Raw genomic sequence first — 57,671 nt, 5'->3', positions numbered from 1 at the left:
GGCAGGCGGTTCTCCTGGGCGGCCGCGAGCAGCATGTCCAGCGCCTGGTCGAGATCCTGCCGGGTGTGCGATTCCAGCACGCTGATGCGCAGGCGCGCATCTCCCACGGCCACGCCGGGGAAGACCACGGTCTGGCAGTAAAGACCGCGCCGACGCAGGGAGCGACCCATATTCATGGCCAGGGTCTCGTCGCCGATGCGTACCGGGATGATGGCGCTGTTTGACTGCTCCGTGTCGAAGCCCAGTCGGTCCAGGCTGGCCTTGAGGTAGTCGATATTGCTCCACAGCCGCGCCAGCCGCTCTGGCTCCGCTGCCATGATGTCCAGGCTGGCGTTCAAACCCGCGGCCACGGGGGCCGGAATCGTGGCCGCGAAGACATAGCTGTTGGCGTAGTAGCGCAGGTAGTCAATTACCTCAGCGTCACCAACAACAAAGCCACCCTGGCCACCCAGGGCCTTGCTCATGGTGCCGACCTCGAGATCCACCCGGCCCTTGAGCTGGAAATGCTCGGTGGTACCGGAGCCGGTGGTGCCGAGCACTCCGGTGCTGTGGGCCTCGTCGATCAGCACGCGCGCCTGGTAGCGCTGGGCCAGCTTGAGCAGCTCGGGCAGATGCACGATGTCTCCATGCATGCTGAAGACCCCGTCGGCGACGATCAGGCGCCCGCCCGACTGGTCTTCATGGCGCGCCAGCATGTCCTCCAGCGCTTGCATGTCGTTGTGCGGGTAGAGCCGGCGGGTGGCGCCCGAGAGCTTGCAACCGTCCTGAATGCTCATGTGGTTGTAGACATCGCCGATGACTTGATCGCCCGGTCCCACCAAGGCGGCGATGGTGCCCAGATTGGCTGAGTAGCCGGACGGGAAGACCAGGCAATCCTCGCGGCCCTTCAGCTGTGCCAGCTTGCGCTCCAGCACCTGATGCACCTCGGTGGTGCCGGCGATCAGACGGCTGCCGGTGTTGGTGGCACCGTACTCGCGGCTGGCCTGCTGAATCGCGTCCAGCACCCGTTCGTCATTGGCCAGGCCCAGGTAGTTGTTGGAGGCGAACAGCAGGAACTCACGCTCCCGGCCCTCGTGCCGGTCGAAGATGCGCGCACGGTTGCTGCTGCGCCCACGCGAGGCCATGCCGTACCAGAAGTGGCCTTGCTCGGCCCGCTCGCGCTGGAAGCGCTGGAAGCGACGGGTCTTGGTGAAGATGTCCGGGTCGGTGCCGTTGCCGACAAAATCACGCATGGTCGTCTTGCTGCCCGTGCTGCCCGTGCTGCTGCTGGAGTCAGCCGTGGCCAGCGCGGGCGCGCTGAAGGCGGCTGCAGCGGCCACTGCAGCCCGGGCCAGCGCAGCCGGGTCGGCGCTTGGCGGCTGTTGCACCGGAGCCTGTGCCGGTAGCTGGGCCGCAAAGCGCGCGCTCAGGCTCACCAGGGTGTCGGAATCCCCCGGGGACACGCTCACCCGCGTCTGCAGGAGACTGTTGAGCTCGCTGACGATGCCGGCCAGCATGATGGAGTCGATGCCCAGATCCTCTTGCAGCAGGGCATGGTCCTGCAAGGCCTCATCGGCGTACTGCGAGTGCTTCTGAACGACCGCCCTGACGGTGGCCGCAATGTCGTGATGTGCTGCGTTCATGGTGCGTGCTGCGTGGTTGACGGGCTGACTGAGGTGCTGGCCTGGCTGCTGGGCTTCAGGCGGCTTGCGGCTTGTGCGGCAAGATGTGGATGGGCTTGATCTCGCAAGGCGGCGCCTCCTGCTCGTTGGCGGCTCGCTGGGCCGAGGCAGCGCTCACCTGGCTCTGCGCTTGAGCTTGGGCCTCCTGGATCAGCTGATCGCGCAGACGCAGGTAGTAGGCATTGACCTTGTCGACCGAGATCAGCCGGTTGGCCTCCAGGCTGGAGATCTTGGGAGTCTGGCCCCTGAGCGCGGCCATGTCCTTGGATTGCTGGATGAAGCGCTCCATGCGACACATCAGCCAGGGGCGCACGCGGCGCCAGCCCGGGATGGGCAGGGGCTTCACCATCGGGAACAGCAGGTCGCGCTTGGGCTCCTTGTAGCAAATGCAGAGCCAGCAGTTCTCATCGTCGATGGGCGTGGCGATCAGGTAGACGTCGAACACATCGTTGCGGATCTGCACCATGTTCGGCATCTGCACATCCACGCCGATGCGCCAGCCGCGGGTCCAGGGCAGGCGTGCCCTGAGGGTTTCCTCGGCCGTGCGGTCGTCGTCGGGCCGCAGGATGAAATCGCTGCGAATCAGGTGCCCTTCGAGATGGCAGCTGAAGTCATCGACGCGTCCGCCCTTGGGGTCCCAGATGTTCAGGGCCGAACCCTTGTGGACGAAGGGCACATGGTAGACCTCGCAGACGCTCTCCACATAACGTGTGTAATGCGTGGGCGCATGCCAGGCATAGCGCGAGGTGAAGCCGGTGTACTCAGCAAACTCCTTGAACATGGGCACTTCCGGCAGTTGCTCGGGCACCTGCTCGCCGGTCCAGCACCAGATCAGCCCATGTTGCTCGCGCACCGTGAAGCTGGGCACCTGCATGTGCTTGGGCACCACGCCGTTCTTGCCCAGCACCGGCATGTGCACGCAGCGGCCATTGGCGTCGTACTGGAAGCCGTGGTAGGGGCAGGCGATGTAGTCGCCATGCTGCTGACCGTGGCTCAAGGGCACGCCCTTGTGGGCACATCGGTCGGCCAGACAAACCACCTGGCCGGCGGTGTCCCGGTAGACCACCAGGTTCTTGTTGAAGCGGCGAATCCCGACGGGTTTTTTCTTCTTGACGTCTTCGCTGCGAAGGATGGCATACCACTGGTTCGGAATCATGCGATTTTCTCCAAGGGGTTGAGACGCAGCACCAGCGCTTCGAGCTGGGCGACATTGGCGAAATGCTCGGGGTGGATGTCGGCCACCGGAATCTGCACGCCGAACTCCTGGCGGATGTAGTCCACGACATCGAAGAGTGCGGCGGAATCCAGGATGTTGAGCTCCAGCAAGGGGGTGTCCCGCTGCACGCGGCTGCCGTCACCCAGGAAGGCATCGGCGATGAATCGGCACAGGGTCAGTGAGAAATGGCTGTCAGCCATGGCGTGCTCCTTCAGCAGGCAAGAGGGTGCAATTGGGTGCGGCGCCAGATTTCCTGGGCCAGCAGGGCGGGGCTGTTGTGGCGGTAGAGCGCATCAGGCTCCAGCTGGATGCCGTGGCTGCTGTCCAGATCGGCCAGCAGCTCCAGCGCCGCCACCGAATCCAGCGCCATGCTGGCAAAGCTGTCCTCGGGGTGCAGCTGCGCAGGCGTGCAACGCAGCGCCTGGGCGATGCGAAGCAGCAACCAGCTTTCGATGGCGGCCGCGCTGTCCAGGCGCGTGGGCAGCGTGTTTGCCGCGGCCTGGCTTTCGATCGCTTCAGTCCGAGCATCGATGCGCAGGTAGATGGGCAGCCGGCCTTCAATGAACTCTTGCTTCAGCGCCACGCGCTGCAGCTTGCCCGAGGAGGTGGTGCGCACCGTCTTGCGCGGGATGAAGAGCAAGGTATCGAGCGTGATGCCGTACTTCTCGCTCAGGCGGGCGTTGATGCGGCGCTGCATGTCGAGCTCGTCGATCGCGCTGCGCGGAACCTCCAGCGCCAGGGCCACCTGTTCCTCGCCCAGCGGACCATGCTGGAAGGCCACAGCACGGCAGTTGATCAGCTCGGGGCAGGCGCTCAGGGCTTCATGTTCGAGGTCTTGAGGGAAGTAATTGGCACCGCGAACAATCAGCAGCTCCTTGCTGCGCCCGGTGATGAACAGCTCGCCTTGATCCAGGGCGCCGAGGTCGCCGGTGCGCAGCCAGCCGCCTTGCCCATCCAGCCATTGGTTGAAGCTCTGGGCGCTGCGCTCGGGGTCTTGCCAGTAGCCGTGGGTGACGCTGGAGCCGCGCACCCAGACCTCGCCGATTTCACGCTCGCCGCGCGCCAGTCGCGAGCTGGGCTCGACGATGCGAAGCTCCAGGCTGGCGTGAGGCCTGCCACAGCTGACCACGGTCTGGCTGTGCGGCAGCTGCGCATCCTGCGGCAGCCATTGCTGGCGCGCCAGGGCGCGTGCGTCCAGGTGGCGTCGCCCCAGTGCCTGACCCAGGGGCTTGCCGCTGACCATGAGGGTGGTCTCGGCCATGCCGTAGCAGGGGAACAGTGCTTCGGCCTTGAAGCCCGCTGCGGCGAAACGTTGAGCGAAGGCATCCATGCAGCGCGCATGGATGGGCTCGGCGCCGCAGAAGGCCACCCGCCAGCCACTGAGGTCCAGATCCTGCAGCTCGCGATCACGCACCTTGTCGACGCAGAGCTGGAAGGCAAAGTTGGGGCCGCCGCTGCTGACCCCGCCGCTGCAGCCCTGGCTGAACTCGCTCACCGCTTGCAGCCATCGGGCGGGGCTGCGCACCAGCACACTGGTGGGCATCAGCAAGGTGGCGAAGCCTGCATGGACCGGCTGCAAGACGCCGCCGACCAGGCCCATATCGTGATACGGCGGCAACCAGATCACCGATCGGCTGTGCCCCTTGCGGTGGCCGAAACACTCCTGGATCAGTTGCGAGTTCTCGACCAGATTGCGCTGGCTCAGCATCACGCCCTTGGGCCGGCCGGTCGAGCCCGAGGTGTACTGCAGCATGGCCAGGGCCTCCGGGTCGGGATCCAGCCCGGCCAGGCTGGCTGCGGGCGCCTGATCCAGCTCCTCGACGCAGATCCATCGAGTGGCGCCAAGCTCAGGGTCGGTGCGCAGCTCGGCCAGTTCCTCATGGAGGCTGGCCCGGCGGCACAGCACATGGGCCTGGCCCAGCTCACGCAGCACCAGGCGCAGACGATCGGCCTGCAAGGGGCTGCGCGGCGGAAAGGTCGGAACGACCACGATGCCCGCCGCCAGGCAGGCCAGAAAGGCCACCACGAACTGCCGCCCCTGCGGCAGGGCCAGGACCAGCTGAAGACGCCCCTCGTCCGCACCCGGCAGCTGGCGCAAGGCCTGGGCATAACGACCCACCCAAGCGGCCAATTGGCTGTGGCTCAGTTGCTCGTCCTGATCGTCCTCGGTTTGCCAGAATTGGTAGACCAGGGCGTCGCCCTGTTCTGCTGCATTGCGACGCAAGGCCTCGGCAAAGTTGCGCGCTCGGGGCCACTCGGGCAGCTCATGGCTGATGCTGTGCTCCTGCGGCGGGGCCACCGCACGAGGGCGGGTGGAGGGGGCGATCAGGGTGTCGTCGAAGCTCATGGTGCTCTCGCGGTTGGGTGCCGGGCTCAGGCCGCCTGAACGCTGGGGCTGCGGCCGGCCGCTTGCACGCGCAGGGGGCGACGGGATTGGCATTCGATCTGGCAGGCAAACAGGCGGTGGCCGCCAACCACCTGCGCGGGCGCCAGGGCGCGGGTGACAAAGCCGGCCATGTTCAGCAGTCGCTCGATGCCCACAGGGGAGACGGTGACCAGGCTGCGAACGCCCAGGCCCCGGGCGTGGTCCAGGGCCGCCTGCAGCAAGGCGATGGCCTCGGTCGAGGAAAACTGGGGCAGCGTGCTGTGGGCGCGCGGCCGGTCTGCATCGATCAAGGCTTGACTCGGATTGAGAACTGCAAAGCGCGAGAGCTCCCAAACCGCCGCATCGCGCGGCAATAGCCCCGGCGCCAGCATGGGGAAGACCTCCTGCAGCAGGTAGGGCCTCAGCGTCGGCAGCAGGCGGGCGCATCCTCCCAGGGCGCCCGATTCGTCACGCAGCAGGAGGTAATGGGCATGGGCATGATCGAACTGATCGAGCTCGCAGCCTGGAGGGCAGTCGAGCTGCCACCCCAAGGTTTCGACGAACACCTGGTAGCGGTAGGCCGCAATCTCGGCCAGCAGTTGCGCCCCCATCTCGTCTCGCGAAACAGCACTGATATGCACGTCCATCTCCTCCGTTTGGAACGGTGCGGACGATACGCAAAGCGCTGTGGTTTGAAACCTATCAACTCTGGTAGGTCGATTGCCATGAAGCTGCAGCATGCCTGGGGGCGGGCGATGCCGGCCTGCGGCTGCCCGCTCCGGCGGGTCAGAAGTCTCGACGCAGGCCGATGGCCGCACTCAGGTCTCGCGCGTCGTGGAAGTCCCAGGACGATTGGCGATGGCGCCAGGACAGGCGCCCGAAGGCCGTGAACTTGCGCAGCCCGAAGGGTGCGGCGTGAAAGGCCATCAGCGCCGCGCTGTGGATCTGTTCACTGGCTACCCCGCTCGACGCTGGAGCCAGGGGATGCGGGCCGCGCTGCTTTTGCCGATGCCAGGCCAGGCTCAGTGCCAGCCCCTGACGTCCCCATTGCTGCTGGTAGCGCAGCTCGCCACCCCAGCGCCGGTGGGCCATGGCCTGCCCTTCGGCGGTGTCGTGGCGGGCGTCGAGCTGCCAGCTCAAGGTCTGGTGGGCGCCGACATCGTGGCTTCGCCACAGGCTCAGCTCGCTGACGCGGCCCGAACGTCGCAGCAGCAAACGCTCGGCCTCCGCGAGCGACTGCTGGCCACTGAGTTCCGTGGCGATTCGGCGCTGCGCGCTGCTCAAGCGCAGGTTGTAGCTGCTGCCCAGCAACTGCGACGCCTCGATCTGCCAGCCCTGCAGGCTTTCCCGGCTGCGCTGGCGCACGACACCCAGGGCATAGGGGTCTTGCCAGACTTCGCGCTGGGGCAGAGCCGGCATCCAGTACAGGCCCAGAGTGGAGCCATCATCCCAACGCATGCGAGAGCCGAGCAGCATGTGATAGCCATCGGCCACGCCGCCCACGGCACTGCTGACCCGCCACTCGCCCGCCGTGCTCCCCAGGCGCTGACGCAACTCGAACATGGGGCGCAGGCGCAGCTGCCGGTGTGCGTCAACCGTGGACTGCAGCGACTCTTGCTGGGCTTGCCCCTCGCCGTCCAGGCGGGATCGGCGCTGCTCGGCCATCAGCAGCAGGCTGATATGCCCGTGCAGGCCGACTGAGTCGGCTGCTTCTTGCGGTACCGGTGATGCGGCTGACGTGCCTGCCGCGTGGGCAGGGGGCAGGCTCAGGAACGGACCCATGCCGAGCCCACAAATGAGGCGCCAAGCGAGGCGGTGCGCCAGGGCGGGCGCCCTGCCAGCTCGGCGGTGGGCAGGCGACGCGGTTTGAGCGGCGTGCGGGAGAACAGAGGCGGTGAATGCCATGGTGTCGATTCCTGTGTGATGGGGATGTCGACACTCTAGAAATCAGCGCGTCACAGCCAGGTCACAGCGTTCGTTCCGGGGCCGTGGCGGTCAGACCGGCCGTGTCGGGCGGCACGGTTGCAGGGCTCGCAGGGTTCGCAGGGTTCGCAGGGTTTGCATGATTCGGAAAGCAGGGCTCCGCGTCGGCAGCAGGCCCTGCGCCGCCCGGGAACTCGATCTCGACCCGATATCGCTCGGCCTGCACCTCGGTACTGAGGCGCCACGCCAGGCGCTCAGCGATGGCGGCCACGATGTCCAGGCCGTGGCCGTGGCCAGGCTCCGGCGGCGCGCCCGCGTGGCGGATGGCTGCACTGGCGCTCCGCCCATTGCTGAGCTGCAGCCGCCGCCCGCGCATGGTGATGCGGATTCTGCCGTCGCCATGCAGCCAGGCATTGCGCAGCAGATTGCCCAGGGCCATGCGTCCCAGTGCCCGGGGCAGGCACAGCTGTTCGAGCTCTCGCCAATCCTCCGCACCGTCCGCGGGCCATTGCACATGAGGCGCCGTTGTGGTCGCGGCGGGCAGTTCCTGCAGGCAGGCGCGCAGGCCTTGCAACAAGGGTTCGTGGTCAGCCGCCGGGCCTTGCTGCTCGCGGGCGAGCAAGAGGAAGAGCTCAATCAAGGCCTGCATCCGAGCGCCGGCCTCCTGAACCCGTTGCAGCGGTGCCAGCATGCGTTCGCGGTTGGGCGCCAAACGCATCAATTCAGCGGCGCCCTGGATGACGCTCAGCGGTGTGCGCAGCTCATGGCTGGCGAAGCGGGTGAAGTCGCGCTCGCGCCGGGCATAGTCGGCCAGATCTTGGTAAGCCCGGGCAAAGCTGTGGCTGAGCCGGCCCATCTCGTCGGGCCGCTCCAGCACTGGGCTGCGCATTGGCGCCAGGCCCTGCGTCTGGGCCTGGACCTGGGCGGTCAAGGCCTCGATCGGGGCTGCGGTCCAGCGCCCAAGCCGCCAGGCCATGAACAGGCCGAGCAGGGCGGCACCGGCCAGCATCAGCAGCAGGTGGACGCGGATCGCACGGTCGTAGCCGGCCAACTCGCTGTCCAGCTCGGGCCGGTAGAGCAGAAAGACCTGCTCGCGGCGGCCGCCTTCGGGCGCCGGATGTTCAAGCACCAGCACATGCGCATCGATCTCGCTCAGTTCATGCACGCCTTCTTCGTTCAATTGCTGCAGCACGGCGGGCAGCCCCGCCTGTGCGCTGCTGTAGAAATGGTAGGCAGGGCGAGAATCCTGGGCGGCCAGTTGCGCGAGCGGGACGCCTTGGCTCAAGTGCTGGCGCAGATCCTGCGCGCGCCTCTCCAGCGCCTGGTTGATGAAGCTGTCGGCCGCCAGTTCCGTGGCTGCCCAAGCGATCACTGCCATGCCCATGGACAGCACTGCGACCAGACCCAGCACCGCCAGCTGCACGCGGCGACGAAGGCTGGCTGCCCACCAGTCGGCCACTCGGCCACGCGCCAGTTCAAGTGCCAATTCAAGCGCTCGCATCGAGCCGGTAGCCTTGGCCGCGGACGGTGCTGAGGCAGCCGGGCGGCAGCAGCTGGCGCAGCCGGTAGACATGCGTACGCAGTGCGCTGCCCTCGATGGCTTCGTCTTGCCAGATCGCGTACTCCAGATCGGCCTTGCTGACCACGGCGGGGGCCTTTTGCATCAGCAGGCGCAAGATCTTCAGCTGCACCGGATCCAGGGCGATGGGCCGGTCCTGATGTTTCAGGATCAGGCCGACCAGGTCCAGTTCGAGCGCGCCGCATCGCAGGACTCGCTTGTGCGCGCCGATGTGACGGGCATGCAGGGCGCGCACGCGACAGCCCAGTTCTTCGAGCGCAAAGGGCTTGACGAGATAGTCGTCGCCACCGGCGGCAAAGCCGGCCAGCTTGTCCGGCAAGGTATCTCGGGCGGTGAGGAAGAGGACGGGGGTGTCGATCTGCAGATCCTGGCGCAGGCTTCGGCACAGGCTCAGGCCATCCATGCCGGCCATATTGATGTCCAGCAACAGCACGTCGAAGCAGTGGCTGCGCAGGCTGGCCAATGCACTGGCGGCGCTGTGGGCATGACTCACGCTGCAGTCCAGCAGGCCCAGGTAGTCACCCAAGGTGGTGGCCAGGGCGGCCGAGTCTTCAACAATCAGTACACGCATGGTTCGAGCTTGGTTTCAGCACGCCGCCCGGGGGAGCGAAGCAGGAGGCAGCGCGTGCGGCGGCGCAGCTTAACCGAGGAAGCCGACCGGCTCGGTCCGCCGACCTGGAGTCTGAGGGGCTGTCTCACGATTTGACCTGCTTGTGACAGGGCGGGCGCTAGGGTGAAAGGGCGCCGCTGAGCTTGGCCAGCGAGCCTTTCCAACCCGACCGACCCTTCACGTTCACAAGGCTGCCTCATGTCGATTTCAGATCCCTTCCTGTCCCCCACCTCGGTTTTGTCAGCGCAGCGCTCTTGTCGCCGCGCCGGATCGTGGGCCTGTGCATGGCTTGCAGTTGCACTCATGGTGCAGGGCCCGGCCGTCTGCGCGGCGCCGCAAGGCACGCCGCAGAACACACAGCCAGACGGACCGCAGCCCCAGCAGCTGGCGTCGCTGGATCAAGCCTGGACGCTGGCGCAGCGCCGGTCGCCCGAGGGGCGCGCCCACACCTTGCTGGTGCGCGAGGACCAGGGCGCGCGCTTGCTGGCGCAGGACCTGAGCGTGGGCTTGCAACGCTTTCCCGAAGACAGTCTGGAGCTGGTGCGCAGCATGGGCCACGCGGGCCTGCAGGCGCTCTCGGAGCGGCTGCCCTGGGTGGCGGTCGACAAGCGCGACTTGCTGCCTAGCGCCAGGGCTCATTCCCATATTGCCGCGGGCACCAACTACGCTGCGCATGCACGCGAGGCCGACATCGACGAGGTCTTTCTGTTTCCCAAGTTCAGCACGCCCAGCCCGGCGCGCAGCGAGCTGCGCCATGAAGCGGGGCAGTTGCTGGACTATGAGGTGGAACTGTGCCTGAGAGCCGATCGCGATCTGGCCAACTTGGCCGATCTGCAGGCAGCGCAGCTGGGCTTTTTTCTCTGCGGCGATCTGACCGATCGTGCCGAGCTGCTGCGCCGCATCAACACCGAGGACCTGACTTCGGGCCATGGGTTCAGTGATGCGAAAAGCGGGCCAGGGCGCATGCCCACCGGGCCCTATCTGGTGGTGCCGCGCGACTGGCGCCGCTGGCTGCAGGGCGTGCGCTTGCGCAGCCATGTGAACGGGCAACTGCGCCAGGACGCCGCGGCGTCGGACATGCTGAAAACCCCCGACCGCCTGTTACAGCAAGCCTGGCAACGGGGCCTTCTGCCACTCTGGCGCTACCAGGGGCGGCCCGTGCCGCTGCTGGAATCGGGTGTGCTGCGGCAGGGGCAGGTGCTGCTGACGGGCACGCCCGAGGGTGTGGTCTACCGGGCGCCGAGCCTGGGCTTCCGGTGGCGTCATGGGTTGGCCTGGTTCTTCGGCCTGTCCTGGCTGCACCATGGACCGGTGCGCTATGTGCTGGATGCTCAGATTCGCGAGGGCCTGGCGTCGGGCCGCTTTCTGCAAGCAGGCGATGTGCTGGAGCACAGCGCCGAGGGTTTGGGGCAAATCACCGTGAAGATCCGCTGAAGCCGGCCGGACGTCGCTGGCAACCTACAATCGGCGCCCGTCTCGCAGCCAGGTCCGACCATGTCTTTTGCTTCTTTGGGCCTTGCGCCCGTCTGGGTTCGTGCCGTTCGCGAGCAGGGCTACCACGCCCCCACGGCCATCCAGGCCGCCGCCATTCCGCCCATCCTGGCCGGGCGCGATGTGCTGGGCCTGGCGCAGACCGGTTCGGGCAAGACCGCCGCTTTCGGCTTGCCCCTGCTGCAGCGCTTGCGCATGCCGCCCGGCCAAGGCCCGCGCCGCCTGCAGGCCCTGGTGCTGCTGCCCACGCGCGAGTTGGTGGTCCAGGTGGGTGAGGTGCTGCGGGAGTTCGCGCGCAGCCTGAGCGGCTCGCCGCGCCTGAAGATTTCCGAGGCCTTCGGCGGTGTTTCCATCAACCCGCAGCTGATGGGCTTGCGCGGTGGCACCGATGTGATGGTGGCCACACCGGGCCGTTTGCTGGACCTGATCGAGCACAAGGCCCTGGATCTGCGCAGCGTCGAGATGCTGGTGCTGGACGAGGCCGATCGCCTGCTGGACCTGGGCTTTGCCGAGGAGTTGCAGCGCATCCTGGCCTTGCTGCCGGCGCGCCGTCAGAGCCTGTTTTTTTCAGCCACGTTTCCGAAGGCGGTGCAGGGCCTGGCCCAGGGCCTGCTGCAGGAGCCTGTGGAAGTCCGCATTGCGCCGGAGCCGCAGCGCACGGCCGCCATCCAGCAGCGTGCCATTCAGGTGGACGAGAGCCGGCGCACGCCGCTGCTGCGCCATCTGTTGCAGACCGAGCCCAGTTGGAGTCGGGTGCTGGTATTCGTGGCCACGCGCTACGCGACCGAGCATGTGTCCGACAAGCTCTGGTCCCACGGCATCAAGGCTGCCGCCTTGCACGGCGAGTTGAGCCAGGGTGCCCGAACCCAGGTGCTGGCGGCCTTGCGCCATGGCGAGATTCAGGTGCTGGTGGCTACCGATGTGGCCGCCCGCGGTCTGGACATTCCCGAGCTGCCGGTGGTGGTGAATTACGACCTGCCACGTTCGCCGGCCGACTACATCCACCGCATCGGCCGCACCGGGCGTGCGGGCGAAACCGGTCTGGCCGTCAGTCTGGTGCCGGCCAGTGCCGAGGCCCATTTCCGGCTGATCGAGAAGCGCCAGGGCCAGCGCGTGCCGCGTGAACAGATCGCGGGTTTCGCTGCCAGCCCCCTGAGCCCGGAGCAGGCTCAGGCCCTGAACTCGAACGGCGGCATCAAGGGCCGCCGCAAGAGCAAAAAGGACAAGCTGAGGGAAGCCGCTGCCGCAGCGGCGGCGTCAGCGCCCCTGCCTGGCGACGAAGCTCAGCGGTAACGCGACCACAGCAGGTTGGCGCTGTTGGCGGCGGACGGGGTCACTGCTGTCTCGCCCGGCTTGAAGCTGGAAGGCAGGTTGCTCAGGTCGATCTTGGTGCTGGCGCCGATCTTGCTGGCACCCGGTGCGGTACCGATGCGCGCCGCCGAGATGTAGCCGTGCACTGTGGTGCTGCCACCGGTTTCCAGGATGTCTCCGGCCAGCACATCGCCGTAGACATGGTTGGAGGCAGCCAATGTGACTTTGCCGCCGGTGTAGTTGTTGCCCACCTGGCCGCCGGCGCCGAAGGCGATATTGCCCGCGCCGACCGTCAGCAGGGTGCTGCTGCCGGCCTTGCAGAAGTTCTTGGGTGCCAGATTGGGGTAGCTGCTGTTGGTGCACACCGAGGCGTGACCGGCATAGTTGACCGCGTAGGACACATTGGTGCCGCCGGTGTTGATGTTGCCGGTGGCCAGCCAGCTGTTGTAGAAGGTGCCCTGGCCAGCTTCGAAATCACCCTTGAACCAGACAATGCCGGGTGCCATGGTCACGCCGGCCAGCGTCCATTTGCCGCCGCTGTAGCTCAGGCAGCTGTTGTATTCGCTGTAGCCGGTGCAGATCTTGGCCGGGCAACTGGCGGGGCTGTAGCTGTTGCTGCTGCAAACGTAGTCCTGGTTGGCACCACTTCCGACCAGAAAGTAGACGCCGTCGGGGATGTTGCTGACGTTCTTGACCGTGACCTTGGTGTCACTGCCGACCCGCTCGAACGCGTAGTTGGCGGAGCTCTGGTAGGCGTAGGCATCGAAGGTCGGCACGCTGATCGTGCCGGCTGTCAGCGGCGTGATCGCGACATTGAGGCCGGCCACGCGGCTCATATGCACTCCGGTGTTCCAGGGCTGCACGGTCAGGCTGCCGCCGTAGTTGCCGGCGGCCACCGTGCCGGCCACTTGTTCCTCGTAGTTGCCCTGCACCTGTGCCGAGCCCGTGATCAGCGAATTGCTGGCGACCACGCTGCCCTTGGTCTTGAGCGTGGCGATGGTGGCGCTGCTGCCCAGGGTGACATTGCCGATGGCGAGCAGTTCGGTCACGGCATTGCTTTCCAGACTGACCGTGCCGTTGGCCTTGATCGTGCCTGCGCTGACGCCGCCGGTCAGCGACACATTCTTGAGGGACTGCACCTGGCTGTAGCTGCCGCTGCCGCTGAGGGCGATACTGCCCTCGGAAAACAGGGTCTCGATGCTGGTGCTGCCGCCCAGGCTGATGTCGCCCGAGGCGTACAGATTCGAGATGCCGGCCAGGCTGCCGGCACCGGTGACCTTGCCATCGACCACGATCTTGCTGCTGGCATCGCCGATCACGGTCAGGTCGCCGCTGATGTCGAGATTGCCCTTGATGTTGACGGCTGCGGTCTTGCCGCCGCCACCGCCGCCGCCCGGGCTGCCTTTGGCGCAGAAGGTGGCCGCCAGCAGGGCATTCGCGCCGCCGCTGCTGCCCGTGATGTTGAAGCCCACCCGGGTGCCACCGCCGCAGTTGACCGTGTCATTGGCCAGCACCTCGCTGACCGTGGCGGCAATGCCGCTGACACCGGCGAAGCTGACCACCTGATTGGCGCTGAGCTTGGCCGCTTCGACCGCCCCGATCTGGAACAGGTACTGCCGCACCGCTTCAATGCCGCTCCAGGCTTTCAGCTGCGCCTGCGTCAGGGCATGCACCGTGACCGATTGCACCTGCAGGCTGCGCACGTAGTAGATGCCGCCGAACACCATGCCACCCAGGGACAGGCCTGTCAGCAGCATGAAGAGCACCGAGGAGATGCCCCGCTGCAATGAGCGTGCGAGGCGGGTGCTTGAAACAATGCGAATGGCCATGGGAGATCAGGAAATCAGATTGGCCAGGCAGCTGACGTAGGTGTTGCTGCTGCCGCTCACACTCGAGGCATAACCCAGACTCACGCTGACCGAAGCGGCCGGCGCGCTGAGCTTGCTGATGGCCTCTGGCACGGCGCCGTAGGGCCAGCAATTGCTGCCGTTGCGGGCGCTCAAGGTGACTGCCTGGGCCAGCACCTGGTCTTCCACGAGTGCGCGGCTGGTCCAGCTGATGGTTTTCCAGTTGCTGCTCAAAGGGTGACAGCCGCTGCTGGCCTGCAGCAGGTAGAGCGCCTTGTTGCTGCTGTTGGAGAGAAGGGCGCCGCAGCTGTAGCTGGCGGTGTTGGCGCTGAGCCCCGGGTTGTGCACCCAGACCAGGGCATTGCCGCTTTGCGCCGCGCTGCTGAGGGTGACTGGGGTGCCATCGAGCTTGCCCGTGCTGGAGTTCAGCACGGCGTTGCGAATCAGCAGCAAATGGTTGCCGCTGCTCGGACTGCTGATGCCGTAGCCCGCGCCTTGCAATGCGATTTGTGCACTGAGCAGGCCGGTGGCCAGCTGACCGTCCTGGATGGAGCTGCGCACCAGGCCTCCGTCGCCGAAGACGGTCTGCGTGGTGCTGCGGTACAGCGCCAAGGCGCCCAGCACGGCGATCAAGGAAATCACCATGCCCACCATCAAGCTGATCAGGCTCAAGCCCGCTTGGGGGCGTCGGCTTGCGGAGGTGAGCCGGGGCGTGGACATTGGCTCGGGCCTCAATTGCTCACCGTCAGCGTGCCAGGCCCGAACAAGGTCTGGGCATCGGCAGCGTATTGGATCTGCGGCAGGCTGGTGGCCTTGGCCACACCGTTGACGGTGACCGTCACGGCCGTGATGGTGCAGGTCTTTTGCACACCCGAAACCTGCAGGCTTCCGCCGAGGCTGAGGTTGCTGCTGCTGGTGCTTGCGCCGGTGGCCGGGCAGCCATTGGCCACACCTGCGCCTTGCAGATCGGCGCGGATGCTCTGGATGGCCAGGCTTTGTCCCTTTTGGTACTTCTGCGCGACCATGGCGCGGCTGACGGCGTAGACCAGGCCCAGGCCGATCACGCCCAGCAACACCATGGCGATCAAGGACTCGATCAAGGCATCGCCGCGCTCGCCGCGCCGGCGAGCGGATCTGCCCGGTACGCAGGCGTGAGAGACGGTGGGAGAGGTCTCTGTCATGGGTGCCGTCATCTCAGTTGAGCGTGCCATCGAGCGGGGCTTCAGAGCCGCGGCTGACGCGAAAACTCAGGGCGGTGCCGCACACGGTGCCGGCCACCGTGGCCGCGATCGGCATGCCTGCGCTGTCCAGCGCCACGCACTGGCTGTCAGCGCCGTTGACCTGGATGCTGGCTGGCGGGTTGGAGGTCCAGGCCGCGGCCGTGCAGTTCAGTGCGGCAGGCACGCCGCTGGCGACGCAGAGCTTGCCGGGAATGCTGATCATCACCGCCGAGGCGCCGGCGCTGCTGGCGCTCGGATTGCGCAGCGCCAGGGCCTTGAGCTGGCTCATGCCCTGCATCAGCAAGGTCTGGCTCTGGCGCATATAGGCCTGGGCGCCCCAGGAGGCCGAGAACGGCGCGACGGCCAGGGCCAGCAGCATCATGATGGCAATGGTCACCATCATTTCGATCAGCGACACCCCGCATTGCCTCGTGCCCAACGATGCGCGGATCACCATGTCGTGAAGCCACAGGCATTGGTGGCGGTGCGCGTGTTGCTGTTGTTCAGGGTCAGCACACAGCTGGCCAGACTGCCCTTGCCGGTGGCGGTCAGGGTGTAGCTGGTGGCCGTACTGACCAGGGTGTAGTTGAAGTAGGCCGATTGCGTGGGGGCCCAGGCGGGGAACATGGTGGTGGTGGCCACCGTGCCGGCAGCATTGACCGGATAGCTCAGCTGCAGCTGATAGCGGTTCTCCATGTTCAGCGCCAGGGCGGCGAGGTCGGCGCTGCCGCTCTTGGCGCGGCTTTTGTTGACATAGCTGGTGTAGGAGGGGATGGCGATGGCGGCCAGGATGCCCAGCACGACCACGGCAATCATCAACTCGACCAGAGTGAAACCGGTCTGTGCCGCAGTGGGCCGCGCGCGGCGATAGGCCGGGGCCGCGGCCGTCGAGGACTTGGGGGCAACAGCAGGAGCAGTGTTCAAGATCATTCCTCGCAAGCGCTGGACAAACAGGCCAAAAACGGCCGCGAATTCGCTTCGGCCTGTGCACACAACATTAAAACCAACTAGATACCAATTTTACAGACTGGTATCTAGTTAGGTCTGCGATGTTTGTCACGCTCGCGGGCTGCGTGCGAGCCCGAATCCGTCAAGCGCACATGCAGATTTGCTTATATCGGAAGCCTGGGCGCTTGGGTACCCGCGAAGCGGGACTGGTGGACCGCAATTGCCCAGCTTTTCGCGCAGGCGAGGGCTCAAGCCTGTTAAGGCTGACGCGCGGCGCGGCGCAATGCCACCGCATCGGGCAGCTCGCGCGCTGCGCCATGTTGCAGGCGGAATATCTGCACCGCGGCCTGCACCTCGCCGACCTGGGCCTGCAAGACGCTGGCCGCACGTGCCAGCTGCTCCACCAGGGCCGAGTTTTGCTGCGTGATGCCGTCCAGATGGCTGATCGCCTGGTTGATCTGCGAGATGCCGCGCAGTTGCTCATCGGCACCCAGGTGGATCTGGCCGATCAGGCGCGTGAAGTGCTGCACCGACTGCAGGGTCTGTTCGATGCTGTCCTGGGCGCTGCGCGTTTGGCGTTCTCCGGCCTCGACCTTTTCGGCTGAATCGTGAATCAGCTGGCGGATCTCAGCTGCAGCCTGCTGGCTGCGTTGGGCCAGAGCACGCACTTCGCTGGCCACCACGGCGAAACCTCGCCCATGTTCCCCGGCGCGGGCCGATTCGACGGCGGCGTTGAGTGCCAGGATGTTGGTCTGAAAGGCAATGGAGTCGATCACCTGGATGATTTCACCGATGCGCCGAGAGGCGCCGGCAATGCCGCCCATGGTGTCGGTGACATGGTGGACGACGTCGCCGCTCTGGCTGCTGACCCGACTCAGTTCCTCGGCCACCGACGAAGCCTGGTGGGCGCTGTCGGTGCTGCTGCGCACCGTGCCGGTGATTTCCTCCATGGCGGCGGCAGTTTGCTCGAGGCTGGCGGCCTGAGCCCCGGTGCGCTGGGCCAGATCGGCATTGCCCTGGGCGATCTCGCGGCTCAGACGGTTCATGTCCTGCAGCTCATCGAGTGTGTCGGCCACCAAGGCGCGCAAATTGACGCGCAGCTGGTTCAGCGCGGTTTCCAGCGCCTGCAGATCGCTGCCCGAACTCAGACTCGCCTGAGGCTTGAGTGCCTGGCTGAGGTCGCCCGCGGAGAGCTGATGGGCATAGGCCAGCAGGCGCTGAAGGCCCGCGCGATCGCGATTCACGCAGGCGCGGGCGAGACCCAACGCCAGGGCGGCCAAGAGCAGCACCTGGGGCACAAACCAGGGGCTGGCTGGCGCCACGCCCCAGCGCCCCACAGCCATGCTCAGGCCCGCCACCAGCAGCACGATCAGGCCTGTGGGCAACCAGGGGCCGGGCCGCAGTGCGCGCAGCCAGCGGCTGCGCCAGTCCCGGCGCAAGACCTGACCCTCGTGCAGCACATGCAGCAAAGCGCCTTTCGCCGCTTCACCGCGCATGGTGGCGTAGAGCGCCTCTGCCGCCTGCACCTGCTCGCGGCTGGGCTGGGTGCGCACCGACAGGTAGGCCACCGGCCTGCCGTTCTCGCTCAGCGGTGTGACATTGGCCAGCACCCAGTAGTGGTCGCCATTCTTGCGGCGGTTCTTGACCACGCCGGACCAGGGCAGGCCGCGTGCCACGGTGTCCCAGAGGTCGCGAAAGGCCTCCTCGGGCATGTCCGGGTGACGAATCAGGTTGTGGGGCTGGCCCAGCAACTCGTCCGCGCTGTAGCCGCTGACCTGAATGAAGGCCGCATTGCAGTGCAGGATGCGCCCCTTGAGATCGGTGGTGGACACCAGCGTGCGCCCGCTGGGGAAGGGGAATTCCTGCTGGCTGACGGGAAGATTGCTTCGCATGGGCAGCGTCCTCGCGGCGCAGATCGCCCGTGGCCGCCGGTGGTCCCGGCCGCATCCGCGTCTGCTGGGCGCAGTATCACGCGCCCGGGCGCTTCATGACCAGCCCCCGTGCGCGGCGCTGCGGCTGCAGGCCGCGGCGGGCTTTCAGCCCAGTTCCACCCAGACCGGCGCGTGGTCGCTGGGGCGTTCGTTCTTGCGCGGGGCGCGATCGATGACGCAAGACTTGACCCTGGGCTGCAGGGCGGCGCTGGCCAGGATGTGGTCGATGCGCAGGCCTTGGTTTTTGCGGAAAGCCAGGTTGCGGTAATCCCACCAACTCCAGCTCTTGGGTGCTTGCTCGAAGAGGCGGAAGGTGTCGCAGAGCGGCAGCTCGATCAGGGCCTGGAAATGCGCCCGTTCCTGCGGCGTGCAGTGGATCTGGCCGGCCCAGGCCACCGGGTCGTAGACATCACGGTCGTCCGGTGCGATGTTGAAGTCGCCCATCAGGAGCAGGTTCGGGTGGGTTTGAAGCTCTGCCGCGACAAAGCTGCGCAAGGCATCCAGCCAGGCCATCTTGTAAACGAACTTGTCGCTGTCGGGAGCCTGGCCGTTGGGGAAATAGGCGCCGATGCAGCGCACGCCGTCGACGGTGCCGGTGATCACGCGCGCCTGGGGGTCTTCGAAACCGGGGATGTTCTTCACCACATCGGTGGCCGGACTGCGGCTGATCAAGGCCACGCCGTTGTAGGTCTTCTGACCGAAGAACTGCACCTGCCAACCCGCGGCCTCGAAGTCCGCTTGTGGGAACTTGTCGTCGGTCAGTTTTGTTTCCTGCAGCACCAGGCCATCGACCGGGTTGGCCGCCAGCCAGTCCAGCACCTGGGGCAGGCGAACGGCCAGGGAGTTGACATTCCAGGTGGCAAATTTCATGGGGCGGGCTCCGGTGCAGGTCGCGTACATCAAGCAAATGGTCGAATGCGTCCGAAATGACGCAGGGCCGGCAGCTTAACGCCTGGCCGGCCCTGGTGAGGATGCAGCGCTGGGAAGCCTGCGCGAAATCAGGGCGCCGCCTGGCGCACGCGGGTGGGAGGCAGCAACAGGGTGAAGCGGCTGCCCTGGCCCACTTCGCTCTGCACCTGCAACTCGCCACCGTGGCGCTGCATCACATGTTTGACGATGGACAGGCCCAGGCCGGTGCCGCCGGTTTCGCGGTTGCGGCTGCCGTCGACGCGGTAGAAGCGCTCGGTCAGTCGCGGCAGGTGTTCACGTGCGATGCCGGGGCCGGTGTCGGTGACCGAGATTTCGCCGTGGCCGTCGGCGGCCAGGCGCCAGTTCAATTCGATCTCGCCGCCTTCGGGGGTGTAGCGCACGGCATTGCTGAGCAGATTGCTGATGGCGCTGATCAGCTCGGTCTCGACGCCCGCCAGCTCCAGCGCGCCGACTTCGCCGATCTTGAGCTGATGGCGGCCGTTGGACAGGGCCTTGGCATCGGTGCCCAGGCGCAGGAACAGAGGACCCAGGCCGATCCAGCGGTCCGAGCCGGGGCGGGGGCTGCCTTCCAGCTGCGCCAGGGTCAGCAGGTCGCTGACCAGGCTCAGCATGCGCTCGGTCTGCTGGCCCATCAGGGTCAGCACCCGGCGGCGTTCGGGCTCGCTCAGGGGCAGGGAGCTCATGGTTTCGATGAAGCCGCTGAGCACCGTCAGGGGCGTGCGAATCTCGTGCGAGACATTGGCCACGAAATCACGGCGCATGGCTTCGGCGCGTTCACGCTCGGTCACGTCCTGGCTCAGCACCAGGCGCAGGCCATCACCGTAGGGGCGCACGATCACCGACAGCGTGCCCGAACCGCGCGAGCTGGTCAGCAGCAGGGGCTCGTTGAACCGGCCGGCCTGCAAGTAGCTGACGAAGCTGGGATAGCGGACCAGGTTGGTGATGCGCTGCTGCAGATCGCGCTGCGGATCGAGCGCGAAATGGTCGGCCGCGACACGGTTGCACCAGGTGACATGGTCGTGGGCATCGAGCATCAGCACGCCGTTGGGCGAGGCCTCGATGGCCGACAGGAACTGCTGCAGCTGCAGGCGTTCGTGGGCGATGGCCCGGTCGCGCTTGCGCAAGGCGCGCTCGATCAGATAGGCGAGGTCGCCCCAGTAGCCGCTGCTGCGCGGCGCATCGCCGGGCTGCTTTTCGCGCAGCCACTGCATCAGGCGACGGATGCGCAAGGTGTCGATCAGCAGCAGCGCGACGATGGCGCTGACCACGCCCAGCCATTCGCTGAGCTGGGGGTAGCCCGTCAGCGTGCCGATGCCGCGCCCGGCCAGATCACCGGCAAACACGATCAAACCCACCAAAGCCAGGCGGGGGAGAAAACCGATCACCGTCATGAAGGGCGCTTTCCGGGCGAGGGCGGCGTCATCAGGCCGACAGGGGCTGGGCTTGCTGCGACAGGCGGTAGCCGGCGCCGCGCACGGTCTCGATCATGCGCGCACATTGCACGCGCTCCAGCGCTTCGCGCAGGCGCTTGACGTGCACGTCCACGGTGCGCTCTTCGATGAAGACATGGTCGCCCCAGACCCGGTCCAGCAGCTGCGAGCGGCTGTGCACGCGCTCGGGGTGGCTCATGAAGAAGTGCAGCAGACGGAACTCGGTAGGGCCCAGCTTGACCTCGGCACCTTCGCGGCTGACCCGGCGGGTGCCGGGGTCCAGGCTCAGCCCGCCAATCGTCACCACGGAATCCAGCGCCTCGGGCGCCTTGCGGCGCAGCACCGCGCGGATGCGGGCCAGCAGCTCGTTGGTGGAAAACGGTTTGGTCAGGTAGTCATCGGCCCCGGCGTCCAGGCCCGAGACCTTGTCGGTCTCTTCGGCACGGGCCGTCAGCATGATGATGGGCAGGTCCTTGGTGCGTTGCTGGCCGCGCCATTGGCGGGCCAGGGCCAGACCGCTCTGGCCGGGCAGCATCCAGTCCAGCACCACCAGATCGGGCAGCACCCGGTCGACCTCGTACTGTGCTTGGTCTGCGCTGCTGGCCAGGGTCACTTCGAAACCGGAGTGGCGCAGATTGATGGAGATAAGTTCGGCAATCGCCGACTCGTCTTCGACAACAAGAATCCTCGACATGCTGTGCTTCTTCTTTTCGAATGAGGTTGATCAGTCTTTGAGGGCCACGGATTCCACGGTGTCCATGGGGTTGTGGCGGATGTCCGTGCCCTTGACGATGTAGATGATCTGTTCGGCCAGGTTCTTGGCGTGGTCACCCACACGCTCGATCGCCTTGGCCACGAACACCAGATCGATGGAGGCCGAGATGGTGCGCGGGTCTTCCATCATGTAGGTGATGAGCTTGCGCATCAGGCCGTCGAATTCCTGGTCGATCTGGTTGTCCTGCTTGATCACTTCCAGCGCTTGCACGGTGTCCAGGCGGGCGAAGGCGTCCAGCGCCTTGCGCAGCGAGGCCGTGGCCAGCTCGGCCTCGAAGGAGATGTCGCTGACCGGCAGTCGCAGGCGGCTGAACACGCCCGAGTTGATCAGGCGGTGCACGGTGCGGGCGATGCGTGCGGCTTCATCGCCGACGCGCTCGAGGTTGCCGATGGTCTTGGAGATGGCGATCAAGAGTCGCAGATCGCGGGCGGTGGGCTGGCGCAGGGCGATGATGGCGGAGAGGTCGTGGTCGATCTCGACCTCCATCTGGTTGACGCGCTCTTCAGCGACCAGCACGCGCGAGGCAATGTCACCGTCGAAGGAGGTCAGGGCCGAGACAGCCAGTTCCACCTGCGATTCCACCAGGCCGCCCATTTCCAGAACGCGGGTCGAGATACCGCTCAATTCCAGATCGAACTGGCTCGACAGATGTTTGTCACCCATGACTTCTACCCTTTGCGAATTTGAATCAATCGTTGCAGTCTAACGAGCAGCTTGCGCTGAGAGGCGGCCGTGCCGCCCGTGGGCTCAACCGAAGCGGCCGGTGATGTAGTCTTCGGTTTCCTTGCGCTTGGGCTTCATGAAAACCTCGCGCGTGGCACCGTACTCGACCAGCTCACCCAGGTACATATAGGCCACGAAGTCGGAGACACGAGCGGCCTGTTGCATGCTGTGGGTCACGATGACGATGGTGTACTTGGTCTTGAGCTCTTGCAGCAGCTCTTCGATCTTGGCGGTGGCGATCGGGTCCAGGGCCGAGCAGGGCTCGTCCAGCAGCAGCACTTCGGGCTCCAGGGCAATGGCGCGGGCAATCACCAGACGTTGTTGCTGACCGCCGGAGAGGCTCAGGCCGCTGCTGTCCAGGCGGTCCTTGACTTCATTCCACAGCGCGGCCTGGCGCAGCGAGCGCTCCACCGTTTCATCCAGCTGGGCACGGTCCTTGACACCCAGCAGGCGCAGGCCGTAGGCCACGTTTTCGTAGATGGATTTGGGGAAGGGGTTGGGCTTCTGGAACACCATGCCGACCCGACGACGCAGCTGGGCCACGTTGACGCTGCGGTCGAAGATGTTCTTCTGGTCCAGCTGCACCTCGCCTTCGATACGGCAGCCATCCACCAGATCGTTCATGCGGTTGAAGCAGCGCAGCAGGGTGGACTTGCCACAGCCGCTGGGGCCAATGAAGGCAACCACATGGCCGCGCGGAATGTTCAGCGAGACGTTGTGCAAGGCCTGCTTGGCACCGTAGAACAGGTTCAGGTTCTTGACCGCCAGGGCCACGTCCAGTTCTTCCAGCGGCTTGAGCGGCACGGCCGACTCAGGCACGGCGGTGGCGATCTTCAGCTTGGGCAGTTCGGCGGTTTGGGTGAGGGAGCTCATGAAAGTCTCTCCAGATCAATAGTGTGGGGCAGAGTGTGGGGCAGGGCGATGCAATCAGGGCATCAGACCGAGTCCAGCTCTTTGAATTTTTCGCGCAGACGGTTGCGCATGCGAATGGCGGTCAGGTTCAAGCCGATGATGACCACCACCAGCAGCATGGCGGTCGCGTAGACCAGGGGCCGTGCAGCTTCGACATTGGGGCTTTGGAATCCCACGTCATAGATGTGGAAGCCCAGGTGCATGAACTTGCGCTCCAGGTGCAGGAAGGGGAAGAAGCCATCGAGCGGCAGTGCCGGCGCCAGCTTGACCACGCCCACCAGCATCAGCGGCGCCACTTCGCCAGCCGCGCGAGCCACGGCCAGGATCAGGCCGGTCATCATGGCCGGGCTGGCAATGGGCAGCACGGTGCGCCACAGGGTCTCGGCCTTGGTTGCACCCAGGGCCAGGCTGCCTTCGCGCACCGAGCGGGGCACGCGGGCCAGGCCTTCTTCGGTGGCCACGATCACCACCGGCAGGGTCAGCAGGGCCAGGGTCAGGGCCGACCACAGGATGCCGGGGCTGCCGAAAGTCGGGCCGGGCAGGGCTTCGGGGAAGAACAGGCGGTCGATGTTGCCGCCCAGGAAGTAGACGAAGAAGCCCAGGCCAAACACGCCGTAGACGATGGAGGGCACGCCGGCCAGGTTGTTCACCGAGATGCGGATGATGCGGATCAGGGTGCCTTGCTTGGCGTACTCGCGCATATAGATGCCAGCCATGATGCCCAGCGGCGTCACGATCACGGCCATCAGCAGCACCATCATCACCGTGCCGAAAATGGCGGGGAAGATGCCGCCTTCGGTGTTGGCTTCACGCGGGTCGTCCCAGATGAACTCGCCCAGCTTCTTGGCGTAGTGGCTGATCTTGTCGAACAGGCCCATGGTGTTGGCGCGGTAGACATCGGCCACCTGGGCCAGGGGCACTTCCACTTCGCGGCCGTCGGCCACGCGGGCGACAAAACTGTCGCGGGCCAGTTGCTTGCGCAAGGCGTCGGTCTTTTCCTGCAGGGCGCCGAACTCCTTGTTCAGGGCTTCGCGCTTGGCAGCCAGACTGGCCTTGGCGGCATCGTCCAGGTGGTCTTCCAGTTGCAGGCGGCGTTCGCTCAGGCGCAGGCGCTCGAGCTCGTAGTTGACTTTGCCAATCTCTTGCTTCTCGAGCTTGTGGATCTGCTTGAACAGGTCCTGGGCACGGGCGGTGCGTTCTTGCAGCGGCGCCCAGGCGGCTTCGCCGCTGGCAATCAGTTGACCTTCTTGCTTGACGGCCACCAGATGACCGTAGAAATTGCCCCACTCGCGACGCTCGACGGTGATGACGTCGTGCGGCTTGGTCTGTTCGCCCAGCAAGGGCAGAGGGAACCAGCGGAAATCCACACCCGACACATCGCGGTTGCCCATCTTGATGAGCACGCGGTCGGTGAAGGTGTCATCACCCGGGATCACGAAGCCCGCTTCGCGCAGGCGGCGCACAGACACCTCTTCGCGTTCACGGATTTCGCCGATCAGGCCGATGGTGGAGCCGTCACGTTCCTTGTAGGTGGTCTCGATGACCGCCTTGGGCCAGAAGTGGCCGAGGCCACGCAGGGCCGTCAGGGCCATCACGCCGGCCACAGCCAGCACGGACACTGCCACGGCACCGGCGGTGAGCCAGATCCAGGGCGAGCCGCTTTTGAACCAGTCTTTCATGATTGATCGTGCTCCGTCAGATGGTGCTGTACTTCTCGCGCAGGCGCTGACGAATCAGCTCGGCGAGGGTGTTGACGAGGAAGGTGAAGGCGAACAACACCAGGGCGGACAGGAAGAGCAGGCGGTAATGGGTTTCACCAACGCCGGCCTCGGGCATTTCGACGCCGATATTGGCGGACAGGGTGCGGAAGCCCGAGAACATGCTGAAGTCCATCACGGCGGTGTTGCCGGTGGCCATCAGCACGATCATGGTTTCACCGACCGCACGGCCCAGGCCGATCATCACGGCCGAGAAGATGCCAGGGCTGGCGGTCAGCAGCACCACGCCCATCATGGTCTGCCAGGGCGTGGCACCCAGGGCCAGCGAACCCGAGGTCAGCGACTTGGGCACGCTGAAGATCGCGTCTTCGGCGATCGAGAAGATGGTCGGGGTGACGGCGAAGCCCATGGCAATGCCCACCACCAGCGAGTTGCGCTGCTCGAAGCTGATGCCGGCCGTGTTGGACAACCAGTGCGGCAGGTCACCACCGAAGAAGGCGGCCTCGATCGGGTGGCCCAGCTGGAAGAAACCCCAAATGGCCAGGGCGACAATGGGCATCAGCAGGGCGGCTTCCCAGCCCAGGCCGACACGTTCGACCAGGCTGCGGGGCATCAGGTGCCAGACAAAGGATGCAAGCACCATGGCCGCCGGCAGCAGCAGCAAACTCATCAAGACGCCGGCGAGGTTGTTCTCCACCAGCGGAGCCAGCCACAGCCCGGCCAGGAAGCCCAGCACCACAGTGGGCAGCGCGGCCATGACCTCGATCGAGGGCTTGACGATTTCGCGCATGCGCTGGGTCATGAAATAGGCGGTGAAGATGGCGCCCAGAATGGCCAGCGGCATCGCCACCAGCATGGCGTAGGTGGCGGCCTTGATGGTGCCGTAGGTCAGCGGGGCCAGGCTGAACTTGGGTTCGAAGTCAGCGTTCGAGGCCGAGCTTTGCCAGACGTAGTCAGGCTCTTCATAGCTCTCGTACCAGACCTTGCTCCACAGGCTGCTGAAGGAGACTTCCGGGTAGTGGTTGTCGACGGCGGCGGTGTAGACGCGGCCGGCCTCATCCTGCGCCAGATAGCCGTTGCCGCGCGGCGGCACGCCGAGCACGGTCAGCGGCTTGTCGCTGAGTTTCTCGACGAAGAGCAGGCGTTGCGAGGTGGCGAAATAGCTGCCCAGATTGCCGGCGGCATCGCCGACGATGAAGCCCTTGCGGAAGAACTCCGGCGCCAGGGCCGTGACCGCAGCCGGCATGGGCTTGAAGTCACGGATTCGGGTCATGCTGAAGTTGGCGCCTTCGGTGCGCACCAGGAACCACTGGCTCAGCTCACCCTTGTCGGTGCCGACGATCAGCGAGTAGCCACCGCTGAGCATGGTCAGGGCCGTGACCTTCTGGCCCTTGGCCAAGTCCACGGTTTCCAGCAGTTTGGGATTGCTCTTGTCGCTGATGTTGTAGCGCGCCAGCTTGGCGTCGCCGTGCAACACATAGAGCTCGCGTTGCTTGGCTTCCACCACCAACTGGCGAATGCCGGCGGGCGGGTTGGCGATTTCGGAGCTCTGTACCTCGCTCTTGGTCTCGCCCGTCATCGCATTGTTGCTGATGTTCACGGCGGAGAGCAGCAGGCGTCCGTCTTCCGTGACGGCGGCGATGGTCGAGCCATCGTCCGACTGCTGCATGCCGATCAGCTGGATGGCGCGGCCTTGCGGGTCCAGGGCCAGCGGTGCTTCGCCGACCGGGTAGGCCAGGGCGGGCGTGATCACGCGCTTGTTGTTGGGGAAGCTGACCGAGAAACTTTGCTTGACCAGCAGCACGCGGCCATCCGACAGACCGAAGGCCTGTGAGAAGCTGCGGCGCTCGCCGGTCTCGGCGCTGGTGATGCGCACACCCTCCGGCACGGGCACTTGCACCTGGCCGATGGTCTCGCCCGAGGCGAACTTGAAGAAGGTGATGGCGCCACCTGCGCCCACGCGCGAGCCGATCTCGCGCTGTTCCTCACCCGTCAGGGTGAGGGTGGCTTGAGCGTTGCCGCCCGGGGTGGCGAACTGGGCGCGGTGATCTATGCCAGGCGGCATGAACAGCGGCACCACCACGCTGACCAGATAGACGAAGATGGCCGACACGGCGACGATGACGCTGAGGCCGCCGACGGTCATCAACTTCTCGAACAGCTTGTCGGTCAGCAGGCGCCGGCTCATGGCTCGGTCGACGCTGATGGCCGTTTGGGTGGGACTGGCAGTATTCATGGCTTGGAAAAGTTCCGCGCTGATGGTGGTCAAGGGTGGGCAGGACTGGCCTGCTCACCCTTTTTCTCTCAGAGGCTCAAAGTAAGGACAGAGCCAGGTTTTGTATTCAGGACTTTTGCGCCACGCGCAGAGACTTGAAACGCTCCACCCGGTTCATCGGCTTGCCACCCTTGACGCTGTCCTTGTTCATCACATAGACCAGGGTCTCGCCCTTGGGGCCGCTGCCGATCTCGGTGAAGCTGTAAGGCACTTCGCCGAAGGCCAGGAAGTCCTTCATGTCCTTCAGGTCGCCGAACACGTAGAAGCGATTGCCCTTGAGCACTTCGCCGTAGAACTCGGGCGCGCCGCCGAACTGGCCGCTCAAGGCCTTTTCGCCGAGGCTGGGGCGGTTGCCCTTGACATCGTCGCCAGTGATGCCGAACACCAGGGTCGCGCCGCCTGGGCCTTCACCAATCTTGGTGCGGGTCAGGGTCACTTCGCCGTGGTTCAGGAAATCCTGGTAGTTCTTCAGATCACCGAAGGCATGGACACGGCCCGACTCGGGCAGCACCACATACAACTCCTTGATCAGTTCAAGCGCCGGCGCAGCGACCGGGGCAGCCACCGGAGCCGGTGCCGGCGCAGCGGCCACCACCGGAGCGGGTGCCGGCGCGGCAGCCGGAGCGGCCACAGGCTGGGTGTTGGCGCAAGCGCTCAAACCCAGGACGGCCACGAGCAGGGCCGAGTTCAGTGCAGTCGTCTTCATTGCTTGGGTTCCTTTGCAGCTTGAGGTCGGGCTGCCGCTGCGCCAAGAGGGCTGGGCGGCAGCCGCGACATCCGCTGGCTTGCTTCTTACTTGCTGATCTCAGCCAGGAAGCGGGTGGCCATGGCGGCGGGCACCGGCACGAAGCCGTCCTTGATGGTCACTTCCTGACCTTGCTTGGACAGCACCATCTTGAAGAACTCGCGCTCCAGCGGGTTCAGCGGCTGGTTGGGCTTCTTGTTCACGTAGACGTACAACACGCGGGCCAGCGGGTAGGTGCCGTCGATGGCGTGCTTGGCATCGGGTTCGACGAAGGGCTCACCGGCCTTCTTCGACAGCGGCAGGGCGCGCACGCCCGAGGTCTTGTAGCCAATGCCCGAGTAGCCCAGGGCATTGATCTGGGTGGACACGCTCTGCACCACCGAAGCCGAACCCGGCTGCTCGGCCACATTGCGCTTGAAGTCGCCCTTGCACAGGCCCACGTCCTTGAAGAAACCGTAGGTGCCCGAGACCGAGTTGCGGCCGTACATGGCGATGTCGCGGCTGGCCCATTCGCCAGTCAGGCCGACTTGGCCCCACTTGGTGAAGTCAGACGCGCCGCCGCACTTGCGGCTGACCGACAGGATGGCGTCCAGGTCGGTGATGGTCAGGCCCTTGATCGGGTTGTCCTTGTTGACGTACACAGCCAGGGCATCAATGGCCACGCCGACGGCGGTGGGCTTGTAGCCGTGCTTCTTTTCGAAGCCTTCGACTTCACGGGCAGTCATCAGACGGCTCATCGGGCCGAAGTTGGCGGCGCCTTCGGTCAGGGACGGCGGCGCGGTGGACGAACCCGCGCCCTGGATCTGGATGTTGACGTTGGGGTAGAGGCGCTTGAACTCCTCGGCCCACAGCGTCATCAGATTGTTCAGCGTGTCAGAGCCCACGCTGGTGAAGTTGCCGGAGACGCCGGATGCCTTTTGATATGCGGGCAGTGCCGGATCCACCTTGACAGCCTGGGCTGTGGCGGAGGTTGCGACAAACATCAAGCCTGCGATTTGCAGGGCAGCGGCAAGGCGAGAAGGGGTCATTCGTCAACTCCAGTGATTAGAAGGGGTGTGCTTTGTCTTGAAGCAGCCCGGATGCTAAACAGCGGTCGTGACAGAGATATGACGGAATTTGACATCCGGCGTCACAAATGAAAATCGCCGCCTGTCATGTGACAAGGCGGCGACTGTCATATGTCACTGCCTTCTGGCCCAAGCGGCCCAGGCAGTGGACGCCAAAACGCGCGAAAAAGCCAGCGGGAGCCGGTGAAAATCGCGGGCCTTGACTGAAAACTGAAATATTACAGATGCAGCGCGGCCATGCCGCCCAGGCCAAAACCCAGCAGGCCGAGGCCGACCGTGGCCCATTCCATCCAGCGCTTTTTCGTCAGCAAGGCGATGGCGGCCAAGGCAATCGAAACCTGCAAAGCGGTGGTGGCCTGTGCCCAACGGTGGTGCAAATGCATCTGCTCGGCGCTCTTTTCGTCAAAAGCCTGAGACTCCTTGTCCAGCGCTTCGGCCTTTTCTCGGATGCCGCTTTTCTCTTCCTTGTAGCGTTCGACTTCCTTTTGGTAGCCGGCTTTCTTGTCCTCGGGCACCAGGGCCAAGGCCAGTTCGGCCATGTTTTGCTTGTTGCTCTTGGATTGGTAGAGCGCCCATTGGTTGGCCGCTTCGGTCTTCTTGATGGCGGCATCGTTCTTGTACAGACCGGCATTGGCCTGTGTGGCCCCGCCCATATAAGAGAACATCGCGCCCACAGTGGCCAGGACAGCCGTGATCACCGCCAACTGACCGGCCAGGCCCTTGGGGTCGGCATGGGCAGCATGTTCAATCTCGTGGTCGTGCGGGCCGTGCACATGGAATCCGTGTCCAGACATGGTGGCTTCAGTCCTCTCTCGCTATCCAATCGTTCTGTTTCAAGGCTGGGCGCGGCGCTCGTAACGCACAAAGTCGAAGCGCCAGCCATTTTTCTCGCTGTGCAGCGTCTGCCGCCCAGTCTCCGCAAACTCGGCCGCGGGCCAGGCCGGAAACCAGCTGTCGGCATCGGCAAAATCGGCGGCCACCTCGGTCAGTTCCAGCACATCGGCATGGGCCAATGCTTCTGCGTAGATCTGCGCGCCGCCGATCACGCAGACCTGGGGCAGGCCGTCACAGGCCCGCAAGGCACTCGGAACATCAGCAAATACCTCGGCCCCGGCCAACATCAGACCCGGCTGCCGTGACAGAACCATGTTGCGCCGACCCGGCAGGGGCCGAAAACGCTCAGGGAGGGAGTCCCAGGTCTTGCGACCCATCAGCACCGGCTGTCCTTGAGTCAAGGCCTTGAAATGAGCCATGTCTTCAGGCAAGTGCCAGAGCAAGCCGTTGTCGCGGCCGATCTCTCGACCGCGGCCCAGGGCGGCGACCAGCACGACCCGGGGTCGTGTGGAAATGGCGGGTGTGCGCTGCTCGCTCATACGGCCTCCATGGCCTTGGTGGCCGGGTGAGGGGCGTAGCCCAGCAGCTGAAAGTCCTCCAACTCATCGCTGAAGATGGAATCCGGCCGGCGGCGGATCTTCGTCTGCGGGTAGGCGCGCGACTCGCGGCCAAACTGGGTACGCATCTGGTCAATACGGCTGTTGTAGACAGGGCGATCGCCGCCGGTCCAGGCGAAATCGTCGAGGTCGCACTGCGGCGCCTGCATCTGGGTCAGCAAGGCGTTGCTGGTGATTTTGAAGGGCAGGCCCAGGAAAACGTCGAGCTTGCGCTGGTCGCACGGGCAGGACTTGCGGTCACGCCGGCCCAGCGTCTGAGGTGTCGCGAGCAAAGACCGAAAGGTGGCGTGACGATTTGCGACATCCCATTTCCGAGCCCGAACGGTACACATAGGTGTTCTTGACGAGGTTTCCAAAAAAGTACCCACAACCGGGCGCCCATGAAAGTAGTGCAGAGACTGCGGGCCGCAATTATGCGGGGCGTGGGGCTGCCAGGTCGGATCACGGCCCGCTCGCTCTGGCGAGCAAGAGTTTCCATGGCCCACCGACTGCCGATCCCTGCCAGGGCGAAGAACCTCGAGAACGGCTTGCTGACGCAAACCGGCCCGTTAGGTACGTCCGCACGGTCCGCGCCATGAAGCACGCGCCGGGCGATGGCCGCACATGAGTCGCAATGAGGCCAGGGATGATGTCAGTTGTCTTGAGGCCGCCTTCAGTGTCTGTTCCCTCTGCCGCAGCGTCGCATCGGCCCGCGTCAATGCCAAAGTACAGGCGCGTGAGGCTCACGAGGCGATGCTGGCATGCGGTGATCCACGGGGCTTGTTGAGCGAAGACCTGCGCCTGTTGCTGGCGAACTCTGAAGCAAGAAGTTCCCGCAAACCGATTCGATGGGATGCCTTGGGGACTCTGCCGCGCAGGACAGGCTGCCTGCTGCAACGCTGAACGCGGCCCATCGGACCGGTGATGTCCGAGGCCTCCAGTTTGAAGCTCAGACCCAGGCACCCAGGGGCGTGATGGACCCGCTGCGTCAGCTTGCTGGCACCGGCGATGCCGAACCCCAGGACATGGTCAATCGCCTGTCGGCATCGTCGCCTGCCCGATGACTGGCGTTTTGACCTGGTCTGTCGGATTCAGATTGCCCAGGCCCTGCTGCGGGCCCCTGCGGCACCAGAGCGCGCAGGGGCAGTTTCCTGACCAGCTTTCTTTACCAGCTGTAGCGCAGCGCAACACCACCCGCCCGCGTGCGGGTGTCCCGGCCGTACTCAGCCTGCAGGTTGAACTCCACGGCCAGCGATGGGCTCAGGCGCAGCTCGGCCTGGCCGGACAGGATGGCCAGGTCGGGCGTGGGCATCAGGCCGTTGACGCTGAAAGCTCGTCCGTTGAGGGTTTTGAATGCGGCAAACATGCGGTGCTCACTCCAGGTCTCGTGAGCCCAACCCACGCGTCCCTTCAGCTGGAGCGAGGCGCCGCTGGGCAGCATCATGCGGCCCTCCACCGCCGTGCCCAACTCGCTGCGCAGCTGGGTGAATGCGCTGCGCTGGTAGCTCAGGGCCAGGTGAGGCTGGGCCGAGGCCTCCTCGTCGTGCGCGTGGATCGTGAAATGCTGCAGTTGCAAGGCCGCGAAGGGGGCGATGCGCCATCCTGGAGGATTGATGCGCAGGCCGGTCTCGATCCGCGCACCCCAGGCCTGGGTGCGCATCTGAGCCAGGTGGTGTGCGCCTGTCAGTTCAAAGCGTCGCTCGGTATCCAGCGTCTGGCGTGAATGCGTCAACGATCCCGTCAGGTACAGCTGGCCCCAGCGGCTGTCCGCCTGGCGCACCGCATAGGCGCCCAGCTGAACGCCAGGCCCGCGCGCCTGGTAGCCGTGGGACATCTCCAGGCTGGAGCGGTTGCTCGCGAGCGCAGCGCCCACCATCGTGTTGGCGTCGAGCGAAGTTTCAAGCCCGAAGGCCAGACCGCCCAAGTGGGCCTTGACATCCGCGCTGCCTGCGCCGTCGTAGCTGGCGCTGTGGCGTTCACCCAGGGCCTGGACCCAGGCATGCCGTGTCAGCTGACTCGATGAAGGTGCGGCGGGCAGGGCGCCCAGGCGGTCCGTCAGCAGGCGCCCGAACAGGGTGCTCAGCCGAGTGCCTACCGTCGCCACCGTGGTGGCACCGGCGCCGCTGAGGTCCCAGTACACCTGGTGCAGCGCCTCAGGGCTTGACAGGGTCACCAGGCGGGCGGTCAGCTCGCGGTAGTTGTCGCGTGACTCCGACTGGGCGGAGGCCAGCAGGTCGCCCAGGCGCTGCACGTCCTCGTTCATGCCCTCGGGGCTGAAGTCGGCATGCACGCTGAACCCCAGCTTGCCATCCTGGGGGTGCAGGCGGAAGTCCAGAATGGCCGTGTCGGTCACGGACAAGGCGCTGGCGTCCAGGCCCCCGCCCGCGCTGAAGATGGTGCCCAGAGAGTGCGTGCCCGGCGTGATCACGTGAGCGGTCTGCAGGACCGGTTGCAAACGGCCCTTGAGGGTGGCGTTGCCTGTGACGTGCAACTGATCGGCCACCCCGCTGGCATGGTCCATGCGCAGCGCCAGCGTGCCGCCTTCCCCTTGAATCAGATGACCGTTGATGCGCGTGGCAGCACCGGTCTCGCCGCCGTGCATGATCGTGCCCTGGTTGTGCAGCGTGCCACTGCCACCGAGGTTGAGCGTGCCACCGTGCAGCATCTTGCCGCCGCTGTGGTTGTGCACCTCGTTGCGCGCGCCCTCGGTCAGGTGCAGGTCACCCAGCAGCTCACCATGGTTGTGGATGGCAATGTCGCCTCCGGTGGTCTGCACTGCGCGACCGGCGTGCCCGTCGGCGCTGCCCACTTGCCCCCGGTTGTGCAACTCGTTGATGGGGCCTTCGAAGTACATGGCGGCGACGCCGCTGCCACCCACCAAGCTTGCACCCTCGCCGACCTCGACAACCGGGTCGGTCGAGGATGAGCCCCATAAGGCGTGTGCGTCTCGGCCTGAGACCGTCACCTTCACACCGGCGGCGTAGTTCACCTTCACATCGCCGCTCTTGCCGGAACCGCCTTTGTAGGTGGTGGTCTGAGTTCCGCTGGCGACGATGCCGCCGCCGCCGGCGATCGACTGCGCCACGATGGCGTGAGCGCCATTTCCGCTGGTGCTGATGTCCGCAAACACATTGACGGTCACGGCCCCGGCGTCTCCACTGCCCTTGTTGTAGGTCACGTTCAGGGCATTGCCCACGCCGATCACGGCGCCGCCACCGCCTCCCACGCTCTGGGCCAGGATGCCGTAGGCGTTCACACCCGAGGTGCGGATGGGGGCGTAGCTGTTGACCTCCACCGTGCCGCCATGGCCGCCGCTGCCGCCCGCGCCGAGTGTGGCGCTGTTGTAGGCATAGGCCAGGCCACCGCCATTGCCCACGCTCTGCGCGACGATGCCGATCGAGCCGGCCCCTGTGGTGCTGATGGCTGCGCGGTTGTTCACGAGCACGGCCGGCTTGGACCGCTGATCCTCGCCCGGGTAGGCGGGGCTGCCGGGCCGGCCGCCCAGCTTGGCGTCGCTGGCCAGCGCCAGGCTCAAACCGCCACCGCCGCTGACCGTTTGGGCCACCAAGGCCGGCGCCATATCGCCCCGGGTGCTGATGCTGCCGCCGTCCAGTTGGGCCGTCACGAGGCCGCTGAACTTCCAATCGTTCTTGCCAGTGGCCGTCGAGCCCAGGTTCATGGTGCCGCTGAAGCCCTGGCCCAAACGTCCCGCCGCCAGGGCCACGCCGCCGCCATTGGAGACGCTTTGCACCACCAGCCCGGCCGAGTGCAGGCCGCTGGTGCTGATCGACGGGCTGCCGCTGACGCTGGCATCGAAGGCGCGGCTGCCACTGCCGGTCTGTCCCAGTTGGCCGCTCAGGGTGGCGTTGGTGCTGGCCGCACTGCCGGGCGCCGCCACGGTCGGCGCCACCCAGGAAAACACACCGCCGCCGCCCGCCACGCTTTGCGCCAGCACACCCAGGCTGCCTGCGTCGCCGGTGCTGATGGCTCGCGCGCCCAGATTCACCCGGGCGGTGCCGCCGTCACTGCTGCCATCGGTGCCGCCGAGCTGGAAGCTCAGATCCACCCGGCTGGCCTGGGTCAGGTTGGTATGGGCAAAGTAGCCGCCACCACCGCCAATGCTTTGCGCCACGAGTGCGGGCGCGTTCATGCCGCTGGTGCTCCAAGCCTGCGAGCCTTTGCGTGCATCCACGCTGACCGCCGCGCCGGTGGACACATCCGTGCTGCTGGCCATGCTCAGCTTGTGGGTGACCGTGCCTGTGGCCCAGTAGTGGTCACCGACCAGGCCGCCGCCCGCCCCGATGCTCTGTGCCACCAGGCCGGCGGCCCCATGGCCTTGTGTGCTGATGGCCTGGGCGGTCCAGACGGTCACGTCGCTGCCGATGGCACCGCTGCTACGCAAAGTGGTCTGCAGCGGGTTCTCCGGGCTGAGCACCATCCCGCCGCCGCCGCCAATGCTCTGGGCCACCAGGCCGTGGCCGAGTGCGCCATGGGTGCGGATACTGCCCGTCAGTGCGACATCGCCGCTGCACTGACCGGCGCTGTCCAGCCCATTGCACAGGCGCACCACGCCGCCGTTGGCAAAGCCCGGCGCGCCACCCAGGGTGGCTGATCCGAAGGAGGTTGACAGGCCGCCGCCGCCGCCGATGCTCTGGGCCACCAGGCCCGCGGCCCCCGTGCCGCTGGTCTCCACCGCAGCGCTGCTGGACAGCAGCACGCGAGCGCCCGCCTTGGCCTGACTGTTCCCCAGGATCGTGCCGCTGGCCCGGCTGAGGTTGAGACCGCCGCCGCCGCCAATGCTCTGCGCCACCGCCGCATGCGCCAGGTTGCCGTAGGTGCTGACACGCTGACCCAGCGCCAGCTCCACCGTGCCGCCCGCGCCGCCTTTGCCGCCGCTGCCGCCGAGGTTCACGCTGCCGCTGAAGGCGCTGCCCTCGCTGGACGAGGTGGCCGCTGCACCCACGCCACCGCCGCCGCCCACGCTCTGGGCCAGCAGGCCCACGGCCAGGTGTCCTGCGGTGCTCAAGGTCTGGTCGGACAGCAGCCAGATACCGCCGCCATCGCCCCCATCTCCGCCGCTGCCGCCCAGCTGGCTGCTGATCGAGACGCTGCCCAAGCTGCCGGACTGTTGCCAGGCGGCCGCGCCCCCGACACCGCCGCCGCCACCAATGCTCTGTGCCATGACCCCGAAGGCGGCCAAGCCCTGCGTGCTGATGTTGGAGTTGATATCACGCAGAGCCAGCGTCACCGCACCGCCGTTGCCGCCGGCGCCGCCAGCGCCCCCGAGGTTGAGCCCCAGGCTGTAGCTGCTGCCCTTGGCGCTGCTGCTGCTTTGGCTGCTGCCGCCGACACCGCCGCCGCCGCCAATGCTCTGCGCCATCACCGCGGCGGCGAAATGCCCCTGGGTGGCCAGGGTCACCGTGCCGTTGGTGCTGACGTTGACCGTGCCACCCTGGCCGCCGCCACTGCTGCCACTTTGCCCACCCAGCGCGAGGCTGACCGACTTGGTGTTGTCGCCCCCCGTGTTGCTGCTGGCGCTGCCGCCACTGCCGCCACCGCCGCCAATGCTTTGCACCAAGAGGGCGCGGGCCGCTTCGGCCTCGGTCTTCACGCTGCCAGAGAACAGCGTGACCGCGACATCGCCGCCTTTTCCGGATGCACCGCCCTGGCCGCCCAGGGCGAGGGACGCAGCAGCTGTTCCTGTCGATGCGCTGCTCGACGCTGCGCCTCCAGTACCACCGCCACCCCCGACGCTTTGCGCCACCAGGCCATCCGCGCCCCAACCGCTGGTGCTGATGCTGCCACCGCTGTTGACCTTGACGATGCCGCCATCTTGGCCGCTCCCCGCCTTGCCGCCCAAGGCCAGGCTGGTGTTGCTGTTGCCGGCATCGGCGCTGGTAGCGCTGGTGCTGCCCGCCACGCCGCCGCCGCCGCCCACGCTCTGGGCCATCAAGCCCTGAGACATCAGGCCACGGGTTTGCAGCTGGGCGCTGCTGGCCAGGTCCACCGACACATTGCCGCCCCGGCCGCCGCTGCCGCCGCTGGCGCCCAGCGCCAGGCTCACCGCATGGGCGCCGCTGCTGGCGTTGGTGCTGCTGCTGCCGGCCTCACCGCCACCGCCGCCCACACTTTGAGCAAACAAAGCTGTCGAGCGCGCCCCGAGGGTGCTGACTGAAGCCGCAATGGACAGCCGGACATCCCCCCCGTAGCCGCCGCTGCCACCGCTGCCCCCCAGGGCGGCGGCCACCGCCACGCCGCTGGAGGCGGAAGTCGAGCTGCTGCCATTGCCCGTGCTGGCACTGTTGTCACTGCCACTGGCGTCACCCGCGGTGGCTGCCGCGCTGACGGCTCCGCCGCTGCCACCGCCGCCGCCCACGCTCTGGGCGAACACGCCGTGCGACTGCACGCCGCCGGTGCTGATGCTGCTGCCCAGCGCAGTGCCGCAGCTGCCATCGGCCTGGCGCGTGCCACACACCGTCACCGCACCGCCGTGGCCACCACCGCCCGCTGTGCCCCCCAGCCCCATGGCCACCGAAGCCGAACTGCCTTGGCTGGCCGTGGAGGTGGAAGAGCCCCCGTTGCCGCCACCGCCACCCAGGCTTTGCGCGATCAGCCCGGACGACAAGGCGCCCCGCGTGCTGAGATTGCCGGCGCTGGCATGCACGGCCACCGTGCCCCCATCTCCACCGCCAGCCCCCAAGCCACCCAGCGAGATGGCCACGCTGCTCTTGGCCGCATCGGCATTGCTGCTGCTGCTTCCTCCTTGGCCGCCGCCGCCGCCCACACTCTGGGCCAGCAGGGCAGGGGCGTGGGCGATGCTGTGCACGACACCCTCTTGCACCGCGAGGCCTGTGCTCACGCTGCCGCTGTGCTGCACCACCACCGAGCCGCCATGACCCGCCTTGCCACCCGCTCCCCCGAGGGCGAGGCTGGCTGCGTAGCCGGTGCTGGCCCCTGCAGCGCCGCCCTTGGTCGGGGTGCTGCCGGACACGCTGCCGGCGCTGGCCGAGTTGCTCTGGTTGTTGGGCGATGAGCTGGCCGTGCCGGTGCTGGCACTGGTTTTGCCGTCGTCTGCGGCCGGGGTGACGCTGGCGGCCGTGCTGGCGGCGCCCCCGTTGCCACCGCCTCCGCCCACGCTCTGGGCAAACAGCCCGCCGGCATTGCCCTGCCAGGTGCTGACGCTGCCGGTGTTGATCAGATTGACGCTGCCGCCACTGCCGCCGCCGCCGCCACTGCCGCCCAGACCCAAGGAGGCGGCGGCCTTGCCGCCGGCCTGTGAGGTGGCGCTGACCGAGCCGCCATCACCGCCACCGCCGCCCACGCTCTGGGCAAAGACGCCCAGGGACTGGGTTCCGGCCGTGCCGATGCGGCCGCTGTTGCGCACCTGCACCGAGCCCGCGTCGCCGCCGGTGCCGCCGCTGCCTCCGAGGCTGACGGCGACAGCACTGTTGCCGCCCTTGGCATTGCTGGTGCTGCTGCCGCCGTGACCGCCACCGCCGCCCACGCTCTGCGCATACAGACCGGCCGACAGATCGCCCAAGGTGCTCACCAGCGCGCTGCTGTCCACCGCCACGGCGCTGCCTTTGCCGCCCAGGCCACCGGCGCCGCCGATGCTGAGGGAGGCCCCCACGCCGTTGTCATTCTTGGCGCTCGAGCTGCTCGGCGCACCGTTGTCCTGGCTGAACTTCTGCGCCACGGCCACCGTGGCATTGCCCACGGTCGAGCCCACCAGGCCGGTGTACGCGGCCACGCCGGCAGCCTCCACCGCGCCCTGTGAACCGTCTGCGGAGGTCGATGCCGAGCCCCCATGACCACCACCGCCGCCAATGCTCTGCGCCAGCACCCCAGGCGACTGCGCGCCCGTTGTGTTGAGGGCGCCAGTGGGGGTCACCACCACCATGCCGGCATCGCCGCCGCCGGCACCAAAGCCGCCGACGGCCACCGAGGCCGCGTGCTGGTTGCTGACGGCGCTGGCCGACGCGGCACCGCCCTGACCGCCACCGCCGCCGATGCTCTGAGCCACCATGGCCGGGGCCTGCTGACCGAAGGTGCTGACGCTGGGCAAGCTCACCTTGTTGACCGGGGTGCTGCCCGCCGCTGCGCTGGCAGAGCGCCCTTCGGCCTGGCCGGTGGTGATCCAATGCACCGTGGCGGCGCGGGTGTCGTTGCCAAAGCTGGCCCGCAGGTCAGCGTAATTGGCCAGGTACTGGGCCGGGTTGAAGCTGCTGGTCACGCGACCTTCCCCATACCCCCAGTCCCGGTAATGCCGCAGCCCGGCGAGCGGATCGTTGCCCAGGGCGCGGATCAGGTCGGGGTGGGACGCGATGTAGATCAGCGGGTCCACGAAGGCACTCGCGCTGTCGGTCAGCGCCAGTGCGACCGGGGTGCTGCCGGCGGGCGCGCTCGCGCTGCGGCCCTCGCTGACGCCGGTGCTCACGTAGTGATTGGTGGCTGCTGCCAGGTCGCCGTTGAAGGACGCTTGCAGGTCGCTGTAGTTCGCCATGTACTGCGCTGCATTGAAGCTCTGCGTAGGGCGCGCCTCGCCGAAGCCCCAGTCGATGTAGTGCTTGAGGGCAGCCGCCGGGTTGTTGCCATAAGCCTTGAGCAGGTCGGCGTTGCTGGCCAGATAGGTTTGCGCATCGAAGTTCAGCAGCGCATTGCCCGCGTTGCTGCCGCTGCCGCCGCCACCGCCAATCGCCACAGCCGCTGCGGCGGAGCCGGCGATGGCGTGCGAGCTGGCCGCGCCCCCCTGGCCGCCGCTGCCGCCGATGCTCTGCACCAGCACACCCGCTGCGCGGTCACCCTGGCCGGCCGCGCCCGAAGCGCTGTTGCGGCTGGGCACGCCTGTTTGCACGGCATCCAGCAAGCGCACGGCGGCCTCGGCCCCGGCGCCGCCGGCAGCCCCCTTGCCGCCCACCGTCACAGCGGCGGCCATGCTCTTGTTGTTGGGGTCGCCCCCAGAGGCTGAGGCCGCAATCGCGGCGGTGGCCCCGCCCTGGCCGCCGCCGCCGCCGATGCTCTGAGCCACCACGCCCACCGCCCCTTGACCCTGGGTGATGACGGTGCTGCGGCCCACCACGGCGACGTTGCCGGCGTTCTGTCCACTACCCCCCGTGGCACCTGCTGCACCCGCCGCGCCGACGGATACCGCCATGGACGGGTTGCCCGTCGATGCGCTGGCCGACAGGGCCGAGCCGCCATTGCCGCCGTTCCCGCCGATGCTCTGCGCCAGCAGGCCGAATGACTGCTGGCCGCTGGTGAGCACCGGCGCATCGGCCTTGATGTTGACCGTACCCCCTTGTCCGCCCGTGCCACCCGTGCCGCCGATGCTGGTTGCCATCGCCACGATGGTGGTGGCCGAACCGGCGGCCGTGAAGCCGCCGCTGCCACCGTTGCCACCGATGCTTTGAGCCGCCAGGCCTGGGGCCATGTGTCCGCTGGTTTGCACAGGTAGGCGGGCCGTCATGGCCACCAGACCGGCCTTGCCACCGGCGCCACCCGCGCCACCCAGGGAGACGGAGGGCGCTGCCGCCATGCTGACCGAAGCACTGGCGGCCCAGCCGCCGGTGCCGCCCGAACCGCCCAGGCTTTGCCCCAGCACGCCAGGCGATTGGTCGCCCTCGGTGACCAATCGCTGCTCGGGGCCATGGACATGCAGCCAGACATCCCCACCGGTGCCACCCTTGCCACCGCCGCCACCCAGGTTGGCGGCCAGGCTCAGCCCGCCGGCCAAGGCGCCTGCCAGGGTGTGCCCGCCACTGCCGCCATTGCCACCCAGGCTCTGGCCTTGAATGCCCGGAGAAAAGGCGCCGCGGGTGAGCAGGCTCGCGCCATGGTCGATGCTGACCGTGCCGGCACTGCCCGCATTGCCACCGCCACCGCCCACGGCCAGCGCGACACTGCCTTGAAAGGACAGCGCACCTGCGGCGCTGAAGCCGCCTTGTCCACCGCCGCCGCCGATGCTCTGCGCCAGGATGCCCGGGGCATGCCCGACCTGGCTGGACTGGGCGGCGATCGCACCGGTGCTGTTCACCTGCACCGAGGAGGCCGCCGCCCCCGAGCCGCCGCTGCCCCCCGCGCCGATGCTGATGCTGCCCATGCCCGCCACGGTGCCAGCGATGGCATGGCCACCCGAGCCGCCGCCGCCGCCAATGCTTTGGGCCAGCAGCACCGGGGCACCACCGCCCTGGGTGGTCAGCGCCCCCTTGTTGGTGACGTTGACCGTTCCCGCATGGTTGCCCGAGCCGCCGCTGCCGCCGACGCTGACCGCGCCGGCCACGAACTCCGCGCCGGACAGGGCCACCGAGAACCCGCCATGGCCGCCACCGCCGCCAATGCTCTGGGCCACCAGGGCGCTCGCGCCGCTGCCCTGGGTGGTGATTGCGCCACGTCCGTAAGTCGGATTGCTGCTGCTGTCCTCATTGACGAGGGTCACGTTGCCGCCGGTTCCACCCGTGGCACCATCGCCGCCGACCGCCAGGGAGCCGGCATAGCGTCCCGAGGCCGCCAAAGTGATGGCCGAGCCCCCATTGCCGCCGCCGCCGCCAATGCTCTGGGCCACCAGACCTTGTGATCCTTCACCGCTGGTGTTGATCACGCCACCAGGGTTGTGGACCGCCACAGCACCGGCCGCTTGCCCACTGCCTGCTTTGCCGCCCACACCCAAAGAGGCCGAGCTGCCGGTGTACGCCAGGCTCAGGTCCATGGTGCTGCCGCCGGAGCCGCCACCGCCGCCGATGCTCTGGGCCAGCAGCCCAGGGGATTGCGCCCCGGAGGTGTTGATGCTCTGCCCATTGCTGCTGGCAAAGACCTGCCCTCCGGTGCCTGCCGCGCCGCCGCTGCCGCCGAATCCCAGCGACTGCGAGCCGATCAGGCTGCCGGACAGCGACATGGCGTAGCCGCCCGCGCCCCCGCCGCCGCCAATGCTCTGGGCCACGATGCCAGGCGAGGCGAGGCCGGTGGTGGCGATGCGGAAGTCCGTTCGGACCGCGGTCAGCACAGGGGTTCCGGCGCAGGGGCTGAAGCTGGAGGAGAGGGCGCTGTAGCTGTTGCAGTTCACCAGCACATTGCCGCCGTTGCCACCGCCTCCGCCGGCACCCCCATGAGACACGGCGGCACTGTCGCCGGCCAGGGCTGTCGCATAGGCCAGGGCCCCGCCCGCACTGCCGCCGCCACCGCCAATGCTTTGGGCCAGCAAGCCCGGGGAACTGATCTCGGCGGTTCCGAGGTGACCGACATGGGTCACCAGCACCTGCGCACCTGCGCCGCCACTGCCGCCGGTTCCGCCCACGGCCATGGCCGAGGCATTGCCGAAAATGGTCGTCGCCTTGCCTTTGGCTTTGGCAAAGCCGCCCACGCCGCCACCGCCGCCGATGCTCTGGGCCACCAGCGCGATGGCACCCCCTGCGCTCGAGTCATCGGCCGTCCAGCGGTCCTGACCGTTGCAGGCGATGCCGGTGCACAGACTGTTCCAGTTGATGACGGTCACGGCGCCACCGTCACCGCCCGCGCCGCCGGCGCCGCCGACGGCCGTGGTCTTGCTGCCGCTGGAAATGGCCATGCCGCCCGAGCCGCCGCCGCCGCCAATGGCCTGGGCGAACAAGGCGGTGCTCGCGGGGCTGAACACAGAAACCGATCCGGTGTTGTTCACCACCACCGCGCCCGCATGCCCGGCTGCCCCACCATCGGCACCCAGGATATGAAGCCCGGCACTGGCGCCGGCATGGCCCCCGCCGCCGCCGACCGACTGCGCTGCGAGGCCGAATCCGCCCGCGGGATTGCAGTTCGTGGTGACACTGTCGCTGCAGCCCAGGCGGGATCCTGATCCGACCTGCAGCGCCCCCGTGTTGTCCACGGCCAGGGTGCCGCCATTGCCACCCGTGCCGCCACTGCCGCTGTGGCTTTTGGTGTTCACACCGCCATCACCACCAAAGCCGCCAATGCTCTGCGCTGACATCGCGTTGCCGCCATCGGTCAGGATCTTGCCGGTGTTGCGCAGGATCACATCACCCCCGGTGCCACCGCTCTTGCCACTGCCCGCATTGGCTTTGTTGGCGGCATCGCCGCCGGTGCCACCGGCGCCGCCACCGCTTTGGGCCACCAGCCCCGCCGCACCGAGCCCACCACTGACCTGCATGGACAGCGCGTTCTCCAGCCGGACATTGCCGCCAGCACCGCCCGCCCCGCCATCGCCGCCCTTGTAGTCGTCTTTGCCGCGGGTGTTGTCGCCACCATCGCCGCCCGACCCACCATGGCTGATCGCCACCACGCCGGTGCTTGCGACGCTGTAGATGGCTTCTGCCGGGTTGGCGCCGGGCTTCACGAACACGGTCACGGAGCCGCCTGCACCGCCAGGGCGACCGTCAAAGTCGCCCTTGCCGCATTGACCGGAAGGATCACCATTGCCGCCTTTGCCGCCATTGCCGCCGCTGCTGCTCACGCCGATGAGCGTCCCTGGGTAGCTCAGGGACACGAGGCCGAGCTTGATCGTCTCGTCAATCGAAGGGCCGGTACCGCCCGGCGTACCCGGTACGGGGCCACTGACGCAAGAGCCACCGCCGACCGCATCCTTGCCCGCGGTGCCATTGGCGCCACTGCGGGCATCGGACACGTAATAGTTGGGGCCGGCCGTGACCGCCTGTGGCCAGGCTGCAGTTGGTGCGCACAGGCACAGAATGCCCCAGCCTTGCGCCAGCATCAGCCGACGTGAGGGGCGATTGGCAAAAGCCCCGTGAAACGCGTGCGCGCTCGTGTCGACGTCGGTGGCAGAGGAAGTGATACGTGGAGTCATGGCAGAAGACGGCAGGTGAGGGCGGTTGCCTGGCACCGGGTCTGCCCTGATGCCTGCACAGTTGTGGGGCGCGCGGGGCTGCACGGTGCAGGAGGCGGATTCGCCAACCATCTTAAGAATGCTTCTTGAGTGGGCATCGCTCAGTTAGCGTGCCCAAAAACGCATTTTTCAAGCCATCTGACTCGGGCTCACACCAGGTCTTTGGAGGGGCGTGCGCATGCCTCCAGCCAAGCTATCTTGACTGGCTGATCCAGCTTGAAGCAATGTCCGCTGCGCCCAGCGATGCTGAGGCGTGCTGGCGATGGGGCGCGTCCAGAAGCGATGCGGTTCATACTCCTTCGAAGCACGCTGTTCGAAGGAATGAAGGCGGCATTGCCCTGCAAGGACTAAACCGCGACTGCGCCCTTGATGTGGGGGTGCGGTTCGTAGTCGGTGAGCTGGAAATCCTCGAGGACATAACCGTCTATCGAGTCCGGCTTCCGAACAAGGTTCATTTTGGGAAGCGGGCGCGGATCGCGCGTCAATTGCAGCTTCACTTGCTCGAAGTGATTGCTGTAAATGTGAACATCCCCCCCCGTCCAAACGAAGTCGCCGGGTTCCAAATCGCATTGCTGCGCAAGCATCAACTGCAGCAGCGCATAGCTTGCGATATTGAAGGGCACGCCCAGAAACACATCACAAGAGCGCTGATAGAGCTGGAGGTGAAGCTTGTTTCCGATCACAGCCGTCTGGAAAAGACAATGGCAGGGAGCGAGTTTCATCTGTTGGAGCTCGCCCGGGTTCCAGGCAGTAACGAGCTGACGGCGTGAGTTTGGGTCGCGCTTGATTTGCTGAACTAGCTCAGCAATTTGGTCAATAGTGCGCCCGTCCGAAGTCGTCCAGTGGCGCCACTGTTTTCCATAGACCGGCCCAAGGTCGCCATTCTCGTCGGCCCATTCATCCCAAATGGAGACCTTGTGCTCCTTGAGCCATTTGATGTTTGTGTCTCCGCGGAGGAACCACAGGAGCTCAACGATGATGGATCGCAGATGCAGCTTCTTGGTCGTCAGGACTGGAAATCCCTTCGCCAGGTTGAACCGCATCTGATGTCCGAAGACAGCGCGCGTGCCGGTCCCGGTCCGGTCTGGCCGGTCGGTTCCCTCATCCATTACGCGTTGGAGTAGCTCAAGATATTGCTGCATGGGATGTCGCGTCCACGTTAGGCCGGTGACTGCGGTCACCTTGACTTGTATACGTTCATTGCCCGCCGGACAGAAAGCTATCCGCAGGCGGCTTCTATGGCTGGTCAGTGGAGGGTCGGATGTGTACCGGTACCCATCGAAACTTGCACGCTGTAGACCGCGCCCCGGCGGCTGTTCTCGCGCGGCCATTCGTCCCAGACGGTGTCGCCGCGTTCCTGCAGCGATTTCACCTTCGAGGCACCGCTCAGGAGCCGGGGGAGTTCCTGGTTGATCGATTTCAGCTGCACCGCCGTGGTCGTGGCCCGTGTAAAGCCCGGGCTCGGATCGACGCGCATCTGGGGACCGCGCCACGAGCGCGTGCGCTTGCTGGTGCCGGTGCGGTCGCCCTTGTGCGCGCCATACTCCAAGACATGGTGCATGAAATCCTCAAACTCGCGAGGTGCGACGCTGCTGCAGATGTACATGGGGCGGGATTCTAGAGCTGCGGGCTGCATCCAGCGGGGTCTGTCACAGGCAAGCGCCGTTCAAGCTGCGATGATGGCGCGTCTGGTTTGCCACGAAGGCATGCGCTTCCGCCCAATTTCATCCCATCTCATCCCCTCCCATTGAAATTTACGGTCCTATGTTGATCAAACGTCTGCTCATCGCTTTGCTGGTTCTGGTGCTTCTGGCTCTGGCCTATTTTTACGCTGCCTTGAATTGGAGCTACTCCAGCGGCGAGCGGGCGGGTTGGATTCAGAAGCTGTCCAAGAAGGGCTGGATCTGCAAGACCTGGGAGGGCGAGCTGGCTTTGGTGTCCATCCCGGGCAGTTCCACCGTCGAAAAGTTCCAGTTCACGGTCGCCAATGACGAGACCGCCGCCGCCCTGACCGAGGTGATGGGCAAGCGCGTGAGTCTCCACTACGAGGAGAAGGTCGGCCTGCCCACCAGCTGCTTTGGCGAAACCCGCCACTACGTGACCAAGGTGACGGTGGCTTCGGACATTTCGCTCTCGCCGGGCGTGGTGGTGCACACCAGCCCCGCTGCTGCATCGCCCGCACCCGCAGCCTCGGGCGCCAGTGCCCAGCCTTGAGTGCCGGACGGCGGCGAAGCTCAGGTCAGAAACATCTCCCTCAGCTCGCGCCGCGGCGCCGGTGAGGCGGCCTCCAGCCCGTAGCCCACGCGGGCCAGCATTTGCACGGTCTCGGGGCTGTCTTCGCTGCAGGCCAGAAGCTGGCGCAGGGCGCGCAAGTGCGGGCGGACTTCGGCGTACTCCTGCAAGGCCTGAGACAGCGGATGCATGTCCAGGCCGGCCGCGCAGGCGCGCAGATGGCTGCGTACATAGGCTCGACCGCAGCGCAGCTGGGCTGCGCGTGAGTTGTCTTCGCTGACGATCCAGAGATAGCCGCTGGCGGTCTCAAAAGCGGCCCAGCGCTTGCGGATCTGCGCCATGCTGCTGCTGTCAGCCCGGGGCACTTCGAAGCGATTGAACAGGCCCAGCGCGGCGCTGAGCCGCACCATGCCGCCCATCAAGGCGATGCCGTCCCGGTGCTGCTCCACTTCGGCCGGGCCGATGCGCATCAAGCGGGCGGATTCCAGATAGGTGCGCGGGGTCAACATCTCGGTCTCGAAGGCCTCACGCGTGATGCGTCGCAAGGCATCCATGGTCTTGCCGTCCGTCACGGCGCCCACCCTCAGGCCCGCCCCAGCCTCCACCGCTGCATCGCGCAAGGTTTGCCATTGCTCGGCGCTGACGCTGCGGCTGCTGTCGTACAAGCCTTTGTGGGTGTGGCGGCGCCGAATCTGTGCGAACAAGGGGTCGCGCGCAAGCCCGGGTTCTGTCCTCAGGCGCAGGCGCGCAATGACCTGGCCACCCGGCAAGGTAAAGGGTGTGGGCTCACCGTTTGGGAAGGCCTCCACCTGCAGCCGAATACCTCGCTCGGCCGCGGCGATCACGGCCAGTTCAATGAAGGCGCCACAACCGATCAGAATCTGCCGGCCCCAGGGGTCCGTCTCGGGCAGCAGGCGCTCACCATCACAGATCAGCAGGATCTGCCCGGATTCACGCAGATCGGCCAGCCAGGGCTGGCGGTTGTGCGGGTTCGGTGCCAGCAGCGCATGCGCCAGCAGCCAGTGCCTCACATCCCCAGCGATGTTTTGGACAGGTTCTTGCCATGCGCTGAGCGCAGGCGGCGGAACCTCCTGCGTGCAGCCGCTCAGGGGCAAGGCTGCCCCCACCACGCCTCCGCCCAGCAGGCGGATGAAAGCCCGCCGCGCGGGCTGCCGGCCGTCAGCGCGCGGCGACATGGGGTGGCACCGCCTGGGCCAGGAGTTGAACAAAGCGCTGGGCCACGCCATCGGCTTGCAGCCTGGCATGGCCGGTGGCCGTGTAGGCCGAGCCGATGTCCTCCATGCCTGCCCGTCCCGTGATGGCCAACGCCGCCACAGGTTCCTGGCTGACGCTGTCCAGGGCCTGCAGTTCCACGGTCACGCCACCATGCGAGAGCGGGCCGATCAAGAGCAAGGTGGTCAGGAAATTTGCGGCGGTATTGGCCAGCTGCACCTCGGTGATGGATGCCTTGATCGACAAGGTCTCGCGCGCTTCGCCCATGCTGTGCAGCTGCCAGCCGGCCGCAGTGAATCGTTGGCTGAGTGCCGCCATCAAGGCCTCGCGCAACTCGCCTCGTTGCTCCTCACTCAAGTCCACGCTGTCGCCGAATGCGATCGTCGCCGGGTCGATGCGCACCGCGCGATAGCGTTGAGGTTGGGCACTGCGCCAAGACTTGGTGCCATCGGCCTGTGTTTGCAGCTCAATCCGCGGGCTCAGGCTTTGCGTTTGTTCCGGCGCGCCGATGCTGGCGCAGCCCGATAGGACCAGGCCCAGGCTCAGTGTCATGCCCCATGCCAGGGCGCCGTGCCGCAGGGCTGTGCGCGTCTTGATGTACTTCACCATCGTGTTGGATCTCCAGTGTCCATGCCGCTTCGGACTGAAGCGGCTGGGGGCACTGTCGCAAGCCCTCTGCGGCCTGCCTAGATCGGCGCGCGCAAGCCAGCTATGCCAATCTGCATGGCCCGCCTGACGCGTTCGCGATGGGAAATCAAGCGGTCTCGCCAAAGGCCGGCGGCAAGGCTTCGGCCAGAAAGTCGTAGACCCGCCGCACCAGCTTGTTCGAGCGGATCTCGCGATGCACCGCCAGCCAGCAGGGCAGGGTGGGCACGCTCACCTGCGGCAGCACTCGCCGGATCTCGGGTCTCTGGCGCGTGGTGTAGCTGGCCACAAAGCCGATGCCGGCGCCGGCCTCCAGCAACATGCGATAGGCCACCTGGTCATCGGTTCGGATGGCGAAGTCCTCGCGGCTCAGTGGCAGGCCCAGAGCGGCCAGGCCGCGCTCGATCTGCGGGTCGCTGGCATAGCCGATCAGGTTGTGTTGCAGCAAATCGGCGGGCTCGCGTGGGGTGCCCGCGCGCTGCAAATACCGCTCGTGGGCGAAGGCGCCGATCTCGATCACGCCCAGCTTGCGCGCGATCAGGGCGGTTTGTTCGGGCCGCACCATGCGAACGGCAATGTCGGCCTCACGGCGCAGCAAATTGCTGAGCTCGTTGCTGGCAATTAGCTCGATCTGGATGTCGGGCTCCTGGGCTCGCAACTCGGTCAAGACCGAGGGCAGCAGGTAGCTGGCCGCCGTCACGCTGCAGCTGATGCGCACCGTCCCCGCCGTCTGATTGCGTTGCCCGGCCAGCGAGCGAGCCAGGGCTTCAGCGCCCTGTTGCATCTGCCGCGCGGCGGCCGCGATGGCCAAAGCACTGCGGGTGGGGGTGACACCGCGGCCGGTGCGCTCGAACAGCGGTTCGTTCAGCTGCGTTTCCAACTCGGCGATATGTCGGCTGAGCGTGGGCTGCAAGACGCCGGTGCGGCGAGCGGCGCCCAGCAGGCTGCCGGCATCCAGCACCGCCAGAAAGCTCTTGATCAGCGCCCAGTCAAAGGTCTCAAGCTCAGGATGTGTGGCCATGTCGATGAGGCGAGGATTGGGGTCCGCTGAAGCCCTGTCAGAGATCGAACTGCAGCGCCGCCAGGCGCGCATACAGCCCGCCGCGCGCGCTCAGTTCCGCATGCGTGCCTTGCTCGACGATGCGTCCGTGCTCCATGACGATGATGCGGTCGGCGCGCTGCACCGTGGCCAGGCGGTGGGCGATGACCAGGGTGGTGCGGTCCTGCATGGCCACTTCCAGCGCGGCCTGCACCATGCGTTCGCTCTCGGCGTCGAGCGCGCTGGTGGCCTCGTCCAACAGCAGCAGGGGCGGGTTCTTGAGCATGGCGCGGGCAATGCTGATGCGCTGCCGCTGGCCGCCGGACAGGCGCACGCCGCGCTCCCCCAGGAAGGTGGCATAGCCCTCGGGCAGGGCGCGGATGAAATCGTCGGCAAAGGCCGCCTTGGCGGCGGCCATCACCTCGGCATCGCTGGCCTCGGGCCGGCCGTAACGGATGTTTTCCATCGCGCTGGTCGAGAAGATCACGCTGTCCTGCGGCACCAGGCCGATGGCCGAGCGCAGATCGGCCAGGCGCAGGCGATCGGTGGGCACGCCGTTGAGCAGGATGCGGCCGCTTTGCGCCTCATAAAACCGCAGCAGCAGCTGGAACACCGTGCTCTTGCCGGCGCCGCTGGGGCCGACCAGGGCCACGGTTTCGCCCGGGGCAATTTCCAGATCGAAGTCCGCCAGGGCTGCCTGTGCGGGGCGCGAGGGGTAGTGGAACTGCAGGGCTTGCAGGCTCAGGGCCGTGCCGCCCTGGACCGAGGGCAAGGGCAGGGGATCGCGAGCTTCGGCCACGGGTGATTCGCTGGCCAGCAACTCCATCAGCCGCTCGGTCGCGCCTGCCGCGCGCTGCACATCGCCAAAGACCTCGGCCAGCACCGCCACGCTGCTGACCAGCAGGATCACATAGACCACGGTCTGGCCCAGATGGCCGGCCGTGATCTTGCCCGCCAGCACGGCTTGCGTGCCCTGGTACAGGCCCCAGAGCAGGGCGGCAAAGGTGGCGGTGATGATGAAGGCCACCAGGCCCGAGCGCACCTTGGTGCGCTTGCGGGCGGTGTCAAATGCGCTCTCGCTGGCGGCAGCAAAGCGGGCGGCCTCGGCCTTCTCCTGGGTGTAGCTCTGGACCACCGGCACGGCATTGAGCACCTCGGCCGCGATGGCGCTGGTGTCGGCCACCCGGTCTTGTGAAGCGCGACTGAGCTTGCGCACGCGCCGGCCGAAGTACAGGGCCGGCAGCACCACCAGCACCAGAATGCCCAGCACCTGGCCCATGACCAGCGGGTTGGTCGCCACCAGCATGATCAGCGCGCCGATGCCCATGACCGTGTTGCGCAGGCCCATGCTGAGGCTGGAACCCACCACCGTCTGCACCACCGTCGTGTCGGTGGTGATGCGGCTGAGCACCTCGCCGCTCTGCGTGGTTTCAAAGAACTCGGGGCTTTGCTGCAGCACATGGCGGTAGACCGCATTGCGCAGATCGGCTGTCACCCGCTCACCCAGCCAGGTCACCATGTAGAAGCGCCCGGCCGAGAACAGACCCAGCGAAGCGCCCACCATGAAGAGCGCCAGGAAATGCTCGCGCATGGCCATCAGGCGCTCGCCGTGGTTGCTTGCGCCGCCCAGGCCCTGATCCACCAGCTGGCGCAAGGCCATGGGAAAGGCCAGGGTGGCCAGGGCTGCCAGCAGCAAGAACAGCAGGGCCGCACCGATGCGCAGGCGATAGGGCCGCAGAAAAGGCCAGAGGCCGCTCAAGGAACGGGGATGCGCCCCGGGGCGAGCGGCTGCTTTGGGGCCATCGGCCGCAGCCAGAGTGGCTCGGGAGCTGGAAGGCAGGGCGGCAGGCGTGGCGGCAGGCGAGGTGGCAGAGGATGACATGCAGCGCAGTGTAGACAGGACAGAGGAGGGGGCGCGAGGTGCACGAAACGCAAGAGGATGCGTGCTGAGCACGCCGGCGCTTCGGGCTCCGAGCGAGGGGCCTGGGGGTGGGGATCGCAGCAGTTGAGATGGGGTGGCCTGCCCCATCCACAAGCCCTGCCTTCGGTGAGCTTTTCCTTTATTTGACTTGACAATGATTGCCTAGGCAAATAAATTGCCAACCATGCCCAAAAGTAAAACTCCTTCGGCCGCCCCTGAGCCCGGCCAGCACCCGGGCCCAGATGTGGGTGCCAGCGCGGAAGCGGGTCTCGACCCCGCTGGTCATCCGCGCTTTTATCAGTCGGCCAGCTACCGCCGCGAAGATAGCTTGGGCTGGCTCTTGCGCAAGCTCAAGCAGTCCATCGTCCATCAGGCAGGCCGCCAGCTCGGCGATCATGGCCTGACCCATGCGCAGTGGGGCGTATTGATGGTGCTGCGCTTTGGCAGCAACCACTGCACGACCACGGCCCTGTGCCGCGAACTCGATGCCGACGCGGGTGCGCTTTCGCGCTTGCTGGACCGCCTGGAAGCCAAAGGCCTGGTGCTGCGAGAACGCTTGGCCGAAGACCGCCGCGTGGTCCAGGTCTCCTTGACCGACGCCGGCTTTTCAGCCTCCGACCAGCTTCCGGCCTTGCTGTCCGATGTCTTCAATGCCCACCTCAAGGGCTTCAGCCACGCCGAATGGCAGCTGCTGCTCAGCATGTTGCGCCGAATGATTGACAACGGCGAAGCGCTGCGCCGGGCGCAAAGCACCCCGGACATCGACTGATCGCCGCCGCCCAGGCTGCAGCGGCCGCGCCGTTGAAGGGCCACCTTGCCGGGTACGCGGCATCCCCTTTCTCTCGAACTCATGACCATGCTTGCACACCCCCTCAAACGCTTGACCGTGGCGCTGAGCTTGCCGACCCTTTTGGCGGCCTGCGCCTTGCAGCCCACGCTGCCTCCAACTGCCCAGCGCCTCAATGGCTCACAAATCGGTCTCCAGGTCAACGCGGACGCCCCCGCCCATATGGCGCCGAGTAACTGGTGGACCGAGCTGAACGCGCCCGAGCTCAATGCCCTCATGCAGCGTGCCCTGAGCGAAGCGCCCAGCCTGGCCCAGGCGCGTGCCCGAATCCAACGCGCCCAGGCCAGCATCGAGAACGCCGAGAGCAGCGAACGCGCCGCCGTCGGCCTGAGCCTGGACGCCGCCCGCCAGCGCTTCCCCGAGCACAGCATCTACCCGCCGCCGCTGGCCGGCACCCTGCGCAACACCGCCACCCTGCAGGCCTCGGCCAGCTATGAGTGGGATTTCTTTGGCCGCCACCAGGCCGAGCTGAACGCCGCCCTGGGCAGCGCCCAGGCCGCCCGCGCCGATGCGGCCGCCGCCCAGCTGATGCTGAGCAGCCAGCTGGCGCGCAGCTATGTGCAACTGGCCCGCGTGCTGGCCCAGCGCGAGCTGCTGGCGCGCCAGAGCGCCGAGCGCGAGCAAGCCCTGGCCCTGGTGCGCCAGCGCAGCCAGGCCGGCTTGGACACAGCCCAGGATCTGCGCGCCGCCGAGCTGCCCCTGCCTGAGCTGCGCCGCCAGGCCTTGCAGCTCGAGGAGCAGGCCGATTTGCTGCGCCACCAGCTGGCCGCGCTGAGCGCCCAGCCCATGGCCGCGCTGAAGGATTTGAAGCCCGCGCTGCCGGCCGCGCTGCCGCTGGCCGGCGAGGGCGCTTTGGGCCTGGACCTGCTGGGCCGCCGCCCCGATGTGGTGGCCGCGCGCTGGCGTGTGGACGCGGCCACGGCCCAGGTCAGCAGCGCCCGCGCGCAGTTCTATCCCAATATCTCGCTGGGTGCCTTTGTCGGCTTCAACGCCATCGGCTTTAACAACCTACTCAAGTCCGGCAGCCTGCAGTACGGTGTGGCACCTTCCTTGCGCCTGCCCCTGTTCGACAGCGGCCGCCTGCGCGCCCAGCTGCGTGGTTCGGCGGCCGAGGCCGACGCGGCGGTCGCGGCCTACAACGGCGCGCTGCTGGAGGCTGTGCGTGATGCCAGCGACCAGCTGCGCAGCCTGCGTTCCTTGCAGGAGCAGAAAACCGAGCAGGCCGCTGCGCAAGCCCATGTGCAGGCCGCCCTGGAGCTGGCCCGCCAGCGCCACAGCGCCGGCCTGGGCAACCGCTTGGCCGTCCTGAACGCCAGCCAATCCCTGCTGCAACAGCAGCGCCAGGCCCTGGACCTGCAAGCCCAGACCCTCGATGCCCAGCTCCAACTGCTGCGCAGCCTGGGTGGCGGTTGGACCGAGGCCAAGCCCTAATACCCAATTCACGCGGCGCCGCCCGAGCGGCCCGGCGCCCGCCACCACGCACACCGAAGAGACCCAAGATCATGTCCGACATCCAAGCCTCCAAGCCCGAATCCAACCCCAAGCGCAAGAAGGCGCTGACCGTACTGACCCTGGCCGTGCTGGCCGGCGGCATCGGTTACAGCGTTTTTGAGACCATGGTCGGCCGCCGCTACGAGCAAACCGACAACGCCTACGTCAACGCCAATGTGGTGCAGATCACCCCGCTGGTGGCCGGCACTGTGCGCGCCATCCACGCCGACGACACCGATTTCGTGCGCGCCGGCCAGCCCCTGGTCAGCCTGGACGCTGCCGACGCCCGCGTGGCCCTGGAGCAGGCGCAAAGCCAGCTGGCGCAGACCGTGCGCGAGGTGCGCGGCCTGTATGCCAACAACAGCACCCTGCAAGCGCAGATCCGCGCCCGCGACAGCGAGGTGCGCCGCGCCGAGGTGCAACTGGCCACGCTGCAAGCCGATGTGGCGCGCCGCGCGCCGCTGCTGGCCACCGGCGCCATCGGCCGCGAAGAGTACGAGCACGCCACCGCCCAGGTCGCCAGCGCCAAGAGCGCGCTGCAGACCGCGCAGTCGGCCTTGTTGACCGCCCAGGAGCAGCTGAACGCCAACCAGGTGCTGACCGAAGGCGTCAGCGTCGAGCAGCATCCCAATGTCCAGCGCGCCGCCGCCCGCGTGCGTGAGGCCTTCCTGGCCTTGCAGCGCGTGGAAGTGCCGGCGCCGGTGGACGGATGGATCGCCCGCCGCAGCGTGCAGTTAGGCCAACGTGTGGCCGCCGGTGCGCCGCTGATGTCGGTGGTGGGCCTGCAGCAGGTCTGGGTCGATGCCAATTTCAAGGAAGGCCAGCTGGCCCGCCTGCACATTGGCCAGCCCGCCACCCTGGTGGCCGATGTCTACGGCAAGAAGGTCGAGTTCAAGGGGCAGATCGCCGGCCTCGGCGCGGGCACCGGTGCAGCGTTTGCGCTGCTGCCGGCGCAAAACGCCACCGGCAACTGGATCAAGGTGGTGCAGCGCGTGCCGGTGCGCATCGCGCTCGATGCCAAGCAGATGGCCGAGCATCCCCTGCGTGTGGGCTTGTCCATGAATGTCAGTGTCGACGTGCAAGACCAGAGCGGCAAGAGCCTGGCCGAAGCGCAAACCCGCCAGACGCCGCTGGCCCAGACTTCGGTGTTCGAGCGTCAGGACCAGGCGGCCGAAGCCGAGGTGGCCCGCATCATCAAGGCCAACCTCGGCAGCAAGGTGGCCGGCAAGGCTGCCGAAGCCCTGAAGCCAGTCACGCCGGCCGCCAAGGCCTGAGCGGCGAGACCCTCGCATGAGCAGCCTTTCCGCCTCCGCCCCCGCGTCCGACCCCCGGGCCCCGCAGGCTTCGTTGGTGCCGCCGGCGCCACCGCCGCCGCTGCAGGGCTCGGCCCTGGTGCTGGGCACCCTGGCCCTGTCCCTGGCCACCTTCATGAACGTGCTGGACTCGTCCATCGCCAATGTCTCGCTGCCAGCGATCTCGGGCGATCTGGGCGTGAGCCCGGTGCAAGGCACCTGGGTCATCACCAGCTTTGGTGTGGCCAATGCGATCTCTGTGCCCCTGACCGGCTGGCTGACCCAGCGCTTCGGCGCGGTGCGCCTGTTCACCGCCAGCGTGCTGCTCTTCGTGCTGGCCTCCTGGCTGTGCGGCTTCGCGCACTCGCTGGAGATGCTGATCGCCTGCCGCGTGCTGCAAGGCCTGGTCGCCGGGCCCATGATCCCGCTCTCGCAGACCCTGCTGCTGAGCAGCTTTCCGGCCGCCAAGGCGGGCACCGCTCTGGCGCTCTGGGGCATGACCACCCTGGTGGCGCCCGTGGTCGGGCCGCTGCTGGGCGGCTGGATCACCGACAACGTCTCCTGGCCCTGGATCTTTTACATCAACGTGCCGGTGGGTCTGTTCTCGGCCGTGCTGACCTGGCAGCTCTACCGCAAGCGTGAGACGCCGATCAAGAAGCTGCCCATCGACGGCGTGGGCCTGGCCCTGCTGGTGATCTGGGTCGGCGCGCTGCAGATCATGCTGGACAAGGGCAAGGAGCTGGACTGGTTCGCCAGCGGCGAGATCCAGATCCTGGCCGTCGCCGCGGCCGTGGGCTTTGCCTTCTTCGTCGCCTGGGAGCTGACCGACAAGCACCCGGTGGTGGACCTGCGCCTCTTTGCCCGCCGCAACTTCATCTTCGGCACGGCCACGCTGTCGATCGGCTACGGCCTGTTCTTCGGCAATGTGGTGCTGCTGCCGCTGTGGCTGCAGCAGTGGATGGGCTACACCGCGACGGACGCCGGCATGGCGCTGGCACCGGTGGGCCTGCTGGCCATCCTGCTCTCGCCCGTGGTGGGCAAGAACGTGGCCCGGGTGGACCCGCGCAAGATCGGCACCTTTGCCTTCCTGATGTTCGCCCTGGTGCTGTGGATGCGCTCCAACTTCACCACGCAGACCGATTTCGCCACCATCATGGTGCCGACGATTCTGCAAGGTGCAGCCCTGGCCTGCTTCTTCATCCCGCTGACCACGCTGACCCTGAGCGGCCTGACGCCCGACCGCCTGCCCGCCGCCGCCGGCCTGTCCAACTTCGTGCGCATCACCGCCGGGGCCATGGGCACCTCCATCTCGACCACGCTCTGGGAAAGCCGCGCCACCTTGCACCACCAGCACATGGTGGAGCGTCTGGCGCAAGGCGACCCGGTCGCCACCGAAGCTTTGGCTGGGCTGCAGACGGCGGGCCTGACGCCCCAGCAAGCGGCCTTCCAGATCAACCGTCTGATCGACCAGCAGGCCTTCACCCGTGCAGCAGACGACATTTTCTTGGCCTCGGCCGCCATCTTCCTGCTGCTGATCGCCGGCATCTGGCTGACCCGTCGGCCGCCGAAGTTAGCGGCGGGCGCGGCGGCGGTGGATGCGGGTGGGGCGCATTGAAGCTTCTGGCGAGGTCTAGCCGCTACTGTGCGTCACCTGTGTGCAGTGCTCGTCGAAGCGCGGCTCGTGCGAGCAAAGGTGTCGAGTCCAACGTTGGCAAGGCGGAGTTCTCGGCGTTCACGATCAGTGGAATCTCCGTGCATCCGAGTATGACGGCATCGCAACCCTGCTCTTTGAAACCGTGGATAGCCGACTGGAAGTAAGCGATGCTTTCCGGTTTGATCGTCCCGCAAACAAGTTCGTCCATGATGATGCGGTCCATTTCATCCCGCTCAGGAATGTCTGGCTTGACGCACTGCAGGCCTTGCGCTGCTAGCTTTTCAGGATAGACCGCGCTGTCAACAAGCCAGCGAGTGCCCGTCAGGCCGAGGCGCCTGCATCCGCGTTCAGCGGCTGCCAGTGCCACAACCTCGGCGATGTGCAGCCAGGGCAGCGGAGAGCGAGGCTCGACGTAGGAAAAGGCTTGGTGGATCGTGTTGTCAGGACAGATGAGGAAATCGGCCCCTGCCCGCGCCAATTTTCGGGCTGAAGTCAGCATCAATTCGCCAACACCTTGCAGATCTTTCCGCTCAAGGCAACTCACATAGTCAGCGAGCGATGGCGTGTGCATCGAGACTTCAGGGTGGGCATGTTGCCCGAGCAGTGCGGCTCCCTCTGAACAGATGGTTCGATAGCAAAGCGCTGCCCCCTCGGCCGAACAAGCAACAATTCCGATATGCAGCGGCATTGGTGTGGCGTGACGTGGATTCTTGTGGAAGCTAGCGTTGGCATTCAGCGGGCGCCACAGGCGGTCCGCTTGAGAATGCGAAGGGACTTCCCACCTTCAGGCAACGGCGTCAAAGCGCCAAGATTGGTGGTGTTGGTCATCAATCTGCAGCCATTTCGAAAGGGGAAGTCCATGGACAAGAATACCCAAGTTCCAGCGGTGCGCGTAGGCGTGGATCTCTCTAAGCGAGTCATCCAAGTGCACGCCGTTGACGGCGGTGGCCGCGTGCTGACGAACCGGGCGCTGGCCCGCGACAAGTTCCTGGCTTGGTGTGCGCTGTTGCAGGTCGGCTGCATGGTGGTGATGGAGGTCAGCTCCAGCGCACATCACTGGGCCCGGGCCCTGCGCGCGATGGGGCTGGATGCTCGCATCATCTCGGCTCACCTGGCCGCCCCCTATCGCGCCGAGGGCCACTGCGGCAAGAACGACGCCAACGACGCTGCGGCCATCTGCGAGGCGGCGAGCCGCCCTCACATGCGCTTTGTTCCGGTCAAGAGCGTCGAGCAGCAGAGCTTGCTGTGCGTGCATCGCTTGCGCGAAGGCCTCAAGGCGGACCGCACGGCCTGCATCAATCGCATTCGCGGCCTGCTGCTGGAGTTCGGTGTCGCCGTGCCCAATGGATCCAGAGCCCTGCGCCTGGTGCTGGACGAGCTGCTGGAGGACGGCGCCAACGAGATGAATGGCTTGGCCCGCATGACGCTTCGCCGGGCGCAGGCGCAGTGGCGTGAGCTGGACGAGCACCTAGCCTGGTGCGACGAGCGACTGGCCGCGCATGAGCAGGAGAACCCGGAGGTGCGTCGCGCCGGGCAGCTCATGGGCATCGGCCCCGTTGGCGCATCAGCGGCCGTCGCCACAGTCGGGGACTTCAGACAATTCAAGAGTGGAGCCCAGTTCAGCGCCTGGCTGGGTCTAGTGCCCAAGCAGCACTCCAGCGGTGGCAAGCCTCACCTGGGCACCATCACCAAGCGCGGCGATGCCTATCTGAGGACCTTGCTGATCCAGGGCGCCAAATCCGTGGTCAACACCGCCCACACGCGTAGCGATCCGATCTCGCGTTGGGTCTTGGCCCTCAAGGAGCGCTCGGGCTGGCAGAAGGCGGTCGTCGCCCTGGCCAACAAGAACGCCCGCATCCTCTGGGCCGTCATGACCCGCGGCGAGCGCTTCGATCCCCATCACATCAGCCTCAAGCCCGGCGCCACCATGCCGAGCTGAGTCTCCAACTTCCATGCACGACGACACACAGAAGATGCACTGACAGGTCAGACCGGCAGCAGGCAAGCTCGACTAACCAGTGGTGGCGCGCGGTCTTCGGACCCAGTCCACGCGAATGGAATGGAGCCCTGCTGAGCGGTTCGTATCTGGGTCCGCAGCGCCAGGGCACCTGCCAGCGACTGCAACAAGGCCGTCTGTAGAGTGGCAGTCTGTTCTCTGTTCAGCCCTTCGTCCGAGTCGGCGTGTGCAATCCAGATCAATCGGGGTCAGGTCTTGCGGGGGGATTCAATGAGACGGTGTTGACGCGGTGGGAAGTCCCTGTAAGGGTTAGGACTCACTGCCTACCACCGACAAGACGGCAGTTTTTCTTGGTGTACTTGCTTTGAGCCAACGTTTTCTGAAGGTCATCAGAGTTTAGTTGTTGCCCCGTTTTCGTAACGTC

Annotated in this window: 43 protein-coding genes (2 of these 43 only partly in view); 8 read left to right on the top strand and 35 right to left on the bottom strand. The window is 66.7% G+C overall.

From position 1 onward, the window contains the following. The 8 genes from C1O66_RS04375 to C1O66_RS04340 all read right to left on the bottom strand — a co-directional run. Positions 1-1,622 carry the 5' portion of an aminotransferase class I/II-fold pyridoxal phosphate-dependent enzyme gene (locus tag C1O66_RS04375; protein WP_102766770.1) on the bottom strand. It extends 25 nt beyond the left edge of the window, so the window shows 1,622 of its 1,647 coding nt (coding positions 1-1,622); the start codon lies at positions 1,620-1,622; its stop codon lies off the left edge, out of view. Positions 1,623-1,677: 55 nt separating this feature from the next. Beyond that, a complete protein-coding gene (locus tag C1O66_RS04370; protein ID WP_102766769.1) occupies positions 1,678-2,817 on the bottom strand; it encodes an aromatic ring-hydroxylating oxygenase subunit alpha in 1,140 nt (379 codons plus the stop codon). Continuing rightward, entirely contained in the window at positions 2,814-3,077 is a 264-nt protein-coding gene (locus tag C1O66_RS04365) for an acyl carrier protein (RefSeq protein ID WP_102766768.1), read from the bottom strand. Before C1O66_RS04365 ends, C1O66_RS04370 begins: the two co-directional genes overlap by 4 nt. An 11-nt stretch (positions 3,078-3,088) precedes the next feature. After that, a complete protein-coding gene (locus C1O66_RS04360) occupies positions 3,089-5,224 on the bottom strand; it encodes an AMP-binding protein (RefSeq protein ID WP_165794475.1) in 2,136 nt (711 codons plus the stop codon). A gap of 26 nt (positions 5,225-5,250) precedes the next feature. Beyond that, positions 5,251-5,889: an acyl-homoserine-lactone synthase gene (locus C1O66_RS04355; RefSeq protein ID WP_243392705.1), complete on the bottom strand. Its 639-nt coding sequence runs from the start codon at positions 5,887-5,889 to the stop codon at positions 5,251-5,253. Between the two features lie 139 nt (positions 5,890-6,028). Then, the gene (locus C1O66_RS04350) at positions 6,029-7,024 is read right to left on the bottom strand and encodes a DUF2860 family protein (RefSeq protein ID WP_165794474.1); all 996 of its coding nucleotides are present in this window, start codon (positions 7,022-7,024) and stop codon (positions 6,029-6,031) included. A 184-nt stretch (positions 7,025-7,208) separates the two neighbouring features. Further along, positions 7,209-8,651, bottom strand: coding sequence for a sensor histidine kinase (locus C1O66_RS04345; RefSeq protein ID WP_165794473.1), 1,443 nt, complete (start codon positions 8,649-8,651; stop codon positions 7,209-7,211). A 1-nt stretch (position 8,652) separates the two neighbouring features. Then, positions 8,653-9,315 carry a response regulator transcription factor gene (locus C1O66_RS04340; RefSeq protein ID WP_102766764.1) on the bottom strand — a complete coding sequence of 221 codons (663 nt, stop codon included), beginning with the start codon at positions 9,313-9,315 and terminating at the stop codon, positions 8,653-8,655. A gap of 342 nt (positions 9,316-9,657) precedes the next feature. Between C1O66_RS04340 and C1O66_RS04335 the strand changes: the two genes are divergently transcribed. Next, entirely contained in the window at positions 9,658-10,788 is a 1,131-nt protein-coding gene (locus C1O66_RS04335) for a fumarylacetoacetate hydrolase family protein (RefSeq protein ID WP_165794472.1), read from the top strand. A 60-nt stretch (positions 10,789-10,848) separates the two neighbouring features. Beyond that, the gene (locus tag C1O66_RS04330; RefSeq protein WP_102766762.1) at positions 10,849-12,138 is read left to right on the top strand and encodes a DEAD/DEAH box helicase; all 1,290 of its coding nucleotides are present in this window, start codon (positions 10,849-10,851) and stop codon (positions 12,136-12,138) included. On the opposite strand, the gene C1O66_RS04325 is transcribed toward C1O66_RS04330, so the two are convergent. From C1O66_RS04325 to C1O66_RS04220, 21 genes are all read right to left on the bottom strand, one after another. Then, a complete protein-coding gene (locus C1O66_RS04325; RefSeq protein WP_133155102.1) occupies positions 12,129-13,985 on the bottom strand; it encodes a hypothetical protein in 1,857 nt (618 codons plus the stop codon). The genes C1O66_RS04330 and C1O66_RS04325 overlap by 10 nt on opposite strands. 6 nt (positions 13,986-13,991) lie before the next feature. Beyond that, entirely contained in the window at positions 13,992-14,723 is a 732-nt protein-coding gene (locus C1O66_RS04320) for a PilW family protein (RefSeq protein ID WP_102766760.1), read from the bottom strand. Between the two features lie 11 nt (positions 14,724-14,734). Beyond that, the gene (locus C1O66_RS04315) at positions 14,735-15,184 is read right to left on the bottom strand and encodes a type IV pilus modification PilV family protein (protein ID WP_133155101.1); all 450 of its coding nucleotides are present in this window, start codon (positions 15,182-15,184) and stop codon (positions 14,735-14,737) included. A gap of 13 nt (positions 15,185-15,197) precedes the next feature. Next, positions 15,198-15,680 (bottom strand): pilus assembly FimT family protein, encoded by a 483-nt coding sequence (locus tag C1O66_RS04310; protein WP_102766758.1) that lies wholly within the window; start codon positions 15,678-15,680, stop codon positions 15,198-15,200. Then, positions 15,674-16,147, bottom strand: a complete 474-nt coding sequence (locus tag C1O66_RS24550) for a type IV pilin protein (protein WP_279305041.1) — start codon at positions 16,145-16,147, stop codon at positions 15,674-15,676. Before C1O66_RS24550 ends, C1O66_RS04310 begins: the two co-directional genes overlap by 7 nt. A 281-nt stretch (positions 16,148-16,428) precedes the next feature. Beyond that, entirely contained in the window at positions 16,429-18,063 is a 1,635-nt protein-coding gene (locus C1O66_RS04300; RefSeq protein WP_102766756.1) for a methyl-accepting chemotaxis protein, read from the bottom strand. 144 nt (positions 18,064-18,207) lie between these two features. Then, a complete protein-coding gene (xth, locus tag C1O66_RS04295; protein WP_102766755.1) occupies positions 18,208-18,972 on the bottom strand; it encodes an exodeoxyribonuclease III in 765 nt (254 codons plus the stop codon). A gap of 128 nt (positions 18,973-19,100) precedes the next feature. After that, positions 19,101-20,423 (bottom strand): phosphate regulon sensor histidine kinase PhoR, encoded by a 1,323-nt coding sequence (phoR, locus tag C1O66_RS04290; protein ID WP_102766754.1) that lies wholly within the window; start codon positions 20,421-20,423, stop codon positions 19,101-19,103. A gap of 31 nt (positions 20,424-20,454) precedes the next feature. After that, positions 20,455-21,156 (bottom strand): phosphate regulon transcriptional regulator PhoB, encoded by a 702-nt coding sequence (gene phoB, locus C1O66_RS04285; protein WP_102766753.1) that lies wholly within the window; start codon positions 21,154-21,156, stop codon positions 20,455-20,457. Positions 21,157-21,186: 30 nt separating this feature from the next. Further along, positions 21,187-21,900, bottom strand: a complete 714-nt coding sequence (phoU, locus tag C1O66_RS04280) for a phosphate signaling complex protein PhoU (RefSeq protein WP_102766752.1) — start codon at positions 21,898-21,900, stop codon at positions 21,187-21,189. Positions 21,901-21,984: 84 nt separating this feature from the next. After that, positions 21,985-22,833, bottom strand: a complete 849-nt coding sequence (gene pstB, locus C1O66_RS04275; RefSeq protein ID WP_102766751.1) for a phosphate ABC transporter ATP-binding protein PstB — start codon at positions 22,831-22,833, stop codon at positions 21,985-21,987. 62 nt (positions 22,834-22,895) lie between these two features. Continuing rightward, positions 22,896-24,551 carry a phosphate ABC transporter permease PstA gene (gene pstA / locus C1O66_RS04270; RefSeq protein WP_102766750.1) on the bottom strand — a complete coding sequence of 552 codons (1,656 nt, stop codon included), beginning with the start codon at positions 24,549-24,551 and terminating at the stop codon, positions 22,896-22,898. Between the two features lie 16 nt (positions 24,552-24,567). After that, positions 24,568-26,826: an ABC transporter permease subunit gene (locus C1O66_RS04265; RefSeq protein WP_102766749.1), complete on the bottom strand. Its 2,259-nt coding sequence runs from the start codon at positions 26,824-26,826 to the stop codon at positions 24,568-24,570. Between the two features lie 106 nt (positions 26,827-26,932). After that, a complete protein-coding gene (locus C1O66_RS23595; protein ID WP_165794469.1) occupies positions 26,933-27,571 on the bottom strand; it encodes a hypothetical protein in 639 nt (212 codons plus the stop codon). 86 nt (positions 27,572-27,657) lie between these two features. Beyond that, a complete protein-coding gene (locus C1O66_RS04250) occupies positions 27,658-28,638 on the bottom strand; it encodes a PstS family phosphate ABC transporter substrate-binding protein (RefSeq protein WP_102766747.1) in 981 nt (326 codons plus the stop codon). Positions 28,639-28,895: 257 nt separating this feature from the next. Continuing rightward, complete coding sequence (locus tag C1O66_RS04245; protein WP_102766746.1) at positions 28,896-29,471, bottom strand: DUF4337 domain-containing protein; 576 nt, start codon at positions 29,469-29,471, stop codon at positions 28,896-28,898. 39 nt (positions 29,472-29,510) lie between these two features. Next, positions 29,511-30,050: a dihydrofolate reductase gene (locus tag C1O66_RS04240; RefSeq protein ID WP_102766745.1), complete on the bottom strand. Its 540-nt coding sequence runs from the start codon at positions 30,048-30,050 to the stop codon at positions 29,511-29,513. Continuing rightward, on the bottom strand, positions 30,047-30,400 hold the full coding sequence (locus tag C1O66_RS04235) for a thymidylate synthase (protein WP_165794468.1): 354 nt from the start codon (positions 30,398-30,400) through the stop codon (positions 30,047-30,049). The genes C1O66_RS04240 and C1O66_RS04235 overlap by 4 nt, the downstream gene beginning before the upstream one ends. A gap of 872 nt (positions 30,401-31,272) precedes the next feature. Then, positions 31,273-42,897, bottom strand: a complete 11,625-nt coding sequence (locus C1O66_RS04230) for an autotransporter outer membrane beta-barrel domain-containing protein (protein WP_133155098.1) — start codon at positions 42,895-42,897, stop codon at positions 31,273-31,275. Between the two features lie 386 nt (positions 42,898-43,283). After that, the gene (locus C1O66_RS04225; protein WP_102766742.1) at positions 43,284-44,078 is read right to left on the bottom strand and encodes a thymidylate synthase; all 795 of its coding nucleotides are present in this window, start codon (positions 44,076-44,078) and stop codon (positions 43,284-43,286) included. A gap of 104 nt (positions 44,079-44,182) precedes the next feature. Continuing rightward, entirely contained in the window at positions 44,183-44,542 is a 360-nt protein-coding gene (locus C1O66_RS04220) for a thymidylate synthase (RefSeq protein WP_279305040.1), read from the bottom strand. Positions 44,543-44,700: 158 nt separating this feature from the next. On the opposite strand from C1O66_RS04220, the gene C1O66_RS04215 reads away from it, so the two are divergent. After that, positions 44,701-45,150 carry a hypothetical protein gene (locus C1O66_RS04215; RefSeq protein WP_207795901.1) on the top strand — a complete coding sequence of 150 codons (450 nt, stop codon included), beginning with the start codon at positions 44,701-44,703 and terminating at the stop codon, positions 45,148-45,150. Positions 45,151-45,170: 20 nt separating this feature from the next. Here the strand turns inward: C1O66_RS04215 and C1O66_RS04210 are convergent, their stop codons facing one another. The 4 genes from C1O66_RS04210 to C1O66_RS04195 form a co-directional block, all read right to left on the bottom strand. Beyond that, the gene (locus C1O66_RS04210; protein WP_102766740.1) at positions 45,171-46,364 is read right to left on the bottom strand and encodes an Acg family FMN-binding oxidoreductase; all 1,194 of its coding nucleotides are present in this window, start codon (positions 46,362-46,364) and stop codon (positions 45,171-45,173) included. Further along, a complete protein-coding gene (locus tag C1O66_RS04205; protein ID WP_102766739.1) occupies positions 46,348-47,010 on the bottom strand; it encodes a DUF3313 family protein in 663 nt (220 codons plus the stop codon). Before C1O66_RS04205 ends, C1O66_RS04210 begins: the two co-directional genes overlap by 17 nt. 145 nt (positions 47,011-47,155) lie before the next feature. After that, a complete protein-coding gene (locus C1O66_RS04200) occupies positions 47,156-48,067 on the bottom strand; it encodes a LysR family transcriptional regulator (protein ID WP_102766738.1) in 912 nt (303 codons plus the stop codon). Positions 48,068-48,104: 37 nt separating this feature from the next. After that, the gene (locus C1O66_RS04195) at positions 48,105-49,967 is read right to left on the bottom strand and encodes an ABC transporter transmembrane domain-containing protein (RefSeq protein WP_102766737.1); all 1,863 of its coding nucleotides are present in this window, start codon (positions 49,965-49,967) and stop codon (positions 48,105-48,107) included. A 223-nt stretch (positions 49,968-50,190) separates the two neighbouring features. Here C1O66_RS04195 and C1O66_RS04190 point away from each other — a divergent pair, with 223 nt between their 5' ends. The 4 genes from C1O66_RS04190 (at position 50,191) to C1O66_RS04175 (ending at position 55,251) form a co-directional block, all read left to right on the top strand. After that, the gene (locus tag C1O66_RS04190) at positions 50,191-50,775 is read left to right on the top strand and encodes a MarR family winged helix-turn-helix transcriptional regulator (protein ID WP_102766736.1); all 585 of its coding nucleotides are present in this window, start codon (positions 50,191-50,193) and stop codon (positions 50,773-50,775) included. An 87-nt stretch (positions 50,776-50,862) separates the two neighbouring features. Then, positions 50,863-52,284 carry an efflux transporter outer membrane subunit gene (locus C1O66_RS04185; RefSeq protein ID WP_165794467.1) on the top strand — a complete coding sequence of 474 codons (1,422 nt, stop codon included), beginning with the start codon at positions 50,863-50,865 and terminating at the stop codon, positions 52,282-52,284. A 71-nt stretch (positions 52,285-52,355) separates the two neighbouring features. Further along, the gene (locus C1O66_RS04180) at positions 52,356-53,618 is read left to right on the top strand and encodes an efflux RND transporter periplasmic adaptor subunit (RefSeq protein ID WP_102766734.1); all 1,263 of its coding nucleotides are present in this window, start codon (positions 52,356-52,358) and stop codon (positions 53,616-53,618) included. Positions 53,619-53,634: 16 nt separating this feature from the next. Beyond that, the gene (locus C1O66_RS04175; RefSeq protein WP_102766733.1) at positions 53,635-55,251 is read left to right on the top strand and encodes a DHA2 family efflux MFS transporter permease subunit; all 1,617 of its coding nucleotides are present in this window, start codon (positions 53,635-53,637) and stop codon (positions 55,249-55,251) included. A gap of 22 nt (positions 55,252-55,273) precedes the next feature. On the opposite strand, the gene C1O66_RS04170 is transcribed toward C1O66_RS04175, so the two are convergent. Continuing rightward, a complete protein-coding gene (locus C1O66_RS04170; RefSeq protein WP_102766732.1) occupies positions 55,274-55,978 on the bottom strand; it encodes an aspartate/glutamate racemase family protein in 705 nt (234 codons plus the stop codon). A 171-nt stretch (positions 55,979-56,149) separates the two neighbouring features. On the opposite strand from C1O66_RS04170, the gene C1O66_RS04165 reads away from it, so the two are divergent. Beyond that, a complete protein-coding gene (locus C1O66_RS04165; RefSeq protein ID WP_102769460.1) occupies positions 56,150-57,229 on the top strand; it encodes an IS110 family RNA-guided transposase in 1,080 nt (359 codons plus the stop codon). A gap of 334 nt (positions 57,230-57,563) precedes the next feature. On the opposite strand, the gene C1O66_RS23580 is transcribed toward C1O66_RS04165, so the two are convergent. Next, on the bottom strand, positions 57,564-57,671 hold the 3' end of the coding sequence (locus C1O66_RS23580; RefSeq protein WP_133155097.1) for a hypothetical protein. The gene runs 345 nt beyond the window's last position; 108 of the gene's 453 nt are visible here — the last part of the coding sequence; its start codon lies off the right edge, out of view — the gene reads right to left on this strand; it ends in the stop codon at positions 57,564-57,566.

Source organism: Paucibacter aquatile (assembly GCF_002885975.1).
Classification (GTDB): domain Bacteria; phylum Pseudomonadota; class Gammaproteobacteria; order Burkholderiales; family Burkholderiaceae_C; genus Paucibacter_A; species Paucibacter_A aquatilis.
Note: the sequence above shows the minus strand (reverse complement) of the source record. Positions and strands in the feature narration are given on the sequence as shown.

What these genes read in the sequence shown, in the direction of transcription:
- C1O66_RS04370 (WP_102766769.1), bottom strand. Translation starts at nt 2,817, where the DNA reads ATGATTCCGAACCAGTGGTATGCCATCCTTCGCAGCGAAGACGTCAAG.
- C1O66_RS04365 (WP_102766768.1), bottom strand. Translation starts at nt 3,077, where the DNA reads ATGGCTGACAGCCATTTCTCACTGACCCTGTGCCGATTCATCGCCGAT.
- C1O66_RS04360 (WP_165794475.1), bottom strand. Translation starts at nt 5,224, where the DNA reads ATGAGCTTCGACGACACCCTGATCGCCCCCTCCACCCGCCCTCGTGCG.
- C1O66_RS04355 (WP_243392705.1), bottom strand. Translation starts at nt 5,889, where the DNA reads ATGGACGTGCATATCAGTGCTGTTTCGCGAGACGAGATGGGGGCGCAA.
- C1O66_RS04350 (WP_165794474.1), bottom strand. Translation starts at nt 7,024, where the DNA reads ATGGGTCCGTTCCTGAGCCTGCCCCCTGCCCACGCGGCAGGCACGTCA.
- C1O66_RS04340 (WP_102766764.1), bottom strand. Translation starts at nt 9,315, where the DNA reads ATGCGTGTACTGATTGTTGAAGACTCGGCCGCCCTGGCCACCACCTTG.
- C1O66_RS04335 (WP_165794472.1), top strand. Translation starts at nt 9,658, where the DNA reads ATGGTGCAGGGCCCGGCCGTCTGCGCGGCGCCGCAAGGCACGCCGCAG.
- C1O66_RS04330 (WP_102766762.1), top strand. Translation starts at nt 10,849, where the DNA reads ATGTCTTTTGCTTCTTTGGGCCTTGCGCCCGTCTGGGTTCGTGCCGTT.
- C1O66_RS04325 (WP_133155102.1), bottom strand. Translation starts at nt 13,985, where the DNA reads ATGGCCATTCGCATTGTTTCAAGCACCCGCCTCGCACGCTCATTGCAG.
- C1O66_RS04320 (WP_102766760.1), bottom strand. Translation starts at nt 14,723, where the DNA reads ATGTCCACGCCCCGGCTCACCTCCGCAAGCCGACGCCCCCAAGCGGGC.
- C1O66_RS04315 (WP_133155101.1), bottom strand. Translation starts at nt 15,184, where the DNA reads ATGACAGAGACCTCTCCCACCGTCTCTCACGCCTGCGTACCGGGCAGA.
- C1O66_RS04310 (WP_102766758.1), bottom strand. Translation starts at nt 15,680, where the DNA reads ATGGTGATCCGCGCATCGTTGGGCACGAGGCAATGCGGGGTGTCGCTG.
- C1O66_RS04300 (WP_102766756.1), bottom strand. Translation starts at nt 18,063, where the DNA reads ATGCGAAGCAATCTTCCCGTCAGCCAGCAGGAATTCCCCTTCCCCAGC.
- xth (WP_102766755.1), bottom strand. Translation starts at nt 18,972, where the DNA reads ATGAAATTTGCCACCTGGAATGTCAACTCCCTGGCCGTTCGCCTGCCC.
- phoR (WP_102766754.1), bottom strand. Translation starts at nt 20,423, where the DNA reads ATGACGGTGATCGGTTTTCTCCCCCGCCTGGCTTTGGTGGGTTTGATC.
- phoB (WP_102766753.1), bottom strand. Translation starts at nt 21,156, where the DNA reads ATGTCGAGGATTCTTGTTGTCGAAGACGAGTCGGCGATTGCCGAACTT.
- phoU (WP_102766752.1), bottom strand. Translation starts at nt 21,900, where the DNA reads ATGGGTGACAAACATCTGTCGAGCCAGTTCGATCTGGAATTGAGCGGT.
- pstB (WP_102766751.1), bottom strand. Translation starts at nt 22,833, where the DNA reads ATGAGCTCCCTCACCCAAACCGCCGAACTGCCCAAGCTGAAGATCGCC.
- pstA (WP_102766750.1), bottom strand. Translation starts at nt 24,551, where the DNA reads ATGAAAGACTGGTTCAAAAGCGGCTCGCCCTGGATCTGGCTCACCGCC.
- C1O66_RS04265 (WP_102766749.1), bottom strand. Translation starts at nt 26,826, where the DNA reads ATGAATACTGCCAGTCCCACCCAAACGGCCATCAGCGTCGACCGAGCC.
- C1O66_RS23595 (WP_165794469.1), bottom strand. Translation starts at nt 27,571, where the DNA reads ATGAAGACGACTGCACTGAACTCGGCCCTGCTCGTGGCCGTCCTGGGT.
- C1O66_RS04250 (WP_102766747.1), bottom strand. Translation starts at nt 28,638, where the DNA reads ATGACCCCTTCTCGCCTTGCCGCTGCCCTGCAAATCGCAGGCTTGATG.
- C1O66_RS04245 (WP_102766746.1), bottom strand. Translation starts at nt 29,471, where the DNA reads ATGTCTGGACACGGATTCCATGTGCACGGCCCGCACGACCACGAGATT.
- C1O66_RS04240 (WP_102766745.1), bottom strand. Translation starts at nt 30,050, where the DNA reads ATGAGCGAGCAGCGCACACCCGCCATTTCCACACGACCCCGGGTCGTG.
- C1O66_RS04230 (WP_133155098.1), bottom strand. Translation starts at nt 42,897, where the DNA reads ATGACTCCACGTATCACTTCCTCTGCCACCGACGTCGACACGAGCGCG.
- C1O66_RS04225 (WP_102766742.1), bottom strand. Translation starts at nt 44,078, where the DNA reads ATGCAGCAATATCTTGAGCTACTCCAACGCGTAATGGATGAGGGAACC.
- C1O66_RS04220 (WP_279305040.1), bottom strand. Translation starts at nt 44,542, where the DNA reads ATGTACATCTGCAGCAGCGTCGCACCTCGCGAGTTTGAGGATTTCATG.
- C1O66_RS04215 (WP_207795901.1), top strand. Translation starts at nt 44,701, where the DNA reads ATGTTGATCAAACGTCTGCTCATCGCTTTGCTGGTTCTGGTGCTTCTG.
- C1O66_RS04210 (WP_102766740.1), bottom strand. Translation starts at nt 46,364, where the DNA reads ATGTCGCCGCGCGCTGACGGCCGGCAGCCCGCGCGGCGGGCTTTCATC.
- C1O66_RS04205 (WP_102766739.1), bottom strand. Translation starts at nt 47,010, where the DNA reads ATGGTGAAGTACATCAAGACGCGCACAGCCCTGCGGCACGGCGCCCTG.
- C1O66_RS04200 (WP_102766738.1), bottom strand. Translation starts at nt 48,067, where the DNA reads ATGGCCACACATCCTGAGCTTGAGACCTTTGACTGGGCGCTGATCAAG.
- C1O66_RS04195 (WP_102766737.1), bottom strand. Translation starts at nt 49,967, where the DNA reads ATGTCATCCTCTGCCACCTCGCCTGCCGCCACGCCTGCCGCCCTGCCT.
- C1O66_RS04190 (WP_102766736.1), top strand. Translation starts at nt 50,191, where the DNA reads ATGCCCAAAAGTAAAACTCCTTCGGCCGCCCCTGAGCCCGGCCAGCAC.
- C1O66_RS04185 (WP_165794467.1), top strand. Translation starts at nt 50,863, where the DNA reads ATGCTTGCACACCCCCTCAAACGCTTGACCGTGGCGCTGAGCTTGCCG.
- C1O66_RS04180 (WP_102766734.1), top strand. Translation starts at nt 52,356, where the DNA reads ATGTCCGACATCCAAGCCTCCAAGCCCGAATCCAACCCCAAGCGCAAG.
- C1O66_RS04175 (WP_102766733.1), top strand. Translation starts at nt 53,635, where the DNA reads ATGAGCAGCCTTTCCGCCTCCGCCCCCGCGTCCGACCCCCGGGCCCCG.
- C1O66_RS04170 (WP_102766732.1), bottom strand. Translation starts at nt 55,978, where the DNA reads ATGCCGCTGCATATCGGAATTGTTGCTTGTTCGGCCGAGGGGGCAGCG.
- C1O66_RS04165 (WP_102769460.1), top strand. Translation starts at nt 56,150, where the DNA reads ATGGACAAGAATACCCAAGTTCCAGCGGTGCGCGTAGGCGTGGATCTC.